Annotated in this window: 60 protein-coding genes and 1 pseudogene (2 of these 61 running past the window's edge); 37 read left to right on the top strand and 24 right to left on the bottom strand. The window is 71.7% G+C overall.

The window, feature by feature from the left end; all coding sequences use genetic code 11:
- Nucleotides 1–371: the 5' end (the start) of a non-homologous end-joining DNA ligase gene (ligD, locus tag BGP73_RS19040; RefSeq protein ID WP_069816533.1), read on the bottom strand. 637 nt of this gene lie to the left of the window's left edge; the window shows 371 of its 1008 coding nt (coding positions 1–371); it begins with the start codon at nt 369–371; its stop codon lies beyond the left edge, outside the window.
- A gap of 99 nt (nt 372–470) precedes the next feature.
- Between ligD and BGP73_RS19035 the strand changes: the two genes are divergently transcribed.
- Nucleotides 471–1535: an ATP-dependent DNA ligase gene (locus tag BGP73_RS19035; protein WP_069816531.1), complete on the top strand. Its 1065-nt coding sequence runs from the start codon at nt 471–473 to the stop codon at nt 1533–1535.
- 88 nt (nt 1536–1623) lie between these two features.
- Here the strand turns inward: BGP73_RS19035 and BGP73_RS19030 are convergent, their stop codons facing one another.
- The 5 genes from BGP73_RS19030 to BGP73_RS19010 form a co-directional block, all read right to left on the bottom strand.
- Nucleotides 1624–2196, bottom strand: coding sequence for an isoprenylcysteine carboxyl methyltransferase family protein (locus BGP73_RS19030; RefSeq protein ID WP_069816529.1), 573 nt, complete (start codon nt 2194–2196; stop codon nt 1624–1626).
- Nucleotides 2197–2208: 12 nt separating this feature from the next.
- A complete protein-coding gene (locus BGP73_RS19025) occupies nt 2209–3267 on the bottom strand; it encodes a type III polyketide synthase (protein ID WP_069816527.1) in 1059 nt (352 codons plus the stop codon).
- Nucleotides 3268–3418: 151 nt separating this feature from the next.
- On the bottom strand, nt 3419–3871 hold the full coding sequence (locus tag BGP73_RS19020) for a DUF5709 domain-containing protein (RefSeq protein WP_069816525.1): 453 nt from the start codon (nt 3869–3871) through the stop codon (nt 3419–3421).
- A 167-nt stretch (nt 3872–4038) separates the two neighbouring features.
- Entirely contained in the window at nt 4039–4278 is a 240-nt protein-coding gene (locus BGP73_RS19015; RefSeq protein ID WP_069816523.1) for a chaplin, read from the bottom strand.
- A 358-nt stretch (nt 4279–4636) separates the two neighbouring features.
- Nucleotides 4637–5539 carry a DUF2382 domain-containing protein gene (locus tag BGP73_RS19010; RefSeq protein WP_069816521.1) on the bottom strand — a complete coding sequence of 301 codons (903 nt, stop codon included), beginning with the start codon at nt 5537–5539 and terminating at the stop codon, nt 4637–4639.
- A gap of 413 nt (nt 5540–5952) precedes the next feature.
- Between BGP73_RS19010 and BGP73_RS19005 the strand changes: the two genes are divergently transcribed.
- The 3 genes from BGP73_RS19005 (at nt 5953) to BGP73_RS19000 (ending at nt 6996) form a co-directional block, all read left to right on the top strand.
- The gene (locus BGP73_RS19005) at nt 5953–6345 is read left to right on the top strand and encodes a hypothetical protein (RefSeq protein WP_069816519.1); all 393 of its coding nucleotides are present in this window, start codon (nt 5953–5955) and stop codon (nt 6343–6345) included.
- Between the two features lie 99 nt (nt 6346–6444).
- Entirely contained in the window at nt 6445–6618 is a 174-nt protein-coding gene (locus tag BGP73_RS23190; RefSeq protein WP_170837884.1) for a hypothetical protein, read from the top strand.
- A 135-nt stretch (nt 6619–6753) separates the two neighbouring features.
- On the top strand, nt 6754–6996 hold the full coding sequence (locus BGP73_RS19000; RefSeq protein WP_069816518.1) for a DUF6296 family protein: 243 nt from the start codon (nt 6754–6756) through the stop codon (nt 6994–6996).
- A gap of 65 nt (nt 6997–7061) precedes the next feature.
- On the opposite strand, the gene BGP73_RS18995 is transcribed toward BGP73_RS19000, so the two are convergent.
- Together BGP73_RS18995 and BGP73_RS18990 are read right to left on the bottom strand one after the other, a co-directional pair.
- On the bottom strand, nt 7062–7937 hold the full coding sequence (locus tag BGP73_RS18995; RefSeq protein WP_069816651.1) for a YhjD/YihY/BrkB family envelope integrity protein: 876 nt from the start codon (nt 7935–7937) through the stop codon (nt 7062–7064).
- Between the two features lie 76 nt (nt 7938–8013).
- Complete coding sequence (locus BGP73_RS18990) at nt 8014–8679, bottom strand: dienelactone hydrolase family protein (RefSeq protein ID WP_069816516.1); 666 nt, start codon at nt 8677–8679, stop codon at nt 8014–8016.
- Nucleotides 8680–8856: 177 nt separating this feature from the next.
- Here BGP73_RS18990 and BGP73_RS18985 point away from each other — a divergent pair, with 177 nt between their 5' ends.
- Nucleotides 8857–9288, top strand: coding sequence for a DUF2267 domain-containing protein (locus BGP73_RS18985; protein WP_069816641.1), 432 nt, complete (start codon nt 8857–8859; stop codon nt 9286–9288).
- A gap of 69 nt (nt 9289–9357) precedes the next feature.
- Here BGP73_RS18985 and BGP73_RS18980 read toward each other — a convergent pair whose 3' ends face one another.
- Together BGP73_RS18980 and BGP73_RS18975 are read right to left on the bottom strand one after the other, a co-directional pair.
- Complete coding sequence (locus BGP73_RS18980) at nt 9358–9558, bottom strand: cold-shock protein (RefSeq protein WP_069816514.1); 201 nt, start codon at nt 9556–9558, stop codon at nt 9358–9360.
- A 37-nt stretch (nt 9559–9595) separates the two neighbouring features.
- Nucleotides 9596–10132 carry a Dps family protein gene (locus tag BGP73_RS18975; protein ID WP_069816639.1) on the bottom strand — a complete coding sequence of 179 codons (537 nt, stop codon included), beginning with the start codon at nt 10130–10132 and terminating at the stop codon, nt 9596–9598.
- Between the two features lie 321 nt (nt 10133–10453).
- On the opposite strand from BGP73_RS18975, the gene BGP73_RS18970 reads away from it, so the two are divergent.
- The 3 genes from BGP73_RS18970 (at nt 10454) to BGP73_RS18960 (ending at nt 14570) form a co-directional block, all read left to right on the top strand.
- On the top strand, nt 10454–12454 hold the full coding sequence (locus BGP73_RS18970; protein WP_069816512.1) for an aconitate hydratase: 2001 nt from the start codon (nt 10454–10456) through the stop codon (nt 12452–12454).
- 51 nt (nt 12455–12505) lie between these two features.
- Nucleotides 12506–13006 (top strand): universal stress protein, encoded by a 501-nt coding sequence (locus BGP73_RS18965; RefSeq protein WP_069816509.1) that lies wholly within the window; start codon nt 12506–12508, stop codon nt 13004–13006.
- A gap of 187 nt (nt 13007–13193) precedes the next feature.
- Nucleotides 13194–14570 carry a glutamate decarboxylase gene (locus BGP73_RS18960; RefSeq protein WP_069816507.1) on the top strand — a complete coding sequence of 459 codons (1377 nt, stop codon included), beginning with the start codon at nt 13194–13196 and terminating at the stop codon, nt 14568–14570.
- 45 nt (nt 14571–14615) lie between these two features.
- Here the strand turns inward: BGP73_RS18960 and BGP73_RS18955 are convergent, their stop codons facing one another.
- The 4 genes from BGP73_RS18955 to BGP73_RS18940 form a co-directional block, all read right to left on the bottom strand.
- On the bottom strand, nt 14616–15125 hold the full coding sequence (locus tag BGP73_RS18955; RefSeq protein ID WP_069816505.1) for a universal stress protein: 510 nt from the start codon (nt 15123–15125) through the stop codon (nt 14616–14618).
- 4 nt (nt 15126–15129) lie between these two features.
- The gene (locus BGP73_RS18950) at nt 15130–16386 is read right to left on the bottom strand and encodes an SLC13 family permease (protein ID WP_069816503.1); all 1257 of its coding nucleotides are present in this window, start codon (nt 16384–16386) and stop codon (nt 15130–15132) included.
- A gap of 107 nt (nt 16387–16493) precedes the next feature.
- On the bottom strand, nt 16494–17282 hold the full coding sequence (locus BGP73_RS18945) for an aldo/keto reductase (RefSeq protein ID WP_374701169.1): 789 nt from the start codon (nt 17280–17282) through the stop codon (nt 16494–16496).
- A 404-nt stretch (nt 17283–17686) separates the two neighbouring features.
- On the bottom strand, nt 17687–18172 hold the full coding sequence (locus tag BGP73_RS18940) for an ATP-binding protein (protein ID WP_244501264.1): 486 nt from the start codon (nt 18170–18172) through the stop codon (nt 17687–17689).
- A gap of 354 nt (nt 18173–18526) precedes the next feature.
- On the opposite strand from BGP73_RS18940, the gene BGP73_RS18935 reads away from it, so the two are divergent.
- Together BGP73_RS18935 and BGP73_RS18930 are read left to right on the top strand one after the other, a co-directional pair.
- A complete protein-coding gene (locus tag BGP73_RS18935; RefSeq protein ID WP_069816499.1) occupies nt 18527–19438 on the top strand; it encodes a helix-turn-helix domain-containing protein in 912 nt (303 codons plus the stop codon).
- A gap of 305 nt (nt 19439–19743) precedes the next feature.
- Nucleotides 19744–21165: a hypothetical protein gene (locus BGP73_RS18930; protein ID WP_079127674.1), complete on the top strand. Its 1422-nt coding sequence runs from the start codon at nt 19744–19746 to the stop codon at nt 21163–21165.
- A gap of 165 nt (nt 21166–21330) precedes the next feature.
- Here BGP73_RS18930 and BGP73_RS18925 read toward each other — a convergent pair whose 3' ends face one another.
- The 4 genes from BGP73_RS18925 to BGP73_RS23345 all read right to left on the bottom strand — a co-directional run bounded on the left by BGP73_RS18925 (nt 21331) and on the right by BGP73_RS23345 (nt 24795).
- Nucleotides 21331–21807, bottom strand: a complete 477-nt coding sequence (locus tag BGP73_RS18925; RefSeq protein ID WP_069816496.1) for a GtrA family protein — start codon at nt 21805–21807, stop codon at nt 21331–21333.
- 298 nt (nt 21808–22105) lie between these two features.
- Nucleotides 22106–23281 carry an amidase gene (locus BGP73_RS18920; protein WP_069816494.1) on the bottom strand — a complete coding sequence of 392 codons (1176 nt, stop codon included), beginning with the start codon at nt 23279–23281 and terminating at the stop codon, nt 22106–22108.
- Nucleotides 23282–23368: 87 nt separating this feature from the next.
- Nucleotides 23369–24115 (bottom strand): SAM-dependent methyltransferase, encoded by a 747-nt coding sequence (locus BGP73_RS18915; protein ID WP_069816492.1) that lies wholly within the window; start codon nt 24113–24115, stop codon nt 23369–23371.
- 92 nt (nt 24116–24207) lie between these two features.
- Nucleotides 24208–24795: a hypothetical protein gene (locus tag BGP73_RS23345; protein WP_212732824.1), complete on the bottom strand. Its 588-nt coding sequence runs from the start codon at nt 24793–24795 to the stop codon at nt 24208–24210.
- A 501-nt stretch (nt 24796–25296) separates the two neighbouring features.
- Between BGP73_RS23345 and BGP73_RS18905 the strand changes: the two genes are divergently transcribed.
- The 3 genes and pseudogenes from BGP73_RS18905 to BGP73_RS18895 all read left to right on the top strand — a co-directional run bounded on the left by BGP73_RS18905 (nt 25297) and on the right by BGP73_RS18895 (nt 28851).
- Nucleotides 25297–26127, top strand: coding sequence for a helix-turn-helix domain-containing protein (locus BGP73_RS18905; RefSeq protein ID WP_374701168.1), 831 nt, complete (start codon nt 25297–25299; stop codon nt 26125–26127).
- A 164-nt stretch (nt 26128–26291) separates the two neighbouring features.
- Nucleotides 26292–27110: an SAM-dependent methyltransferase gene (locus BGP73_RS18900; protein ID WP_244501263.1), complete on the top strand. Its 819-nt coding sequence runs from the start codon at nt 26292–26294 to the stop codon at nt 27108–27110.
- Between the two features lie 209 nt (nt 27111–27319).
- Nucleotides 27320–28851: pseudogene (locus BGP73_RS18895) on the top strand (MFS transporter).
- A 32-nt stretch (nt 28852–28883) separates the two neighbouring features.
- Here the strand turns inward: BGP73_RS18895 and BGP73_RS18890 are convergent.
- Nucleotides 28884–29489: an LAETG motif-containing sortase-dependent surface protein gene (locus tag BGP73_RS18890; protein ID WP_079127673.1), complete on the bottom strand. Its 606-nt coding sequence runs from the start codon at nt 29487–29489 to the stop codon at nt 28884–28886.
- Between the two features lie 275 nt (nt 29490–29764).
- Between BGP73_RS18890 and BGP73_RS18885 the strand changes: the two genes are divergently transcribed.
- Complete coding sequence (locus tag BGP73_RS18885) at nt 29765–30559, top strand: uracil-DNA glycosylase (protein ID WP_069816483.1); 795 nt, start codon at nt 29765–29767, stop codon at nt 30557–30559.
- A 195-nt stretch (nt 30560–30754) separates the two neighbouring features.
- Here the strand turns inward: BGP73_RS18885 and BGP73_RS23785 are convergent, their stop codons facing one another.
- Nucleotides 30755–30883, bottom strand: a complete 129-nt coding sequence (locus tag BGP73_RS23785) for a hypothetical protein (protein WP_280138192.1) — start codon at nt 30881–30883, stop codon at nt 30755–30757.
- A gap of 202 nt (nt 30884–31085) precedes the next feature.
- Here BGP73_RS23785 and BGP73_RS18880 point away from each other — a divergent pair, with 202 nt between their 5' ends.
- Nucleotides 31086–31826 carry a Mut7-C RNAse domain-containing protein gene (locus BGP73_RS18880; RefSeq protein ID WP_069816480.1) on the top strand — a complete coding sequence of 247 codons (741 nt, stop codon included), beginning with the start codon at nt 31086–31088 and terminating at the stop codon, nt 31824–31826.
- 108 nt (nt 31827–31934) lie between these two features.
- Here the strand turns inward: BGP73_RS18880 and BGP73_RS18875 are convergent, their stop codons facing one another.
- Nucleotides 31935–33101 (bottom strand): 5-methyltetrahydropteroyltriglutamate--homocysteine S-methyltransferase, encoded by a 1167-nt coding sequence (locus BGP73_RS18875; RefSeq protein WP_069816477.1) that lies wholly within the window; start codon nt 33099–33101, stop codon nt 31935–31937.
- 346 nt (nt 33102–33447) lie between these two features.
- Here BGP73_RS18875 and BGP73_RS18870 point away from each other — a divergent pair, with 346 nt between their 5' ends.
- The 13 genes from BGP73_RS18870 to BGP73_RS18810 all read left to right on the top strand — a co-directional run bounded on the left by BGP73_RS18870 (nt 33448) and on the right by BGP73_RS18810 (nt 43734).
- Nucleotides 33448–34431, top strand: coding sequence for an SDR family NAD(P)-dependent oxidoreductase (locus tag BGP73_RS18870; RefSeq protein ID WP_069816474.1), 984 nt, complete (start codon nt 33448–33450; stop codon nt 34429–34431).
- A 30-nt stretch (nt 34432–34461) separates the two neighbouring features.
- Complete coding sequence (eno, locus tag BGP73_RS18865) at nt 34462–35736, top strand: phosphopyruvate hydratase (RefSeq protein ID WP_069816469.1); 1275 nt, start codon at nt 34462–34464, stop codon at nt 35734–35736.
- 232 nt (nt 35737–35968) lie between these two features.
- Nucleotides 35969–36454: a fluoride efflux transporter FluC gene (locus tag BGP73_RS18860; RefSeq protein WP_374701167.1), complete on the top strand. Its 486-nt coding sequence runs from the start codon at nt 35969–35971 to the stop codon at nt 36452–36454.
- Complete coding sequence (locus BGP73_RS18855; RefSeq protein WP_069816459.1) at nt 36451–36798, top strand: DUF190 domain-containing protein; 348 nt, start codon at nt 36451–36453, stop codon at nt 36796–36798. Before BGP73_RS18860 ends, BGP73_RS18855 begins: the two co-directional genes overlap by 4 nt.
- Nucleotides 36795–37169 carry a fluoride efflux transporter CrcB gene (crcB, locus tag BGP73_RS18850; RefSeq protein WP_069816457.1) on the top strand — a complete coding sequence of 125 codons (375 nt, stop codon included), beginning with the start codon at nt 36795–36797 and terminating at the stop codon, nt 37167–37169. Before BGP73_RS18855 ends, crcB begins: the two co-directional genes overlap by 4 nt.
- A gap of 248 nt (nt 37170–37417) precedes the next feature.
- Nucleotides 37418–37624 carry a DUF2180 family protein gene (locus tag BGP73_RS22315; RefSeq protein ID WP_079127672.1) on the top strand — a complete coding sequence of 69 codons (207 nt, stop codon included), beginning with the start codon at nt 37418–37420 and terminating at the stop codon, nt 37622–37624.
- Between the two features lie 149 nt (nt 37625–37773).
- Nucleotides 37774–38058 (top strand): DUF211 domain-containing protein, encoded by a 285-nt coding sequence (locus BGP73_RS18840; RefSeq protein ID WP_069816454.1) that lies wholly within the window; start codon nt 37774–37776, stop codon nt 38056–38058.
- Nucleotides 38055–38600: a hypothetical protein gene (locus BGP73_RS18835; RefSeq protein WP_170837883.1), complete on the top strand. Its 546-nt coding sequence runs from the start codon at nt 38055–38057 to the stop codon at nt 38598–38600. Before BGP73_RS18840 ends, BGP73_RS18835 begins: the two co-directional genes overlap by 4 nt.
- Nucleotides 38601–38755: 155 nt before the next feature.
- Nucleotides 38756–40042 (top strand): PP2C family protein-serine/threonine phosphatase, encoded by a 1287-nt coding sequence (locus tag BGP73_RS18830; RefSeq protein WP_069816452.1) that lies wholly within the window; start codon nt 38756–38758, stop codon nt 40040–40042.
- Nucleotides 40043–40158: 116 nt separating this feature from the next.
- The gene (locus BGP73_RS18825; RefSeq protein ID WP_069816450.1) at nt 40159–40608 is read left to right on the top strand and encodes a cyclic nucleotide-binding domain-containing protein; all 450 of its coding nucleotides are present in this window, start codon (nt 40159–40161) and stop codon (nt 40606–40608) included.
- Nucleotides 40609–40865: 257 nt separating this feature from the next.
- Entirely contained in the window at nt 40866–41375 is a 510-nt protein-coding gene (locus tag BGP73_RS23340) for a hypothetical protein (RefSeq protein ID WP_069816448.1), read from the top strand.
- A gap of 270 nt (nt 41376–41645) precedes the next feature.
- Nucleotides 41646–43313, top strand: coding sequence for an energy-dependent translational throttle protein EttA (gene ettA / locus BGP73_RS18815; protein WP_069816446.1), 1668 nt, complete (start codon nt 41646–41648; stop codon nt 43311–43313).
- 34 nt (nt 43314–43347) lie between these two features.
- Nucleotides 43348–43734 carry a hypothetical protein gene (locus tag BGP73_RS18810; protein WP_069816444.1) on the top strand — a complete coding sequence of 129 codons (387 nt, stop codon included), beginning with the start codon at nt 43348–43350 and terminating at the stop codon, nt 43732–43734.
- Between the two features lie 52 nt (nt 43735–43786).
- On the opposite strand, the gene BGP73_RS18805 is transcribed toward BGP73_RS18810, so the two are convergent.
- Nucleotides 43787–44437 carry a DedA family protein gene (locus tag BGP73_RS18805; RefSeq protein ID WP_069816442.1) on the bottom strand — a complete coding sequence of 217 codons (651 nt, stop codon included), beginning with the start codon at nt 44435–44437 and terminating at the stop codon, nt 43787–43789.
- A gap of 231 nt (nt 44438–44668) precedes the next feature.
- Between BGP73_RS18805 and polX the strand changes: the two genes are divergently transcribed.
- The 9 genes from polX to BGP73_RS18760 all read left to right on the top strand — a co-directional run bounded on the left by polX (nt 44669) and on the right by BGP73_RS18760 (nt 54458).
- Nucleotides 44669–46405: a DNA polymerase/3'-5' exonuclease PolX gene (gene polX, locus BGP73_RS18800; RefSeq protein WP_069816440.1), complete on the top strand. Its 1737-nt coding sequence runs from the start codon at nt 44669–44671 to the stop codon at nt 46403–46405.
- Nucleotides 46406–46450: 45 nt separating this feature from the next.
- Nucleotides 46451–47476: a glutathione S-transferase family protein gene (locus tag BGP73_RS18795; protein WP_069816438.1), complete on the top strand. Its 1026-nt coding sequence runs from the start codon at nt 46451–46453 to the stop codon at nt 47474–47476.
- A gap of 235 nt (nt 47477–47711) precedes the next feature.
- Nucleotides 47712–48629 carry a ribokinase gene (locus BGP73_RS18790; protein ID WP_069816436.1) on the top strand — a complete coding sequence of 306 codons (918 nt, stop codon included), beginning with the start codon at nt 47712–47714 and terminating at the stop codon, nt 48627–48629.
- The gene (locus tag BGP73_RS18785; RefSeq protein WP_069816434.1) at nt 48626–49627 is read left to right on the top strand and encodes an ABC transporter permease; all 1002 of its coding nucleotides are present in this window, start codon (nt 48626–48628) and stop codon (nt 49625–49627) included. Before BGP73_RS18790 ends, BGP73_RS18785 begins: the two co-directional genes overlap by 4 nt.
- Nucleotides 49628–49735: 108 nt before the next feature.
- A complete protein-coding gene (locus tag BGP73_RS18780; protein ID WP_069816432.1) occupies nt 49736–50752 on the top strand; it encodes a sugar ABC transporter substrate-binding protein in 1017 nt (338 codons plus the stop codon).
- Nucleotides 50752–52347: a sugar ABC transporter ATP-binding protein gene (locus BGP73_RS18775; protein WP_079127669.1), complete on the top strand. Its 1596-nt coding sequence runs from the start codon at nt 50752–50754 to the stop codon at nt 52345–52347. The genes BGP73_RS18780 and BGP73_RS18775 overlap by 1 nt, the downstream gene beginning before the upstream one ends.
- Nucleotides 52348–52399: 52 nt before the next feature.
- Nucleotides 52400–52855, top strand: a complete 456-nt coding sequence (gene rbsD, locus BGP73_RS18770) for a D-ribose pyranase (RefSeq protein ID WP_069816430.1) — start codon at nt 52400–52402, stop codon at nt 52853–52855.
- A gap of 51 nt (nt 52856–52906) precedes the next feature.
- Nucleotides 52907–53620, top strand: a complete 714-nt coding sequence (deoC, locus tag BGP73_RS18765; RefSeq protein ID WP_069816428.1) for a deoxyribose-phosphate aldolase — start codon at nt 52907–52909, stop codon at nt 53618–53620.
- 82 nt (nt 53621–53702) lie between these two features.
- Nucleotides 53703–54458, top strand: a complete 756-nt coding sequence (locus BGP73_RS18760; protein ID WP_069816426.1) for a GntR family transcriptional regulator — start codon at nt 53703–53705, stop codon at nt 54456–54458.
- A gap of 89 nt (nt 54459–54547) precedes the next feature.
- Here the strand turns inward: BGP73_RS18760 and BGP73_RS23185 are convergent, their stop codons facing one another.
- Together BGP73_RS23185 and BGP73_RS18755 are read right to left on the bottom strand one after the other, a co-directional pair.
- A complete protein-coding gene (locus BGP73_RS23185) occupies nt 54548–54724 on the bottom strand; it encodes a hypothetical protein (protein ID WP_170837882.1) in 177 nt (58 codons plus the stop codon).
- A gap of 97 nt (nt 54725–54821) precedes the next feature.
- A protein-coding gene (locus BGP73_RS18755; protein WP_069816424.1) for a hypothetical protein crosses the window boundary here: on the bottom strand, nt 54822–54853 show its final stretch. It continues 622 nt past the right edge of the window; the window shows 32 of its 654 coding nt (coding positions 623–654); its start codon lies off the right edge, out of view; the stop codon is at nt 54822–54824.

The following is a 54853-nucleotide window of genomic DNA, read 5'->3' as shown; positions in this document are numbered from 1 at the left end:
GTGCGCCGAACCGGCCAGGGATGGAAGGTCAGACAGCCGAGGTTGGCCGCCCAGACCACGGCGGCCACCTCGGTGGGGCAGATCTCGTCAGCGGACCGGCCGCTGGGGAAGGAGATATGACCTGTCGGGATCCACGGTGGGAGGTTGCGCGGCGCCCGCTTCTGGAAGAACGACTCGCCCTCCACCCCGTCCGGGTACCGCTCCAGCGTCGTCGGCCGGTCACGCAGTGCGCGCAGCACTCCCTCGCCGACCCCGAGGTAGTAGCGGGCCAGGTCGAGCTTGGTGAACCCGCGCGCCGGGAAGTACACCTTGTCCGGGTTGGACAGCCGGACGACGCGCTCCCCGACGCTCAGCTCCACGGACCTGGCCATGTCGCCACGCTAGACGAGGTCGTCCGGGACCGCGACGCGCAGCCGACCATGCGGGAGCGCCGGCGGGCGGGACGGCGGTACGGGCCGCACAATCGCCACATGGACCTGCCGGTGATGCCGCCCGTCAAGCCGATGCTGGCCAAACCCGTCGCCGAGATCCCCGCCGGCATGCAGTACGAGGCCAAGTGGGACGGTTTCCGGGCCATCGTCTTCCGCGACGGAGGCGAGGTGGAGATCAGCAGCCGATCGGGCAAGCCGCTCACCCGGTACTTCCCGGAGCTGGCCGACGCTCTGCGGTCGCAACTGCCCGCACGCTGCGTGCTCGACGGGGAGATCGTGATCGCCCGGCGCGGGCAACTCGACTTCGAGGCGCTCCTCGAACGCATTCACCCGGCCGAGTCGCGGGTCCGGCAACTGGCGGCGTCGACCCCGGCGAGCTTCGCCGCCTTCGACATCCTCGCCCTCGACGACCGGTCACTCCTCTCCGAACCCCAGCGGCGGCGCCGGGCGGCGCTGACCGAAGCGCTCGCCGACGCCGCCGACCCGGTCTTCACCGTCCCCGCCACCCACGACCTGGCGGTGGCCCGGCGCTGGTTCGAGGAGTACGAGGGCGCGGGGCTGGACGGCGTCGTCGCCAAACCCCTCGACCTCCCCTACCGGCCCGGTGAGCGAGCGATGGCCAAGGTCAAACACGAGCGGACCGCGGACTGCGTGGTGGCCGGTGTCCGGCGGCACAAGAGTGGCCCGGTGGTCGGCTCCCTGCTGCTCGGTCTCTATGACGACTCCCGCACCCTGCTCCACGTCGGGGTCTGCTCGTCCTTCCCCATGAGGCGGCGGGCCGAACTCATGGCGGAGCTGGAGCCGCTCCGCATGGAGACGATCGAAGGCCACCCGTGGGCCGACTGGGCCGAGGAGGAGGCGCGGGCGGCGGGCCGGATGCCCGGCGCGCCGAGCAGGTGGAGCGGTGGAAAGGACCTGTCTTGGACACCTCTGCGGCCCGAGCGGGTCTGCGAGGTCGCCTACGACCACATGCAGGGCGACCGCTTCCGGCACATCGCACAGTTCCGGCGCTGGCGGCCGGACCGCCGGCCCGACGAGTGCACCTACGCCCAACTGGAAGAGCCGGTCCGCTACGATCTCGACGCGTTGCTCCACCGGCGCTGAGCTCACCGAGGCGGTCGCGGAACCGCTGGCCCCCCAACCTCCCCTCGACCGCAGCCCACCGGACCGGTACCCGCCCCCGAGCGGCCGGTCACAGCGGAGCGTCACCGGTGAGGCCGTCGGACGGCGCGGCACCGGCCGGGCGCACCGTGGCGCGGCCCGCCGAGGACAGTGCCCGGTCCTCGCAGCGGATCCGCACCACCATCAGCAGGCCGTTGGCCGCCGTGAAGCCGGCGGCCGTCCACCACGCCCCGTACACCAGGGGGAGCGCCGCGCCCTCGACGGCCACGGCCAGGTAGTTCGGGTGGTCCAGGAACCGGTAGGGACTCCGCGAGACCAGCGGCAGACCCGGGACTACGAGCACCCTGGTGTTCCAGCACCGCCCCAGGGAGGTGATGCACCACCAGCGCAGCGCCTGCGCCGCACAGACGGCCGCGAACATGGGCCAGCCCAGCAGGGGCACGAACGGCCGCCCGGCCAGCCACGCCTCACCGAGGCAGCCCGCGAGGAGAGCGCTGTGCAGGGCGACCATCACCGGGTAGTGGCCCCGGCCGGCCTCGACGCCGCCGCGGGCCAGGGCCCGGCGGGCGTTCCGGCGGGAGACGGCCAGTTCCGCGATGCGTTCAGCGGCGACCGAGAGGACCAGTGTCGTGTACCAGAACAAGAGGGCCCCCGACTACCAGCGCAGCAGGACGAGTTCCGAGCAGAAGCCCGGCCCGAGGGCGAGCAGCAGCCCGGGTGTGCCCGGCGGCGGCGGAGCGCCGTCGAGGGTGTCGCGTAGGACGTGCAGCACGGAGGACGAGGAGAGGTTGCCCTTCTCGGCCAGCGATTTCCTGGTCACGTCAAGTGCTCGGAGGGGCAGTCCTAGCGTCTCGGCCACGGCCTCCAGCACCCTCGGCCCGCCTGGATGGCAGACCCAGCCGGTGACGTCGTCGCGGGCCAGTCCGTGCTCCGCGAGGAAACCGTCCACATCGTCCGCGAGGTACCGGCGCACCACCTCCGGTACGCCGGAGCCCAGCACCACGCGGAAACCCGTGCTCGTCACATCCCAGCCCATCACCCGCTCGGTGTCCGGGTAGAGCCGGCTCCGAGCGGCCACCACCTCCGGTCCCGCGGCGTCGACCGCCCGCTGGGCGCCACAGGCCACCACGGCTGCGGCGCCGTCCCCGAAGAGGGCGCTGGCCACCAGGTTCGCCATCGAGTCGTCGTTCCGCTGGAAGGTCAGCGAACACAACTCCACCGAGAGCAGCACCGCCACGTGGTCGGGCCAGCCGCGCAGGTAGTCGTGGAGCCGGCCGATGCCGGCCGCCCCGGCCACGCAGCCGAGACCGAAGACCGGCAGGCGTTTGACATCCGGGCGCAGCCCCAGGCGGCCGACCAGTCGTGCGTCCACCGAGGGGGCGGCGATACCCGTCACCGAGGTGAACAGCAGCAGGTTCACGTCGGTGGGGGAGAGCCCGGCCCGGTCCAGGGCGCCCCGGATCGCTTCGGCGCCCAGATCCAGCGCCGATTCGATGAAGGCGTCGTTGACCGCTCCGAAGTCGCTCAACTCGGCGTACCGGTCCAACGGCAGCGCGGTGTGACGGGCGCGGACGCCGGCGTTGGCATGGAGGCGGTCCAGCACCCCCCGGTCCCGGCCTGGGGGCAGGCAGGTGCGGGCCACCACATCGGTGACCTCCTGCTGGGTGTGTCGATGAGGTGGCAGCACGGCGTGGACCGAGGTGATGCGGCTCATCCGGCTTCCCACTTCCCTGGTCGGCGCGAGGACCTGACGGACACTGCCCCGGTCTACGGCGCATCACACCTGGCGCTGCACCGTCCGGAGCAACGACGCGATCACCCCTCCGACGGGTGGTGGGCCCACCTCGGCCGGGGCCCCTACGAGGTCACAACTGCTCGTCGTCATCGTCGACGACGCGCACCGCCTCCTCCTCCGAGGACAACCCTCCGACGGAGCCCTCCTGGGAGAAGACGTCCTGTTCCCGGGGGAGGTCCGGGTCCGGCTCGTCGTAGAGCAGCCCGGCCTGTTCCCGTTCCGGGCCGGGGGGCGGTGGTCCGTCCCGCTCCGGGTCCTCCCAGGGAGCGGCGCCCTCGCCGTCGGCTTCGGCGAGTTCCACCGGGTCTACCTCGGGTTCCTCTTCGGCCAACCGATCGTCGAGCGACTCACCGCGCAGCGCCTCGCTGAGGGTCGTGCCGTGGTCCTCGACCGCCGTCGGTTCGTCTCCCGGCACCGACTGCCGCTGGGGATCCGAGGCCTCCTGCTGCTCCGGAGTGCCGTCCTGCAGATCGGGGATCCCCTCGTCCTCCGGATTCCGGCCAGGGTCGTGTGGGCTGTTCACGGCGCGGACTCCTTCCGTCGAGTCTCCGCGGCCTCCGGGTGCCCTCGGGACCCGCCCCTCATGCGGAACGGGCGGTGCGATCTGGAACGAAGACGCCGGTGGCGCCCACCGCGGATCGCGGCGGGCGCCACCGGCCCGGTCTCTGGCCCTAGTGGGTCAGCAGTGGGTCAGCCGTTGTGGCAGAAGGTGCCCGCGGCGTTGTTGAACAGCCCGATCACGGTGATCGTGTTGCCGCACAGGTTGACCGGAACGTGCACCGGCACCTGGATGGTGTTGCCGGAGACGGCGCCGGGGGAGTGCTCGGCGATCCCCTTGGCACCGGAGTCGGCAAAGGCGGCACCGGTGCCGCCGGCGATGGCAGCGCCTGCGGCGATGGTGACGACAGCGGCCTTGGCGATTCGCGACATGAAGCCGGATCCTTTCGATATTCACGCAGAAGGAAGACCTCCACACTGAAAAGCGCGGAGGATCTGCCCAACGCGACAGAACGAGGATGGATGCGGCGTTCACACGAAAGAGTGCGCGTGATCTCCGCTGACGGGGGAGAACTCCGTACGGAGCGTGGCCGGGTGGACCCTCGGACGCCGACCGGTGCCGCCCTCCCGGCACGGCGGCCGGCGGCGGACGCCCGACGCTCCCCCTCCCACGGTGGCGCGGAGCCTGACACGGGGGAGGGGGAGCGTCACCGGTGGAGCGGGAAGCGTCCGCGCCGACTGCCGCTCTCCGAGGGGCCGACGTGGTGCGGCCGGCCCTCGGGGAGAACGCTCACCGGAAGTCCTCCGGGCCGCCGCGGCCCTCCCGGTCACCCCTGTCGCTCTCGTACTCGATCTGCTCCTTGTTGACCTTCGTGGAGATCTCTTCCTGCTCGGTCACCTTCTCGGTCTCCAGGCGGACGCGTTCGACGGGCACCGTCTCCTTGTGCACGACCGGGCGTTCCTCATGGAGGGTCACCTCGACCTCGCCCTCCTCGATCCGGCCCGTCCTGCCCTCGCCGACGGGCTCGTCGGGGTTGACGGGCTCCCGGGTGACGTGCACCTCCTCGTGGCTGACCGGGACGCTGGTCGTGACGTCCTCGGACACGACGCGCTTGCGCAGCCGAGCGTGCCCGGCCTCACGCTCCTCGGTGTCGACGAAGGCCTTCTCCTCCGAGCGCGTCATCTCGTGCATGCCGCGGACGCCCGAGCCCGCCATCTCCGGCTCGCCGGCGGTCTCCCGGTCGGTGAAGGTCTCCGTCGGACCGGTCATACCCGTGCTCTCCGGTCGGCCGGTGGTCCCGGCCATGCCGGCCGTCTCGGCGGTGCCCCTCGTCTCAGGGGGCGCGCCGGTCTCCTCGGCCCGGGGCGCGGCCCTGCCGGACATCCCGTAGTGGCGGTAGAGGTCCTCCTCCTCAGAGGGGGCCAGGTGGCCGTCCGCCTCGATGCGGGGAGCCTCCTTGATCTCCTCCTTGGCGTACGGCACCTGCAGCCGTCCCTCCGATCGCTGGGAGCCGCTCAACGGCACGAAGCTCTCCCGGGAACCGAAGAGACCGGTCCGCACGGTGATCCACTCCGGGGCGCCGCTGGCGTCGTCGAGGTAGATCTGCTGCACCGTGCCGACCTTCTGGCCCTCCTTGTCGGCGACCGTGAGACCGGCCAGATCCTGGGGCGTGGGGCCCTGTGGAGCAGTCATCACGCTCATCTCCTTTCGGACGCCAGTGCGGGAATCGGCGTCCTGGTTCCATTGCGCAACAGAAGAGCCGAGCTTGCGACCGCGCCGGACCCGACCATTCCGCGCTGCGCCGTCCGATGCCTGGACGAACGGCCGCGACCGGATCCGACAGGATCGAAGGGTTAGGCCGAACGGGTGAGAGGGGTGGGGCCCGGCACCGGAAGGGCGGAGCCTCATCGTCGCGCCGAGCGCTCCTCGGGCCCCGAGGGCCCGAGGAGCCCCGGAGCCCGAAGAGGCGCCGGACCGGGCGAGTCCCACGCGCAGCCGGCCCCGCCCTTGCATACCGTCGGAGGCACGGGCCTTCAGCCGACCGTCCCGCCCACCGGGCGGCAGCCGTTCCGCACACCGCCCTACGGGGCAGAGGAGTACCGCCGATGACCACTCAGCAGAACGCCTACGAGGTGAGCGTCCAGCTCAGCCACTGCGGCCAGCAGGACGCCGAGGCGGTGTTCGGGGTCCTGGGATCGCTGTTCTCCTCGTCCCCCGACCGTGCCGCTCGGACGGTGACGCCCCGGCGGGAACACGCAACGGTGTGGGCCCTGACCGTGGACGCCGCCAGTGAGAGTGGGGCTCCGGCACGGTCGGCGAGACTCTCCGGCCCGGTCGACGCCTCCCTCTCCGGCGGTCACCAGGGCGTCGACCGGGTCAGAGAGGCGCTGGCCGGAGCTTTCCGGGTGGTCGACCGCGGATCCGTCGCGGGGGACCAGGAGGTCGAGGTCCGTCTCGAACTCGGTTCCGGGGACGCACCGGAAGCCGGCGCCGGCTGAGGACACCGGTCCGCGCGTCGGCCACCGGTGACCTCATAGACCGGACCGGTGGCCTCCCGCCCGGCACGGACCGCTGTGCCCGGGGGGAGAATCGGCACCATGGACGGTGAGTTTCGGGAAGCGGGCGGTGACCCGGCCTGCTGGCTGGACCAGGTGTGCGAGGAGTGCGGCCGGATCCGCGAGGGCGGCGCCGACGGGTGGTGTCCGGAATGCGACGGCCCGCCGGCCGGGGAGGCGGCCGGCGGTGCGGGCGGTGGTCGCACGGGAACGTGACCGCGGGGCGGACCGCGCCCGGCCGACCGGAGGGCGACGCTTCCGAGAAGTCCCGCCACACGGGCGAGAGGCGGGGGAGCGGGCCATGGTGGAAGCTGGTGCGACTGATCGGCTGTGCCGAGCAAGGAGCCTGCCATGAACGCCGTCCACCGTTATCGGCTGATCTTCTCGCGCCCCGGGGACTCCGGTGGTGCGGGCGCGGCGACGGACGAGGTCGTCGTCGAGCGGACGGATGACGTCGGGCCGGGAGGAAACCCGGTGTACCGCGATGTGACCGGGATATTCCTGGCGGAGATCAGCCCGGCCGGCGAGGTGCGGATGCTGGCGAGTGGTGGTTATCAGTCACCGCGCCTGCCGTCGGTGGAGCCTCTCGGGTGAGGGCCGTCCCAGCGCCGCTCGGTCGCCCGGACGGCGGAGTGGAGCCCGGGGAGACGCTGCCCTGTTCACCGCCCGCGGCTCCTGCGCGGGCGGTGCGGCCCCGGCGGCGGACGGAGTTGGCCGGAGGAGTGCTCCTCGTGGAGCCAGCGGCCGAACAGCGCCCCACCGAAAACCACGAACCCCACTCCGACCAGCCAGGACTGCACGGCCAGCACGGTCCCGAACGATCCGTAGGTGACCGCGTTGGAAGCGATGAGCGGTGAGAACACCAGATTGGAGAAGACCCTCAGCCCGAGCAGTCCCACCACGGTCGCCAGGGCGCCGGGCAGCAGCGTCATCCAGCCGATCCGCCCGGCGAGCAGCAGCCACTGCGAGAACCAGAAGAAGAGCACGGCGCTGAGCGCGGCGACCAGGCCCCGGAGCGTGGTCTCCGTCCGGGAGGCCCCCCACAGCGTGGTGTCGGCCGACAGCACCAGGAAGGCGATGAGCACCGCCAGCCACAGGACGTGCCGCCAGCGGGCGTGCCAGCGGCCGGGGGGAAGACCCCAGACCTTCTCGTAACCGGTCTGCACCGCCGACCCGAAGGTCAGACCGAAGAGGCACAGTGCGGCCAGGCCGAAGGACGTCGTGGTCCGCAGCGCCTGTCGGGACGGCGCGAACAGCCGGTTGATCTCCTGCTTCGAGTCGTGCGAGACACCGAGCCCCTCACCCAGCCACTGGGCGAAGCCCCGGCCGTTGGTCGGATCTGCGGCGAAGACGACGACCAGCAGCGGGACCAGGGTGAGGAAGCCGAGCGCCGCGAACCCCATGGCGCGGTGGAGCAACTCGATGTCGGTGCCCCACGCCCACACCCGCCCGGCGGCCGAGTGGCGCAGGCGCGCCGACAGCCGCTTCCACCGCGGCGGACGCCCTGCTCGCGCGTCCGAGGGCTTCGACGGCATCAGTGCGCGCACCCCGTCAATCGTGCCAGCCGACACGGAACTCTCTCGGTTGCTCCGGAGGCCCATCTCCCCGTGACTACCCCCGATCGCCCGCCGCGTCCGCGGCCAGTCGGGCGAACCAGTGGGCCGCCTCGGTGGCGACCTCGTCGAGTGTGCCCGGCTCCTCGAACAGATGGGTGGCGCCCGGCACGACGTGGATCGAGTGCGGTCCTCCGAGGCGCTCCCCGGCCTCCCTGTTCAGCCGTAGCACCTCGCGGTCCTCGGAACCGACGATCAGCAGCACCGGGACCCGTACCCGTCCCAGCGCATCCCCCGCCATGTCCGGCCGCCCGCCGCGTGAGACGACCGTGCGGACCAGCTCCGGGCGTTCCGCCGCGGCGGTCAGCGCCGCGGCGGCGCCGGTGCTGGCCCCGAACAGGCTGAGCGGGAGCTCGGCGGTGGCCGGGGTGTCGGCCAGTTGCTCCACGGCGGCCAACAGGCGCCGGGCCAGCAGCGGGATGTCGAACCGGTGCTCCGAGCTGACCAGGTCCACCCGCTCCTCGTCCTCCGTGAGCAGGTCCAGCAGCAGTGTCCCCTGGCCGGCCCGGTGGAGCACCTCGGCGACCGCCCGGTTGCGCGGACTGTGCCGGGAACTGCCGCTGCCGTGGGCGAAGAGCACCACACCGTGAGCCGGCTCCGGCAGGACGAGATCGCCCACGAGGGTCGCCTGACCGTCCACGATGCGGGCTGTCTCGGAGACCATGGCCACCTCCGCCTGTTCGAACTCTGCGTCTGGGCCGGAGTACCCCCGCCCGGCCGGTGCATGCTGCCGCGCCTCGCGGACCCGACGCGCCGGCCGCTCGGAGGCGACAGGTGTCACTCCGCCCGGCGGGGGTGACCCGGACGGGGACCGGACAATCCATCTGAGGCGGTGCTGGAGATGCACTACGGCGAACTGACAGGCCAGGTCCAGGCACGGGCGCAGTTGCCCGACCGGCAGTCCGCGGAACGATCGGTCCGCGCCACGCTGGAGACACTGGCGGAGCGGGTGCCCGACGGGTTCGCGGACCACATGGCCGCCCAGCTTCCGCACGAAGCGGCGGAGTGCCTGTACCGGGTGACCGCCTCCCACGCGGGGTCCCCCGGCGAGCGGGCCCGGTGGCGGGAGTCGGGCGAGTCCTTCAACCTCACCGGCTTCGCGGGCCGGGTCGCCTGGCGGGCCGGGACCACCGAGGAGGAGGCCATCCGGGAGTCGGCGGCCCTCTTCGAGGTGCTGGACTCGGCCGTCAGCCCCGAGCTGATGGACAAGTTGTACGGAGTCCTGCCGAAGGACATCCGGATGCTCCTGCCCGAGGGCCGGGCCGAGCAGTAGCGGGCGGCTCCTGACGGGGCGGACGGCGGCCCGGCGCGGGCCGCCGTCCGCCGTTTCCCGACCCCCTCCTCACAGGGGCACCACGTTGATGGCGCGCAGTTCGCCACCGCTGCCCCTGGTCAGCTCGTACGAGACGTGCTGCCCCGCGTCCAGGGAGTCGGTGACGTTCAGCGCGGTGTCGTCCAACACGACGTCGGGACTGCCGTCGTCCGGGGTCAGGTAGCCGAAGCCGCGGTCGGCGTCGTAGTACTTCACCCTTGCTGTGGGCATGACCCGCCTCGCCGATCCACTCGTTGGCCCGGCACCGTCAGGGCTGGCTGAGGGCGTGCTTGGTCGCCTTGCGGGCGGCCGTGTCCTCCGAGGAGCTCCCCGCCACGCTCAGCTGACCGCGTGGGTTCTCCAGGTGCGCGCGGACGAACCACTGGAACAGCTCCAGCGTGCGCAGCTGCTCGATGAGCATGTCCTGGGTGATGGGGTCGGACTTGTCGGTGGCCTGTACGGCCTCCCGGTGGGCCTCGATGATGCCGCTGTAGACCAGCTCCAGGGCTCCCAGGTGCGCGATGGACTCGGCCCGTCCGATCGAGTAGTCGTCCCAGGTGCGCTCGGCGACCAGCCGGCCCGGGGTCCCGGCGGGCGACCCACCGAGGGTCGAGATCCGCTCCGCGGTGGTGTCGACCATCTCCCGGACCGCGTCGACCTGCGGGTCGAGCATCTCGTGCACCGCGATGAAGTGCGGTCCCACCACGTTCCAGTGCACGTGCTTGAGCGTGAGGGCCAGGTCGTTGAGCGCGTGCAGACGCATCCGCAGCAGGTCGATGACCTCAACCCCCTGCGTCTTGGACATACCGGGGACGGTGTATTCGAGCGAGGAGGCGTTCTTTGCGGCCACGGTGAACTTCCCTTCTGCCGTACTCGTGACGCACGACCGGTTGCTGCTCGCCGTACGTGAGTCACATGGGTACCGCCGTGGTACCGGGCCAAACCCCGCCGTCAGGCGGGGTGGCCCCGGTCCGTTGCCGCCGGAGGACGACCGAACGCGTCCGCAGGTGTGCAACGGCCGGATCCGGGCACCCGGCGCCCCGGCGGACCGGAGCCCCGGCACGGAGCCATCCGTGACACACCGCCGCGACGTTCCCACGCTGCGCGACGAACGGAGGATCACCCCATGGGCGGTACGGCGAGCGGCGGAACGGTCGCACACCAGCTGATCGCGGACCACCTGGTCGACGGACGGATGGAGACCGGACAGGAGATCGGGCTGCGGGTCGACCAGACGCTCACCCAGGACGCCACCGGGACCATGGTCATGCAGGAGCTGGAGGCGCTCGACCTCGACCGGGTCCGCACCGAGATCAGCGTCCAGTACGTCGACCACAACATCCTCCAGGCCGACGAGCGCAACGCCGAGGACCACGCCTTCCTCCGGTCGGCGGCCCAGCGCTTCGGCGTGTGGTTCTCCAAACCCGGCAACGGCGTCTCGCACCCCACCCACATGCAGCGGTTCGGCGTCCCCGGAAAGACCCTGGTCGGTTCGGACTCACACACCTGCGCCGCCGGTTCCCTCGGCATGCTCGCGGTCGGCGTGGGCGGCTTGGAGGTGGCGCTCGCCATGGCGGGCCGGCCGCTGTACGTGCGGATGCCGGAGATCTGGGGCGTGCGGCTCACCGGAACCCTCCCGGACTGGGTCAGCGCCAAGGACGTCATCCTGGAGATGCTGCGGCGGCACGGCGTCCACGGCGCGACCAACCGCATCCTGGAGTACCACGGCCCCGGACTGGCGGGACTCACCGCGATGGACCGGCACGTCATCGCCAACATGGGGGCGGAGCTGGGCGCGACCACGACCGTCTTCCCGGCCGACGACGCGGTACGCGACTTCCTGCGGGCCGAGGGGCGGGAACTGGACTTCACCGAGCTCCTTGCCGAGCCGGGCGCCCGCTACGACCTGCACGAGGAGATCGACCTCTCCGCCCTCCAGCCGCTGATCGCCAAACCGAGCTCTCCGGGCAACGTGGTGCCGGTGCGGGAGGTCGCGGGGGAACCACTCGACCAGGCCGTGGTCGGCTCCTCGGCCAACCCGGGCCTGCGCGACTTCGCGGTGGTCGCCGCGATGGTGCAGGGACGGCAGACCTCCGGCCGGGTGAGCCTCGACATCAACCCGACCTCCCGGGAGATCCTCCAGGACCTCACCCGGTCCGGGGACACCTTCGAGCTGATCGCCGCCGGCGCGCGTATCCACCAGGCGGGCTGCCTCGGCTGCATCGGTATGGGACAGGCGCCCGCCGTCGGCCGGAACTCGCTGCGGACCGTGCCCCGGAACTTCCCCGGCCGCTCGGGGACCGAGGAGGACTCCATCTGGCTCTGCTCGCCGGAGACCGCCGCCGCCTCGGCCCTCAGCGGGGCGATCACCGATCCCCGCGACTGGGCCGCCGAGGTCGGCATGGCCGCACCGCGGCTGGAACCGCCGGAACGCGCCACCGTCAACACCGAGATGTTCGAGCCGCCGCTGCCGCCGGAGCAGGCCTCGACGGTTCAACTGGAGCGCGGCCCCAACATCTCGGCGATGCCGCAGTTCGACGTCCTGCCCGACACCATCGAGGTGCCGGTCCTGCTCAAGGCCGGTGACAACGTCTCCACCGACGAGATCTCGCCGGCCGGCGCCAAGGCGCTCCCCTTCCGGTCCAACATCCCGGAACTCTCCCAGTTCACCCTCGTCCGGATCGACCCCGACTACCCCAGGAGGGCCAGGGAACTCAAGGACGGCGGCGGCCATCTGATCGTCGGGGGCGACAACTACGGCCAGGGCTCCTCTCGCGAGCACGCCGCCATCACCCCGCGCTATCTCGGCCTGCGGGCCGTCATCGCGAAGTCCTTCGCCCGGATCCACTGGCAGAACCTGGTGAACTTCGGCATCCTCGCCCTCGAGTTCGACGACCCGGCCGACTACGACCGGATCTCCGCGGGCGATGTCCTGCGGATGGAGGACCTCCACGCGCACCTCGCACCGGGCGCGGGCCCGACGATCCCGGTCCGCTCAGTCACCGACGGCGAGGAGTACACGGTGCGCCACCGGCTCTCGGACCGGCAGCGGGAGGCCATGCTGGTCGGCGGGATCATCCCGGCCTTCGCCCGCGAGGCGATCGCCGCCTCGGCGGGCGACCACTGACCGGGCACCCCGAATGCCCGCCACCCCGGCAGCACTGTCCTCGGAGGGCGCATGACCGGCACACCGACGAACCCGAGCGACCGTCCGATCGTCGTCGGCACGGACGGCTCCCCGACCGCCCGTCAGGCGGTGCTCTTCGCGCTGCGCGAGGCCCAGCTGCGGGGAGCACCACTCAGAGCCGTCTGCGCCTACCAGTACGGCACGGTCCGCTACACCGGTTACGAGTGGATGACCCAGCCGGAGGTGAGTGGGGGGCTCATCACGGAGTTGCGCGACACCACGTTCGAAGCGGTGCGGGAGAGCGTGGCGGAGCTGCAGGGCGAAGTCGGGGGCCGGGCGGTCGAGGTGGAGACCCGGGTCGAGGACGGCCGACCGGCACAGGTCCTCCTCGAAGCGAGCGAGGACGCCTGCCTGCTGGTGGTCGGCAGTCGGGGGTCGGGCGCCTGGGGACGACTGCGGCTGGGATCGACCAGCACCGAAGTGGTCCACCACGCCCACCTGCCCGTGGTCGTGGTGCCGCACGACGCGGGGGTCACGGGCTTCCCGGACTGATCCGCCGCACCCGCTCCCACTCCTCGAGGCAGCCCCCGGGGCGGGAGCCGGGGGCGGGGCGGGTCCCCCGATCGCGCCTCGCCGTTGGTGGACCAGCTGGCCAGCGGGTTCAGTGGAGGCGTTCCGCCGATCCACCGGACAGGCCGATCCACCGGACACGCCGATCCACCGGACACCAGGAGACGTCATGGCTTTGCACTCGGTCGACCGCGGCCGCAGCGACAGCGGCCCGGATGTCTACGCGACCACGCTGAGCGGAGCCTCACTTCCCAAGTGGCGGATCCCGGACGGCAGCACCGATCCGTTCACCGTCTACCAACTGCTCCACGACGAACTGGAGATCGACGGCAACGCCGCGCAGAACCTGGCGACGTTCTGCACGACCTGGAGCGAACCGCAGGTCCACTGGCTGATGGACGAGAACCTCGCCAAGAACATGATCGACAAGGACGAGTACCCGCAGACCGCCGAGGTCGAGTCCCGCTGTGTGCACCTCCTCGCCGACCTGTGGAACGCGCCGGACAGCGCCGCGACCATCGGGTGCTCCACCACCGGGTCGAGCGAGGCGGCGATGCTCAGCGGCCTCGCCCTCAAGAGGCGGTGGCGGAAGGCCAGGCAGGAGGCCGGCAAGCCCGCCGACCGGCCCAACCTGGTGTGCGGGCCGGTGCAGGTGTGCTGGGAGAAGTTCGCCCGGTACTTCGACGTCGAGCTGCGGCAGGTACCGCTGGAGCCCTCGGCCACCGGCCTGCGCCCCGGCCAGCTGCGGAGTTACGTGGACGAGAACACCATCGGTGTGGTGGCCATCCTCGGAGTGACCTTCACCTGCGACTACGAACCGGTCAAGGAACTCGCTGCCGAACTCGACGCCATCGAGCGGGACACCGGCCTGGACGTACCGCTCCACGTGGACGCGGCCAGCGGAGGGTTCTTCGCTCCCTTCGCCCATCCCGAACTGGAGTGGGACTTCCGGGTGCCGCGGGTGGCCTCCATCAACGCCTCGGGGCACAAGTACGGCCTGGCGCCGCTCGGCGTGGGCTGGGTGATCTGGCGGGAGACCGGGGACCTGCCCGAGGAACTGATCTTCAAGGTGAGCTATCTGGGGGGTGACATGCCGACGTTCGGCCTGAACTTCTCCCGGCCCGGAGGCGCGGTCGTCGCCCAGTACTTCCTGCTGCTGAGACTCGGCAGGGAGGGCTACCGCCAAGTGCAGCGGCGGTGCTCCGAGACCGCCGTACGGCTCGCCGACGACATCGCCGGCCTGGGCCCGTTCAGCCTCCTCTACGACGGCCGGGGCGCCCTGCCGGCGGTCTCCTACACGCTCACCGACCCCGGCTCCGCGTCCTTCAGCCTCTACGACCTGTCCGACCGGCTCCGCAGCCGCGGCTGGCAGGTGCCCGCCTATCCGCTGCCGGCGAACCGCCAGGAGACCGTCATCCACCGGGTCCTGATCCGGCACGGCATCAGCGAGGACAAGATGGCGCTGTTCACCCAGGACCTCCGCCGCTGCCTCGACGAACTCACCGGTGCCGCGCCGCCGCGCCGCCACCCGGCCTTCCACCACTGAGCCAGGTCCCGCCGCCGGCCGGACGACCGGCCGGGCCGTGAGACGTCATCGAGCCGGTGGCGGCGGTGGTGGTCGGGGCGGAGGCGGCGGCAGCGAGTCGATTCCGGGCGTGGCCTCGGGCCACACCAGCAGCAGCGGGCAGGGGGCGTGGTCGACGACGAACCGGGTCGCGGGCCCGAGGCTGTGCGGCCCCAGCGTGCGGAGGTCCCCGTCCCGGGCACAGACGAGCAGGTCGGCACCGTCGGCCGCCTCGACCACCACGCGCTCCACCCGGCCGTGGCGCCGCAGTCGGGCGGCGGGGCGTTCCAGCCGGCGGGCGGCGGCCTCGAGTAACTCGTCGGAGGCGGACCGGGAGAGGTCCGCCACCCGCTCGCCCGGGTCCGGCGCCCGCCGGCCGCGGCCGAGCAGACCGGCGAACGCCCCGTGCGCGGCGGCGGCGACATCGTCACCCGTGACATGGAGCAGGGCGAGGTCCACCTCCGCCGGCACCTGTGCGCGGGCGGCGTCCACCGTGGCCCGCCAGGTGTCCTCCACGATCCACACGATCGCCGTCACCGAGTCATCCTCCGACCGTCAGCAGCATCGCCCACAGCGCCATCGTGGCACCGAGGAGTCCGAGCGGCACGGTCCACAGCCCGAGACGGGTGAAGAGTCGGAGACCGGCATCGGCATCGTGCTCGTGGAGGACGCGCCGCCACAGCAGGGTGGCCAGTGAACCCACGTAGGTGAGGTTGGGGCCGAGGTTGACCCCGATCAGGGCGGCCAGCACAGGACCGCTTCCACCCGGTGACACGATCGGCAGCAGGGCCAGCACCGCGGGGAGGTTGTTGATCAGGTTGGCCAGGAGGGCGGCGGTCGCCGCCACGGTCAGGAGTTCGGGCAGGCTCCGGCCGAGCGGCAGCACGGCTCCGACCGCGGTGTCCAGACCGTGCACCACCACCGCCTTGACCACGACGCCCAGGGCGAGGACGAACAGGCAGAACAGCGGCCCGGCCGAGCCGAGCAGCGCACCCACCGTGGTCCGCTTCCGGGCCAGGGCGCGGCCGCCCAGCACCAGCGCGCCGGCCAGCGCGGCCCACGCCGGCGGCAGCCCGGCGAAAGAGGTGACGACGAAGCCGGCGAGGGTGAGGGCGAGCACGCCCAGGGCGAAGACGGGCACCCGGACGGGCTCCGCCCGCTCGGGCGGGGCGGTGGTCACGGCCAGGTCGGCGCGGAAGACCCAGCGGAACACCGCGTACTCCAGCGCGATGACGAACAGCCAGGAGGGTGCCATCAGCAAGGTGAAGCGGGTGAAGGTGAGGCCGGAGGCGGCGAAGGCCAGCAGGTTGGTGAGGTTGGAGACCGGGAGCAGCAGCGAGGCCGCGTTCGCCAGGTGGGCGCTGGCGTAGACGTGCGGCCGGGGGCGGGCGCCCGCCCGGGCGGCGGTGGCGAAGACCACCGGGGTGAGGAGGACCACGGTGGCGTCCAGGCTGAGCACCGCGGTGACCAGCGAAGCCACCAGGAAGACCCCGCCCAGCAACCGGGTGGGCCGGCCGGCGCAGGCGCTGCCCAACCACTGTCCGGCAGCGGTGAACAAGCCCTCGTCGGCGCAGAGCTGGGCCAGTACCAGTACGGCGGCGAGGAACCCGACCACCGGCAGCAGCTGCCGCACCTCGGCCCACGCCTCAGGCGGGGAGACCGCGCCGACGGTCACCAGCAGCCCGGCCGCCGGCACCGCCGCCACCGCCTCGGGCAGGCGGCGCGGGCGCAGCACGGCGAACCCCAGGACGCCCAGGAGCAGGAGGACCGCGAGGACCTCGAAGCCGACCGAGCTCATCCCCGTTCCGCCGCCATCGCCTGGTGTCCTCCCGCCGGATGTCCCGGTCGACGGCCCGCCGGCCGCCTACCGGCCCGGTGCCGCCGGCTGACGAAGTGACGCGTCCTTCAGAACTCCTCGTGGTGCTCGGGGTCGCCGCCGAGGCGGCGCTGCGGGCGGGCCGAGACGAGCGCCAGTTCGTCGGGGGTGAGCGTGAAACCGAAGACGTCCAGGTTGCTGCGGCGGCGCTGCGGGTCGCCGGACTTGGGAATCGGCACCGCGCCCAGCTGCACGTGCCACCGGAGGATCACCTGAGCCGGGGTGACGCCGTGCGACTCGGCCAGGGCGGTGACGCCCGGATCGTCCAGGAGGGAGCTGCCCCGGCCGAGCGGGCTCCAGCTCTGGGTGATGATGTCCTTCGCGGTGTGGAACTCCCGGAGCTCCGGCTGGGCGAGGAGCGGGTGCAGCTCGATCTGGTTGACCGCGGGAAGGACACCGGTCTCCAGCTCGAGGCGCTCGATCTGCTCCTGGGTGAAGTTGGAGACGCCGACGGATCGGATCAGACCGTCGTCGCGGAGCTTCAGCATCGCCCGCCAGGAGTCGACGTACCTGTCCTGGCGGGGCAGCGGCCAGTGGATGAGGTAGAGGTCGACGTACTCCAGGCCGAGCCGGGCGCGGGACTCCTCGAAGGAGGCCAGGGTCTCCTCGTAACCGTGGTGGCGACCGGGGAGCTTCGTGGTCACCCGGATGTCCTCCCGGGCCACCCCGGAACGGGCGACGCCGCGACCGACACCGGTCTCGTTGCCGTAGTTGGCGGCGGTGTCGATCAGTCGGTAGCCGGTGCCCAGGGCATCGGCCACCGCTTCCTCGGCGACGCCGTCCGGCAGCGGGTAGGTGCCCAGGCCCAGGGCCGGCATTGTACGGCCGTCGTTGAGCGTGCGCTGCGGAACTGTGGTCACCGCTACTTCTCCCTCATAGGTCTTTCGGGCGTCGGCAGGCGCCCGCTACGGCCCTGCCGGGCGGCGGCCCCGTCACGGGGCGGTTCCGTACCGCTACCGCGGCCCGGCGGTATCACGCCCTCGGGCGGCGCCTCGTGCGAGCGCGAACGTTAATCACCATGGCATGCCACCGCGTCCGGCGCCTGTGCGGCACCGTTCGCGGAGCAGCCGTTCCGTCGGGGCGGAGCAGCGGGGGAGAGCCGTGCTCTCGGCTGCGTCGCCGATGTCACCGCACCCGGCAGCGCCGGGACCGGACGGGGTTCGTCCATCGCGCGGAGCGAATCGGCCGGCGGCTGTCGAGGCGGTCCGCCGCTGCGGCCGGGTCACTTGGACGAGGAAACCGCCGCCCACACCGCCTTGCCCGCGGGGTTCGGGGTGGTCCACCCCCACGACTCGCTGAGCGAGTCGATGATGTGCAGTCCCCGGCCCGACTGTGCCAGGTAGTCGGGGCTGCGCAGCACCGGAACGTTACTGCTGAGGTCGCAGACCGCGCAGAGCACGGTCTGCCCCCGGTGCAGGAGGCCCAGCCGGACCGGCCTCGGTGGCACGGCCGCCTGATCGCCGTTCCGTGCGGTGTCCGCCAGCCCGTAGCGCAGGGCGTTGCTCAACAGTTCGGAGACGATCAGGGCCACGTTGTCCACCAGCGGGCCCATCTGCCAGCCGCTGAGGGTGGACCGGGTGAACCTGCGGGCCTCGCCGGCGGCCTGCTTGTCAGCGCTGAGCGAACACGCCGCGAACCCCGTGGTCCTGACTCCGCCGGCGTCCGGCGGAAGGATCTCACGCGCGGCTCGAGCCAGCCAGTGGCTCACGGACCTGCCGGATACGACGTCATCTACTGAACCGGCGGGATGTGCAGTCATCGCGATCTCCGTGGAGCCTCTCGGCAGTCGTCACGAACGGGCCATCCGGCACCACTATTCCCTGCTCGGCGCTCGTGCTGCAAGCGCATCTGCAATTACATTCGTGAGCACATCAGTAAGTACAGATGCACGTGCACAGGTGTTTGACTGGCTGTCGGACGTATGTCCGAAACGGCGCCGGGGCGGGCGTGTCGACGATACGGATGCCCGTCGCCGACGCGACAGCCGATCGAGGCGCCCGGCGCCACGGCCGGACGCGAGTGCGAGACTGACCCCGACCCAAGCCCACCCACGGGAGCCCGATTGAGCGCCACGACGCGACCCGACAGCCAACTGCCCGTCAGCCGCTACCTGGAGCGGGAGTGGACGGGGCCGACGGCCCTGCGGATCGTACTCGGCGCTCAGCTCCGCCGGCTGCGCCAGCGGTCCGGGATCAGCCGGCAGGCCGCCGGCGAACGGATCCGTGGATCCCACACGAAGATCAGCCGTCTCGAACTGGGCCAGGTGAGCTTCAAGGAGCGCGACCTGGAGGACCTGCTGAGCCTCTACGGCGTGGTCGACGGCGCGGAGCGCGCCGGCTACCTGGCGCTGGCCCGCCGGGCCAACGTTCCCGGCTGGTGGCACCCCTACAGCGATGTGCTCGAGGACTGGTTCGAGCTGCACATCGGACTGGAGGGGGCCGCCTCGAGCATCGGCACCTACGAAGTCCAGTTCCTGCCCGGCCTGCTGCAGACGGAGGCCTACGCCCAGGCCGTGACCCGACTGGGGCATCCGACTGCTTCACTCGAAGAGGTGAACCGTCGGGTCGAGTTGCGCATGGCCCGTCAGGAGGCGCTGAGACGCGGCGGCGGACCCCGGCTCTGGGCCGTGGTGGACGAGGCCGTGCTGCGCCGTCCGTTCGGCGGCGCCGCCGTGATGAAGGCCCAACTTGAGCACCTTCTGGAGATGTCACGCTCCTCCAACGTGACCTTGCAGGTCGCCCCGTTCAGCGCCGGGGACCCCGCTGCGGCCGGATGTCCCATCACCATCCTCCGGTTCGACGAGCACGACCTTCCGGACCTCGTCTACCTGGAGCAGCTGACCGGTGCGGTCTACCTGGACAAGGAGGGCGACCTGCTGCGGTACTCCTCGATCATGGAGCGACTCCGGGCGGAGTCCGAACCCCCCGCGGCCACCGAGGAGTTCCTGCAGGGCCTGCTGAGCCGCCTCGGCTGATCGCCGTCCTCGTCGTCCCGGCCGTGCAGCGGTGGTCCGGCCCCCACCGACCACCTCCGCCGGATCTTCAGGGCCACGGCCGGCCGCCGACCCCTCCGACGGTGAATTCGCTGCTCCGGATGGCCCAGTCCGAGAGCTGCCGCCGGTCGGCACGGATGAGGGTGGAGGCCAGACGCCGTCACCTCCGCCGGCGTGGACGCCCGAGAGGTCCCCCTATGCAGGAACGGCTGTCCCCCGATCCCCGGACAGCGCCGCAGCATGACGTGCGGCTGGAGACGTCCCGTACGCCTCGTACCGTCCCCTGGTTGGTCATTCTGTGCGTGGTCTTCGTCGCGCTGCAGTGCCTGCTGGTGGTGCCGGGGACGGGGCTCGGCTGGGACGAGAGCATCTACACCAGCCAGGTCAGCAGGGACCTGCCCACCGCCTTCCTCAGCGCTCCACGCGCCCGCGGGATCTCCTACCTGGTGGCGCCGATCGCCGCGTTCACCTCCTCGGCGACCGCGCTCCGGATCTACCTGGCGGTCCTCTCCGGACCCGGGCTCTTCCTGGCGCTGTCGGCCTGGCGGAGGCTGCTGCCGGTCGGGGTGCTCGCCGCCGCGGGGGCGCTGTTCAGCACATTGTGGATCACGCTGTACTACGCGCCGCAGGTGATGCCCAACGTCTGGACGGCCTTCGGTGCGCTGGCGGCCACCGGCTGTTTCCTGCGCGCCGCGGGCGACCGCACAGACCGCAAGGCACTTGCGGGTATGGCGGCGGGGATCGCGGTGGTGGCGCTGATGCGCCCGCCCGACGCGGTGTGGCTCGCGGTGGGGCTCGGGATTCTGAGTCTGGCGGTCCGGCGTTGGCGCCGTCCGGCGATCCTGCTGGTCATCCTGGCCGGTGTGGTTGCCGGATCCCTCGAATGGGTGGTGGAAGCGTACACGCACTACGGGGGGCTGTCCGCCCGCCTGCACCGCGCCAGCGAGATCCAGGGCGGTATGGGATGGCATATGGCCGTGGACGACCAGGTGCGCAGCCTGGACGGTCGGGTGCTGTGCCGGCCGTGCGACGTGCCCTGGCGGGACCCCGTCACCGCGGTGTGGTGGTTCCTCCTCCCGCTGGTGGTGGCGGCCGGCAGCGTGGTGGCGGTCCGCAGCCGGAGGGCCGCCACCGTGGTGGTGCCGATCGTGGTCGCCGGCGCGATGGCGGTGCCCTACCTGTTCCTGATCGACTACGCCGCCCCGCGTTTCCTGCTGCCCACCTATGCGTTGCTCGCGCTGCCCGCCGCCGACTGCCTGCGGCGGCTGGTCAGCGGTTCGGCCGGCCGTCTGCGACCGCTGGGGGCCCTGGCGGTGGTCGCCGTGCTCACCGGGCACCTCGCCGTCCAGTACGGGGTGCTGAACCGGGTCACCGAGGGCAACCGGCACATGCGCCGGGAGTACCAGAAGGTCGCGGCCCAACTGCACACGCTCGGCCTGCGGCCGCCCTGCCTGATCTCGGGTCACATGGACGTCCGCATCTCGGTGTACACCGGCTGCGTCACCCGGGAGACCGCCGGGGCGGACACCAGCATCACCCCCGCCGGGGTGGTGGCCGCCGCCCGCCGTCTGCCGGTGGGCGTCATGGTCGCGCCGCATGACCGGCCGCCGGCCTACGCCCGCTCCTGGCGTGAGGTGACCCTCACGAAGTCCAGCCGTTTCCGGGGCCACCGCGTCTACCTGCCGCCGGCTCAGCACCGGAGTCGCTGAGTCCCGCCCGCCTCGTTCCGAGGCGTCCCGAGTTCTCCGCCGGACGCACGTCGACCGCCAGCCTCGCCGCGTTGCCGCATGACCGGGATGTGCTCGTGCGACGCGATGGCGGAAGGAGGTGCCGCGGCCGGTCTCGGGCCCCCGCGAAGAGTCGAAGGAGACGCCTCAGCCGCGCCGGTCCGCCTGCCGTGCGCCCGGCACGGTGAAGACCCAGGTGCGGTAGGACCAGAAGCGGAAGAGCGTGGCGACTCCGACCCCGGTGAACTTGAAGACGTTGGTCTCCAACGACGAGTAGCGGTGGAGCCAGTCGGTCGCGGCGTACACCACGCCGTTCTCGATACCCAGGCCCGCCACGCTGAACAGGAAGAAAAGGGTGAACTCCCGGGCGTGGCCGTGGCCGGCGCGGTGGCGGTAGGCGTAGTAGCGCAGCCCCAGGTAGTTGAAGACGATGGCGGCGACGGTGGCGATGATGCTGCACCGCAGCACCGAGAGGGCGGAGATCGAGCGCAGTAGGTTGAACACCGCGAAGTTGACGCCGATCCCCAGCCCGCCGACCGCGCCGAACTTCGCGATCTCACGGGCCAGCGCCGCGGCCTTTCCGCTCTTCGCATCGGTCTTCGTGCCGCTCTCCGTGGGGTACACCGCCTTCGGCCGAGCTCGGAAGGGGACTGGGAAGAATGGCAGACTTCCCTGCCATCAGTCATACGATATGCCCGTAAGGGGGATTTGTCTGATCCAGAGGTGGTCGAAGCGTTCCCGCGGAACCGGCGGTGGCCTCCCGCTGTGGAAGGCGTGTGCCCCGGCGGAGCGCGCGGTGGTGATGTGACGGCGGTGGTGCGGACTCCGTTCCGCCGCGGGCGAGGGGTCCCCGCCCGTCCCGATGGTCCGGGTCCCGCGTCCTCTGGACTCGGCCGCTCCCCGACGGGGGAGCGGTGGAACCTCAGTGCGGCGCGGTGATCTGTTCGGCCGCGGCGGCCACGGCCAGCAGATCGGCCTCCCGGCCATGTCGGGCGACCAGTTGGAGGCCCACCGGCTCCCCGGCGGCCGTGCAGCCGGCGGGGATACTGACGGCCGGGTGGCCGGTGATGTTGAACGCCCAGGTCAACGCGGTGTTGATGGTGCTGCCCGGCCCCTGGTGGCCGTGCGGTGGGTGGGGGGTGGTGGGGGTGGCCAGAAGGTCGACTCCGGTGAACGCGCCGTCGAGCGCCCGGTGCAGAGAAGGACTGCCGCTCCCCGGCTCCGGGGCGGGGCGATCGGAGGTCCGCCCCCGCCGGGCGTACCAGCATTCCGCCGGGTCGGGCAGCCGGACGGGAGCGTCGCTCCGGACGACGGCCCGGGCGCGGGCGAGCCTGTCCAGGAAGGCGCTGGCCGGTTCGGCCACCCGGTCGAGGGTGTCGGCGAAGCCGAGCGTCGCGGACCACGCGGTGCGCAGCGGCCGGGCGGGCCGTGCGAGGTACGGGCCGAGCGCCGTGCCGGCGAGGGCGTCGAGGTAGACGGCGGCATCGCGGGCGTAGCGGGCGAGCGGTCCCGCGACGTTCAGCCCGGCGCGGTCCCGGGCGGGCACCCGCCCGTTGGTGGGTTTCAGGCCGGTGATCGCGCACCAGGCGGCGGGGATGCGTACGGACCCGGCGCCGTCGCTACCGGTGGCCAGCGGCACCATGCCGGCGGCCACCGCCGCGGCCGAGCCGGCCGAGGAACCGCCCGGGCTCCACTGCTTCCCACGGGGGTTGAGCGTGGGGCCGCGGTCGGTGGCGCCCCAGGTCTGCCACGGGGTGCCCCGGCCCGGGGTGGCGGTGGCTCCGACCGGGACGCAGCCGGCCCGCAGCAGCCTCACCGACTGGTGCGAATCGCGGCCCTCGGTCCTCTTGACCCCCAGGGGCACCCCCGCCAACGGCAGGTGCTCACCTGCCCGCACCTGACGATCCACCTCGGCGGCCCGGGCCATCGCCTGTTCGGGCCACACCTCGGTGAACGCCCGAACGGCCGGGTCGTCCCGGGCGATGCGGGCGAGCGCCGCCAGGACGGTTTCATGCGCCGAGAGATCGCCCGAACCCACCGCGGCGGCGATCCGCCGGGCGGACAGCCGCCCGTACTCCTCGATCCCCAGAACGGTCACCGCCGCCTCTCCCGATGGCCGGAGCCGCCGGCCTCCCGCCCGCCCCGGTGCGGCCCGACTCCAAGCGGAGCGGGCGGCTCCGACGGCTCAGCTCCCCGGTGTCGCACGGAGTAGCACCGTGAGGAAGCCGAGGGTGCCGCGGTAGCCGCGCAACCAGGCGGTGCGATGCTCGGCGGCGGCCTCCAGGGCCGTCGCGCCCTCGGGTGAGCAGTCGTGCTCCAGGGCCCAGCGGGAGAGCGATCCGGTCCAGGACCACTCGTAGTCGTCCCACTCCTCGATGGTGCTGATGTGCCCGTAGGTCGGCGTCCAGCCGTCAGCCGTGATCGTCTCCACGGTCGTTGCGAGGTCGGTGTAGTCGTCGGAGCGGAACCCCGCGTCGAGGCAGCGCTGATCCGGATCCCGTTCCCAGAAGCCGTCGCCGACGAGCGCCGCGCCGCCCGGGGCGAGGTGGCGGCGGACCGCCCGGAGGGTGGGCAGCAGCCCACCGAAGGCATGGGCGGCCCCGACGCACAGCACCAGGTCGTACCCGCCGTCCGCAGGGAACTCCCCAGCGTCCTGGGCGTGGAGGGTGATCCGGTCGTCCAGGCCCTCGTCGGCCAACCGCAGGCGGGCCTGGGCGACGGTGGCGGCGTCGATGTCCACACCGTCGGCCCGGAGTGCGGGGCGCTGCCGCAGGGCCCGGGACAGCCAGGTCGCCTCAGCGCAACCGAGATCGAGGACGCGGCCCTCGGCCGGTAGCGCCCGCTCCAGGAGTCGCGCGACCGAGCCGTCGCTGAGCGGGGCGGCGACCGGATGGTCGGCGTGGGCAAGGGCACTGATCTGTCGGCGTTCCATGGCGCGACACCCTGTCACCCCGATTCGGCCCGTGCCAGCGAAATTCGGCACTCCGGCCGGGGCTGAGCCGGGCCGCGCTGTCGGTACCGGGCTCAGCCCCGGCCGGAGTGTGAGCTGGTGGCGCCCGACCCCACCGGCGGGGTACGTCCGGTCGCGTGGCGGCGCGGCGGTCCGTCCACCGCCGGAGCCTCCTGCCGCCCCCTGCCGACCGCGGACCAGACCGGCGGCACCCCGGCGATGGCGCAGACCGCGATGTACAGCAGGATCGGATGCGTGTACGGGACCGCGTCCTCGGGCCAGTGCACCAGCCGACGGCCCGGGGTGTCCGGGACCGGCTTCCCCCGGTACGGGACGGTCACCATGGCGCGCGGGGAGTACCGCACGATGGAGGGCCAGTGGACTCCGATGTCCGAGCCCTCCGGCACCACCAGACCCCATCGGCCATCGCCTGAGAAGACACAACCGGTGCGCGGCAGGCTCGCCAGCACCGCCTGCCCGGTGGCCTCCGACATCTCGACGGCGTCACACGGCAGCCCCGCCGGGAGAGTGGACGGAAGCCGCAGCGCCCCTCGACCCCCGAGACGGGGCGCGCACGCCGTGCCCGCCGCCCGGTTCAAGGTCGGCGGAGCCCCCTGCTGCGGGGAGGCGGTGAGGGGGCCGTGGTCTGCGAACGGGCTCATGCCGGCCGTCCTTCGTGGCTGGAGCGGGTCGCCCTGCCCGGCCGTCCCGGGCGCCGCGGTGGTCTCAGGGAGCCACGGGCCGCCGGGGCCGATCTCTGGCCGGGATGCTCGTGGACGGGAGCGGTGGTGAGTTCCGTCGAGGCGGAGGGGGCCATGTCTGTCGCCTTTCCTTCGCGGTCCCCGCGCCTCCGGCACGGCGTGGCTGACCGCGGCGGATGCTCAGGGGCCTGTGAACGCGGCGGAAGCCGACCGCCGCCGGCTGGCGGCCGCACTCGGCCGTTCCCGCTGATGGTGATGCTGCGTCACCGCAGCAACATCCTGCGTTACTGTCCACAACTATGATGACTGCCAGAGACAGGTCGCAAGCGCTAAATTGAAAATTGCAGGCTGTCATTTTTCTTGATCGCGACATGGCACACTACGGGGGTACGAAAGCCTGAGCGGGGAGGCAGGGCAGTGGCGGCCGACAGTGGCTGGGGCGGGGCTCCCACCGTTCTGCGGATGGTCCTCGGCCGCCAGCTCGAGGAGTTGCGGACCCGTGCCGGCCTCTCCTACGACCAGGCGGCCCAGGCCATCGACGTCAGCCACTCGACCATCCGCCGGATGGAGGCGGCCAAAGTGGCCCGGCTCCGGGTGCCGGTCATCGAGAAGCTGCTGCGCACCTACGGGGTGGCCGACCGGAACGAGATCGCCACCTTCCTGCAACTCGTCCGTGAGGCGAACAAACACGGTTGGTGGCACACCTACCGCGATGTGATGCCGGACTGGTTCGGCGCCTATCTGAGCCTGGAGCAGGCCGCACTCCACGTCCGCGCCTACGAGGGGCAGTTCGTCCACGGGCTGCTGCAGACCGAGGAGTACGCGCGCGCCCTCGTCCTGGCGGCCAACCCGCACGCGCCGACCGAGGCCACCGAGCGCCGGGTCGCGTTGGGCATGAAACGCCAGGAGGTGCTGCACCGTCCGGACCCCCCGCTGCTGTGGGTGGTGATGGACGAGACGGTCCTGCGGTGGCCGGTCGGCGGCGCCAGAGTGATGCGCGCCCAGATCGATCACCTGCTCGAGGTCGCCGAGCTGCCGCACGTCAAACTCCAGATCATGCCGTTCGCCAACGGCCCCCACCCGGCGACGCCGGCCGGTACCTTCCAACTCCTCAGGTTCCGGCTCCCCGAACTGCCCGACGTCGTCTACGTCAGCGGCCTGATCGGGGCCGTCTACCTCGACAAGCCGGACGACGTCTTCGACTACCGCGAGGCGCTGGACCGGCTCTGCGCCCAGGCCGCGCAGGAGAAGCGGACCAAGAGCCTGCTCGCCGCCGTGCGCGAGGACCTGTGACGGTGCGGTCCCGACCGCACCGCGGGGAGCGGCACCGGGCCCGTCCGCCCGCAGCACCGCGCGAGACCGCCGGCCCGGCGCCGGCCACTGCCGTCCGCATCCGGCCGGGTTCGCCCGGACGGGTGCGGAGCGTCCTGACACAACGACCGATGGGAGGGGCGGCGTTGCCAGAGAACGGATGGCCTGCCGACCGAATCGACACCGAGAACGCACACTCGGCCCGTATCTACGACTACATCCTCGGAGGTAGGGACTACTACCGCGCGGACCGGGAGGCCGGGGAGGCGATGGCCCGGGAGTGGCCGGCGCTGCCGATCCACATGCGGGCCAACCGGGACTTCATGCACCGCGCCGTCCGCTACCTCGCGGAGGAGGCCGGGGTCCGGCAGTTCCTCGACATCGGCACCGGGATTCCCACCTCACCCAACCTCCACGAGATCGCCCAGGAGGTGGCCCCCGAGTCCCGCGTGGTCTACGTCGACAACGACCCGATCGTGCTCACCCTCTCCCAGGGGCTGCTCTCCAGCACCTCGCAGGGCAGGACGGCCTACATCGAGGCCGACATGCGGGATCCGGCCACCATCCTGAGGGCTCCCGAGTTCCGTGAGACCCTCGACCTCGACCGCCCCGTGGCGCTGACCGTCATCGCCATCGTGCACTTCGTCCTCGACGAGGACGACGCGGTGGGCATCGTCCGGCGCCTGATGGAACCGCTGCCCGTCGGCAGCTACCTCGCCATGTCCATCGGCACCGCCGACTTCGCCCCCGACGAGGTGGGCAGGGTGGCCCGGGAGTACGCCGCCCGGAACATGCCGATGCGGCTGCGTACCCGCGCCGAGGCCGAGGAGTTCTTCACGGGCATGGAGCTGTCCGAGCCCGGCATAACGCAGGTCCACCACTGGCGTCCGGACGGTTCGCAGGACGGGACGATCCGGGACGAGGACATCGCGATGTACGGGGCGGTGGCCCGCAAGACCGGCTGACCCGGGGGCCGCGGTCGAACAACCGGGGTGGCCGGGCCGCCGCAGGGCCGGCCACCCCGGAGGCCGACGAGTCCGGCCCGGCGGTGGACCGCGGCCGCCGGAGGAGGGGCGATCGGGCGAGTCCGGCCCGCCACCCATAGTCTTCAAAGAACTGATCAAGGCTGTCGGACGGGCCGGCCGTAGTGGGTGCGCCGGCGAGAGGAAGCTCTGTGGGCCAGACGACACCCCCCGCCGAACCCTCCTTCACCCCGGACCCCAACCGGTGGAAGGCGCTCGGGGTCTGCCTGGTGGCCGGGTTCATGACGCTGCTCGACGTCTCCATCGTCAACGTGGCGCTGCCCTCCATCCGGGACGGGCTCCACGCCTCCGAGAGCGACCTCCAGTGGGTGCTGTCCGGCTACGCCCTCACCTTCGGCCTCATGCTGGTGCCGGCGGGACGGATCGGCGACGCCCGTGGCCGACGCATGATGTTCATGACCGGTCTGGTGCTGTTCACGACGGCGAGCGTGCTGTGCGGGGCGGCGCAGACGGCGCTCTGGCTGGTACTCGCCCGCTTCTTCCAGGGGCTGGCCGGCGGAGTGATGACTCCGCAGGTCACCGCGCTCATCCAGCAGATGTTCCGGGGAGCCGAGCGGGGACGCGCCTTCGGTGCCTACGGCACGGTCATCGGCATCTCCACCGCGGTCGGTCCGGTGCTCGGCGGGCTGATCATCCAACTCTTCGGAGCCACGCACGGCTGGCGGTGGATCTTCTTCGTCAACGCGCCGATCGGGATCGGCGCCCTGCTGGCGGCCCGCGTCCTGCTACCGGGACCGGACAGCCGGCCGAAGGCCTGCCGGCAGGACCTCGACCCGGTCGGGATCGTACTGCTGGGCACCGCGGTCACCCTGTTCCTGCTGCCGCTGGTCGAAGTACGCCAGTGGAGCGGAGCCGTCAAGTGGCTGCTGGTGCCGGTGGGGGCCGTTCTGCTCGTGCTGTTCGTCCGCTGGGAGAAGCGCCATGCCAGGCGTGCCGCGCCACTGGTCGACCTGGGGCTGTTCCGGGAACGGACCTACAGCCTCGGCGCGTTGATCATGCTCTTCTACTTCGCGGGGTTCACCTCGATCTTCTTCGTCTTCACCCTCTACCTCCAGTCCGGGTTGGGGTACAGCGCCCTGCTCGCCGGGCTGGCGACCACCCCCTTCGCCCTCGGATCTGCCGCCGCGGCATCGGTCGGTGGCCGTACCGTGAGCCGGTTCGGGCGTCCGCTGGTGGTGGTGGGGCTGGTCATGGTGGCGACCGGCCTGGCGGGGGTCGTCTTCGCCGTCTTCCAGGTGCCGGGGCGCGGCGCGGGCTGGGCGGCGGTGGCTCCGCTGCTGCTGGCCGGCCTCGGCAGCGGACTGGTCATCGCGCCCAACCAGACGCTTACCCTGGCCCGGGTGCCACCGGCGCAGGGCGGGAGCGCCGGCGGGGTACTGCAGACCGGTCAGCGGATGGGGTCGGCGATGGGTATCGCCGCCGTGGGGAGCGTCTTCTTCTCCACCCTGGCCTCCACCGGCGGGAGCGACTGGGCCGCTGCCCTCCGCCGTGGCCTGGGGGTCTCCGTGGTCTTCGTACTGCTGGCCCTCGCGGTCGCCGTCGTCGATCTGCGGGTGCGTCACGCGGCGGGCGGGGACGTCGGCCCGTCCGGTTGACGCGGGCACCCTTCGGCTCGTCAGCGGTGTGTGGCGCGGAGGGAAGCGGAGACCCGGCGGCCGGTTAGGGCCGCCGGGCTTTGCACCGGGTGCCGGTCCGTCAGCGCTGGGCGGCCCGGCGCTTCCGGGTGGCGACGAGGATGCCGCCGCCGGCGAGCAGGGCCGCGGCGGCCACACCGGCGATGATCGGGGTGGCGCTGGAGCTGCCGGTCTCCGCGAGATCGGACGAGCCGCCCTGGGGCGCGGGGGCGGCGCTGGGGGTGGAGGTGGCGGGCGGTGCCTCGGTGGTGGGCTCCGCGGGCGGCGGGGTGGACTCCGACACCGTGGGGCTGGGAGCCGGGGTGTCGTCCTCACACACCGGTGCGGTCTTGGTCTCGTCGAGCGAGAAACGCTCGCCGTCCCCGGCTTTGACCACGAGGCGGACGTCCAGCTCGGCGTGGTGCTCCGGCAGGGTGAGCTGCTGGTGGAACTCCCGGCCGAACGTCTCGGCCGACAGCAACTCCTCGTCGCCCGCCGTGACGCTCACGGTGTTGGTGACACCCCCGTTGTAGGCGGTCAGGTCGATGCTCACCTCGGAGCAGGTCACCGACCACCTGGGGGTGTGCGCCGACGCCGGAACGGCGCTCAGCCCGACAGCGAGCAGGCCCGCGGCCGAGGCCGTTATCAGGGCACCGGGCCGCAGCCGGGAACTTCTTCGTACGGACATAGGTCCTCCGTACACGCACTGACGTCCTGTCAGTGCGCGGTCGATTGGAGTGTTAGCGCGATGGAGAGTACTCCTGTCCCGTCCGGGCTGAGCAGCCGTCCCGCCGTTCAACGCCTCGCCCGGGGCGCGAACGCGCCGGTCGGCGGCTCCCATCACGTAACGTCTGGACGGCGGTGGTGACGGACGCGCCGCCCTCGAACCCCACCCGGCCACTGCGGCCGGGCAGTCGGCCAGCCCGGATGACGCCGGCCCGGACCCCGCAGCGAGGAGGCCGTATGCACCACCGTCAGGCCGGGAGCAGCGGACCGGGCCGGCGCGGCGGCACCGAGCAGCCGGACTTCCCGGCGCGGTCCGCGCCCGGGGCGACCGACCTCGCCGGAGTGGACTCCCGGGTCGTCCGCTGCCGGGCCTGCCCCCGGCTGGTGGCCTGGCGCGAGGAGGTGGCCCGGGTCAAGCGGAAGGCGTTCCAGGACTGGACGTACTGGGCCCGGCCGGTCCCAGGCCTCGGGCCGCCGGACGCCAGACTCGCCGTGGTGGGGCTGGCACCCGCCGCACACGGGGGCAACCGCACCGGCCGCATCTTCACCGGGGACCCTTCCGGCGACGCACTCTACGCCGCGCTGTACGACATCGGGCTCGCCTCCCAACCGGTCGTCGAACACCGGGACGACGGCCTGCGGTTGCACGGGGTGCGGATCACCGTCCCCGTCCACTGCGCACCCCCGGAGAACCGGCCCAGCCGGGAGGAGCGGGACACCTGCCGGCCCTGGCTGGCGCGCGAGCTGGAACTGCTGCGGCCCACACTGGTGGCGATCGTCGCGCTCGGCGGCTTCGCCTGGCAGGCGCTCCTCCCCGTGCTGAGCCGGGCCGGCTGGCAGGTCCCCAGCCCACGGCCGGCCTTCGGGCACGCGACGGAGGTGCTGCTCGGCGACGCCTGCGGCGAGCGGCAGCTCCGGCTGATCGGCTGCTACCACCCCAGTCAGCGCAACATGTTCACCGGCACCCTGACCGCCGAGATGCTCCGCGGTACCTTGCGGCACGCCGCTGAACTGGCCGGGCTGCTGGCCTGACCGCCCCCACACCGTCGCCACCGCCCCCATCATCGAGGGGCCGCGCGGCGCCGCCTGCCTCCCGCTGTTCGGCGTCTGCTGCCTGCTGACGTTCCTCGACGGCCCGACGGTGCCGAGAGTGAGCCACCTGCAGCCATCTGCGTCCTGTGCTTCGGCGCCCTGACGCTGGGCTTCGCCCACGCCTACGGCCACCTGCTACCCGATCGCGATCCGCACCAACGGGGGAGCGGGGGCCTCGTCCGTCGCGAAAATCGGGGCGATGTCTGCGCCCTGGCTGGGCGGTGTGCCGATGAGCACCGGCCTCGGCGAGTAGGGGGCTTTCACCGTCTTCGCCCTCCCCCCGCTCGCCGTGGTCCTGCCGCCGGCGTTGGGCGGCGCCCAGCTGCGGATGCCGGCGGTCGCCGAGGGGCGTTGGCCGACCAGGCGAGAGGCGCCGCCGGAAACCCGGACCGGTCACTGGCGGAGCCTGAAGCCCGTCCCGGCTCTCCGCCTGATCCCTCCGGACGGCCGGTGGCATGCTGGCGATGTGAACCGACCGGAGATCCGCCTCAGTCTCGCCCCGGAACTGCGCTTCTTCGTGCAGTCCGACCGCCGCCGGGCATCGGCGGCGGTGCCCGTCGACGGAACCTCCAGCCTCGGACACGTCGTCGAGTCGCTCGGCGTTCCGCTCACCGAGGTCGGAGAGCTGCTCGTCGACGGGCGGGAGGCGCCGGTCTCGTTCGTTCCCACCGGGGACGAGGCGGTGGAGGTGCGGCCGGTCGCACGACCCCAGCGGGTGCCCGGCGCACCGCTGCGGTTCCTGCTCGACGTGCACCTGGGAACGCTGGCCCGGCGGCTGCGGCTGCTCGGAGTCGACGCCGCTTACGACAGCGAGGACGCCGGCGACCCCGCGCTCGCCCGGCTGTCGGCGGCCGAGCGGCGGGTGCTGCTCTCCCGGGACCGGGGGCTGCTCCACCGGCGGGAGATCTGGTCCGGGGCCTACGTCCACAGCCACCGTCCGGACGAACAGCTGCGGGACGTGCTGGACAGGTTCCGTCCGGCACTGGCTCCCTGGACCCGGTGCACCGCCTGCAACGGTCTGCTGGAGGACAGCGACAAGGAGACGGTGCGGCAGCGGCTGGAGAGCGGCACCGAGCGCACCTACGACGTCTTCGCCCAGTGCCGCTCCTGCGGGCGGGTGTACTGGCGGGGAGCACACCACGCGCGGCTGGAGGAGATCGTCCGGACCGCGGTACGGGACTTCGGAGCGGGGAGCGGTCGCGGGTGACCGGCTGAGGGGCGCTCGGCCCGCCAGCCTCGCGGGCGGCCGATCCGGGGCGTCGGACGTGGCCTCCGGAAGGAGCCGGGGATCCGGCTCCTTCCGGAGGAGGCGGCGTCAGGCGCTGCCCCAGACCTCCTCGGCGGTCTCCACGATGAGCCGGAGCTTGGCCAGCTGGTCGTCCGCGGTCAGGTTGTTGCCCTCCAGCGTGGACGAGAAGCCGCACTGAGGGGAGAGGCTCAGCTGGTCGAGGTCGACGTACCGGGCCGCCTCGTCGATGCGCCGCTTGAGCGCGTCCTTGCTCTCCAGCTCGGGGCCCTTGGTGGTCACCAGACCGAGGACCACCTGCTTCCCCTTCGGGACGAACCGCAGCGGTTCGAAGCCACCGGACCGCTCGTCGTCGTACTCCAGGAAGAAGCCGTCCACGTCCAACCCGTTGAACAGCGACTCCGCGACGAAGTCGTATCCGCCGGACGCCACCCAGGAGGAGGCGAAGTTGCCCCGGCACAGGTGGGTGGTCACCCGCAGGTCGGCCGGCCGGTCGGCGAGCGCGCGGTTGATGTGGGCGATGTACGTCTCGTGCTGGCGCTCCGGGTCGCCTCCGATCGCCGCCACGTGCCGGCGCTGCTCGGGGTCGTTGAGGTAGGCCAGACTCGTGTCGTCGAGCTGGAGGTAGCGGCATCCCAGCTCGTACACACCGCGTACCTGGGCGGCGTAGGCATCCGTGAGGTCGCTCCAGAAGGCGTCCATCTCGGGGTAGACCGACTCGTCCACGGCGGATCGCCCGCCCCGGTAGTGGACCATGCTCGGCGAGGGGATGGTCAGTTTCGGGGTTATCCCATCGGCGACGGAGTCCCTCAGGAAGGTGAAGGCCTCCCCGAAGATCGTCTGCTCCAGCCGGACCCGGTCGGAGACGTGGGCCGAGGGCGGGGTGAACTCCAGATCACCGTCCGCGTTGTGGAACCGGACGCTGAGATTCTTGTCCTCGACCTTGGTGACACCGCCGAGGGCGTAGATGAAGTCCATGTGCCAGGAGGCGCGCCGCAGCTCCCCGTCGGTCGCCCCGCGCAGCCCGGCCTCCCGCTGCATCGCCACGGCCGCGCGCACCGCCTCGTCCTCGACGGCGGTCAGCTCGGCCGCGTCGATGCGTCCGGCGGCGTGGTCCTCACGGGCACGCTTCAGCTCCGGCGGCCGCAACAGACTTCCCACATGGTCCGCCCGGAAGGGGGGAAGCGGGTGAGAGGCGGCCTTCGAGGAGGGTGTGGTCGCCGACTCTGCCGTCATGGAAGATGTCCCTTCTTCGGATGGTGTGAGAACAGCCTGCTCCGGAATGGTCCATTCCTCAACCATGCAGGTCGGCCGCGGTAGGGGCGGAGTCCGATACCAGCCACCGCAACTCCGCGGTCCCGACGGTCCCCGACGCCACGGGCCGGCGCATACGAGGATCCCGACGGCAGCCACGGGCCGCCGGGACGGCCGTCCCGGCGCCAGGCTTCCTGCCGGGACGAGGTCCATCGTGCCACCCCCCTCAGCAGCCGGTTACGCCGGTTGACGGTGCCCGGGATGAGGAGCGGACAGGACGGGGGGAGCCTGGAGACCACCCCGCCGTCGAACCACCACAGGAGCAGCGATGCAGGAGCACGTCGGCTCGGAGCCGCCTCCCGGCCCGCCGGTAGCACTCGTCAGCGGCGGATCCCGCGGCCTGGGACTCGCCGTGGCCAGGGAGCTGGCCGGTCGCGGCTACCGGCTGGCGATCTGCGCCCGGGACGGGCAGGAACTCGGACGGGCCTGCCACGACCTGCTCGGACGAGGTGCGGAGGTACTCGCACACACCGCCGACCTCACCGAACCCGGAGCCCCGGAGGAGTTCGTCACCGCTGCCCGCCAGCGCTTCGGACGCATCGACTGGCTGGTCAACAACGCGGGCATCATCCAGGTGGGGCCCATGAGCGCCATGCGCGAGGACGATTTCCGCGCGGCCATGGAAGTGATGTTCTTCGCTCCGCTGGCCCTGGTACGCGCCGTGCTGCCGGTGATGCGCGCCCAGGGCGACGGCAGGATCGTGACCGTCACCTCGATCGGCGGCAAGGTCGCCGCACCCCACCTGCTGCCGTACGTCTGCGCCAAGTTCGCCGCGGTGGGCCTGGGGGAGGGCCTGCACGCCGAACTCGCCGGCACCGGCATCAGCGCCACCACCGTGGTACCCGGGCTGATGCGCACCGGATCGGACCGCCGCGCCCTCTTCCGCGGCCGGGAGGAGCGCGAGTACGCCTGGTTCTCCACCGCGGCCGCGCTCCCCGTGCTGTCCGCCGACGCCGACCGGGCGGCCCGCGCCATCGTCCGCGCCGGCCTGCTCCGCCGCTCCGAGGTGACCGTCGGACTGCCGGCCGCGCTCCTCTCCCGCGCCGCGGGGCTGGCCCCGGGCCTGTCGGCCCGCGCCTGCGGTTTGGTCGCGCGCGCCCTGCCCAGGACGGATTCCGCGGCCACCGAGCGGGAGCCGCTGGAAGGCCACCGCGCTGCCGGCCGGCTCGGCGGGCGGGTCCGCTGGATCGAGCGCGCTGTCACCGCGCTCAACAACCGGGCGGCCCGCCGCCTCAACGAAGAGCCCGGCTGAGGGCTCGCAAACAGCCGGAGCGACCCTGCGATGACCCTGCGCATCAGCCATCTGCACGCCGTGGAGATCCTGGACTCCCGGGCCAGACCGACCCTCGCCGTGACCCTCGCCACCCCCGAGGGCGTACAGGTCCGTGCCGCCGTACCCGCCGGGGCCTCGACGGGCTCACGAGAGGCGGTGGAGTCGCGCGACCGTGAGCGCGACCGGTACCAGGGGCAGGGCGTGCTGCGGGCCGTCGGCCACGTCAACGGTGAGATCGCCCGGGAGCTGGTCGGTCGGAGCTTCCCCACCGCCGCCGCGGTGGACGCCGAGCTGATCGCGCTGGACGGCACCGAGAACAAGACCCGGCTGGGCGCCAACGCGATCGTCGGAGTCTCCCTCGCCGCCACCCGTGCCGAGGCCGCCCAGCGCGGGCAGCAGCTCTGGCAGTTCCTCGCCGAGCTCTCCGGCACGGCCCCGCGACTGCCGGTGCCGCACTTCAACGTGGTCAACGGGGGAGCGCACGCCGCCAACGCCCTCGACTTCCAGGAGTTCATGCTCGCCCCCCTCGGCGCTCCGAGCATGGCCGAGGCGGTACGGGCCGCCTCGGAGGTCTACACCCGGCTCAAGGCCCGGCTCGCCGCCGCCGGCCACACCGTCTCGCTCGGGGACGAGGGCGGGTTCGCGCCCGCGCTGGAGCGCCCGGAAGAGGTCCTGGGCGAACTGGTGGCAGCCATCGAGGACGCCGGGTACACACCGGGCCGCGACGGTGTGGCCATCGCCCTGGACCCGGCCGCCAACGAGTTCCGCGCCGACGGCCACTACCGGGTCGCCGGTGCGGAGCTCAGCTCAGACCAGCTCATCGACCGCTACGAGGAGATCATCGACCGGTTCCCGGTGTGGAGCGTCGAGGACGGGCTCGCCGAAGACGACTGGGAGGGGTGGAGCCGGCTCACCGCACGGCTCGGCCCGCGCGCTCAGGTCATGGGCGACGACATCTTCGTCACCAACCCGGCGATCCTCCGGCGGGCCGTCGAGAGCGGCATCGGGAACGCAGCCCTGATCAAGGTCAACCAGATCGGCACCGTCTCCCAGACCCTGGAAGCCGTTCGAGTCTGCCGGGAGGCCGGCTACCGGCAGATGGTCTCCCACCGCTCCGGGGAGACCGACGACACCTTCATCGCCGACCTGGCCGTCGGCATCGGATGCGGCCAGATCAAGTCGGGCGCACCGGCGCGGGGGGAGCGGGTCGCGAAGTACAACCGGCTCCTGGAGATCGACGACGCGACCGCGGACTCCCTGCCGTACGGGGTCGCCGTGAGATGACCCGGTCGGCCTGCCGGCGACGGGCGGTCGCCACCGCTTCGGCAGCGCCGCTGCCCGCTCCGGCCGGGCGGACCGGGCACGACCGCGTTAAGCTGGCCGCGCGGCCGTGCCCAGGCCGCACGGCGGTGGGGCCCGCCGTACCCGAACCGCGGCGCGGCCGCCGCCAACGGTCCCTACTTGTGATGACGCGTCATGCCCCCAGGCATGCCCGCCCCAGCGAGTAGGAGAGCACATGGGAGAGTCACCGCCCCCCATGGTCAACGAACCCACCGACCCCGACGTCGATCTCCGTCTGCCGCCGCGGCGCCCCGGGCGCCGACACGGTCAGCTCCCCATCGTCGTCGCGGTCGCGGTCGGCGGTGCCGTGGGAGCAGCCGCCCGGTACGGGGCGGCGCTGCTGTGGCCCACCGCGACCGGTGCCTTCCCATGGACGACCCTGCTGGTGAACGTGGTCGGCTGTGCCGTCATCGGCGTCTTCATGGTGGTCATTACCGAGCTGTGGACCCCGCACCCGCTGCTGCGCCCCTTCTTCGGCACCGGGGTCCTGGGCGGGTTCACCACCTTCTCCACCTACGCCGTCGACATCCAGCGTCTGCTCAGCGGCGGACACCTCCGCACCGGGCTCGGCTACCTCGCCCTCACACTGGCGGCGGCGCTCGGCGCGGTGTGGGTGAGCGCGGCCCTCACCCGTCGCGTCATCTCCGGGAGGCAGCCGTGAAACTCACCGGTAGGGCACAGCGCCTGACCATCCTCATCGGGGAGAACGACTCCTGGCGCCACAAGCCGCTGTCCGCCGAGATCGTGCACCGCGCCCACGCCGCCGGACTTCCGGGCGCCTCCGTCTTCCGGGGCATCGAGGGGTTCGGCGCGTCGTCGATGATCCACACCCAACGGCTGCTGTCGCTGAGCGAGGACCTCCCGGTAGCCGTGGTGATCATCGACTCGCACGAGCGGATCCAGGCGTTCCTCGGGCAGTTGGACGAATTGCTGGTGGAGGCCCTGGTCGTCCTCGACGACTGCGAGGTCATCCGCTACACCGCCGAGGGAGGAGACGGGCAGTGAACTGGCTCCTGGTGATCGTCGGTGCCATGGTCGGAGCGCCACTGCGCTACCTCACCGACCGAGCCGTGCAGAGGAGGCACGACACGCTGTTCCCCTGGGGGACCCTCACCGTCAACCTCCTCGGCTGCCTGGTGTTCGGCCTGCTCCTCGGGGCGGCCGAAGGGGGGAGCGTCTCCCCGGAGCTCCGACTCCTGATCGGCACCGGATTCTGCGGTGCGCTGACCACGTACTCGACGTTCTCCTACGAGACGCTGCGCCTGGCCGAGGAAGGAGCCGGCCTCTTCGCGGCGGCCAACGTGGCGGCCGGTGTGCTGCTCGGGTTGGGGGCCGCCTTCGCCGGTGTGGCCGGTGCCCAGGCGCTGTGGAGCTGAGTGTGTGCGGAGAACGTCTGGGGAGAGGAGGGAACGCCGGGACACCGCCCGTTGCGTTGCCCGACCGCCCGCACCACGCGGATTCACCGCCGCTCCGGCCGGCGAAACCGCCCGACCCGCCCGCCAACCGGACCGCCCGCGGAGCAGCCCGCCGCAGCGGCGCCCGGTGTCGCCCCGCACACCGCACCCCGCCACAGGGCCGCGGGGCAGCCCCACGCCTGTCACCTCCGGAAAGGACGGACCTTCCCTTGGACTGCTACGAGTGCCACATCGGCGACCGGCGGACCACCGCCGTCGCCGTCTGCCGCAACTGCGGCGCCGCGCTCTGCCCGTCCCATCTCCACAGCCGGCCGCAGGTCCCGCACCGAGTCCGCGGCACCGGCCCGACCACCGGACCCCCGGCCGCCCGCCGCATCCTCTGCCCGACCTGTTCGGCAGCCGAAAGCACCCCCTGAAGGCCGACCGCCGTGACCGGCGGTCGGAGGCGGCCCGAGCCGCCGGTCACGGCGGTCGTCCGGTCAGCCACCCGGTCGGTGTACTTCCGCCGCACCACCGGACCGACCACCGCCGCCCGAGCCGTCACCACGACCACGAGGAGCGCGAAATGCCCATCCGCAGGTTGGTGCTCGACATCGACAAGACCGTCGCCGAACCCCGTCTGGTGGACCTCGCTCGGGCCATCGAGGAGTCCCCGGGGGTCCGGGCGGTGAACATCAGTGTCACCGAGATCGACATCGAGACGGTCGGTACGGACGTCACCGTCGAGGGCGAGGACATCGACGTCGAAGTGCTGACGAGGAACATCGAACGCACCGGGGCCGTGGTGCACAGTGTGGACGAGGTGGTCGCCGGGGACTACACGCTCGAGCACACGCCGCGATCACGGTGATCGACGCGGCTCGACGGCTGGCGGGCCAGACGCGGCTGCCGACCGTCCTCGGCCTGACCGACGGGCTCCTCAACGCCCTCACACTCGCCAGCTCCTCCCTGCTGGGCACCGGATCCCCCGCCACCCTCTCGCTCGCCGCCCGGGTCGGCTGCGTAGCCCTGGTGACCTCGGCGTTCACCATGTTTGTAGCCGACTACGCCGAGCAGCGAGCGCACCTGGTCCGCGCCGCCAAAGAGCTCAACCTGATCAGCCGGGGACATCTCGCCACCACCCGGCTGGGCCAGTTGGCGGCCATGCGCTCCACCCGGGCCATGGCCGTGGCGGCGGTCTCCAGCTTCGTGGGCGCGGGTCTTCCCCTGCTCCTGGGGGTGCTGATCCCCGGCCCCTCCTGGATCGTGATCCTGCTGGCCATCGCGGCCCTCTCGGCGCTGGGAGCCTCCCTCGCCCACGCCTTCCAGGGGCGTAAGGGACGGTGGGCCCTGGCGATGGGCTGCGGGGCGGTGGCCGTCACCTGGATCGGGGACATCCTGCACATCACCTGAGAAACACCCGGCAGGCCGAGGCTCCCGGCAACCGTGACCGTCGTACGGCAACCTACGCCCAGGAGCGGAGGCCGCGAGGGCCACCGTCCCCGGGACCGCAGAGCGGCCGCAGCGGACCGTCCGGGCCGCGCAATCGGTGAAGGAGCAGTCGTCAGATGACCGGCGATCCCCAGCCAGACAGCGCACTGGACCAGGCCCGCGCCTATCTGCAACTGGTGGCCGAGGCCACCACCGCGCTCGCCAGCAGTCCGGACGGCGAGGAGGGGGTGCGCCGACTCGCCCGCCTGACCGTTCCGCGCCTCGGCCGGGCGTGTGTGGTCGACCTCCTCGAAGGCCGCCGCATCCAACGCGTGGAGGTGGCGCACGCGGAGGCCTCGGACGCGCTGCTCGGAACGCTCGCCTCGGAGAGCTTCGCCCTCCCGGACGCCTCCGCGCTGACGCTCACCCGGGTGCTCCGCGGCGCCGGACCGCTGACCGTCGCCGACATGGTCGAGGAAGCAGGTTCCGGCACCGCTCTCGGCGACGCGCAGCGGAGACTCTGCTACGCGCTCGACGCGCGGTCGGGGCTCATCGTGCCGCTGGTGGCCCGTCACCGGATCCTCGGCGCGCTCACCTTCCTGCGCTCCCCGACCGACCCGGCCTTCGGCGAGGAGGAGCGGGCGCTCGCCGCCGAACTCGGGCACTGGGGCGCCCTGGTGCTGGACAACTCGCGCCTCTACCGCCTGCACCAGCGGGCGGCCGAGGAAGTACAGCGCTCCCTCCTGCCCAACCTCGACAGCCTCGGAGAGTGGCCACTGACGGCCAGGTACCTGCCGGCCCAGGAGCGCGCCGAGGTCGGCGGAGACTGGTACGACGCCTTCCACGTTCCCGACGGCTCGACGATGCTGGCCATCGGGGACGTCATCGGCCACGACCTGACCGCCGCGCTGCACATGTCCGAGCTGCGGAACATGGCCCGGGCGCTCACCTACGACAGCAGGGACACCCCGGGCGGGGTGATGCGTCGCCTGGACCGCGTCATGCAGGGCCTGACCGACATCCAGCTGGTCACCGCGATCATCGGGCGGATCCGCATGCTCCCGAACGGCGAGGGCCAACTGCAGTGGAGCAACGCCGGCCACCCGCCTCCCCTGGTGACCAGGTTCGACGGCCGGACCAGCCTGCTGGAGGCCGATCCGGACCCGGTCCTGGGGGCGGACACCGGACTCAGCCGCACCGATCACCTGGAGACGCTGCCCCCGCACTCGACCCTGCTGCTCTACACCGACGGACTGGTCGAGCGGCCGGGTGAGAGCCTCACCCAGGGCCTGATCCGGCTGCGGCAGCACGCCGCCGCGCTGGCCGGTCAACCACTCGACGTCTTCTGCGACGAACTGCTGGCCCGCATGGTGATCGACTACCAGGACGACGTCGCCCTGCTCGCCCTCCGGGTGCCCGGATGAGGCCGCCGACGCCCGTGGAGCACGCCGCCCCGCGCCAGCACCAGGACGAGGCCCGAGGGGACACCCCGGCGGGCCGTCAGCACCACCAACGTGTCCGACGACCAGGAGGCTGCCCCATGACCCCCCGCCTGTTCAGAGCCCTACCGGACTACCACCGCGACGCCCTCACCAGCGCCGCCAGGGACGTCGTGTTCCCGCAGGACACCCGGATCTTCGAGGAGGGCGGGCCGGCCGAGAACTTCTGGATCATCCACTCCGGCACCGTCAGCCTCGACCTGGAAGTCCCGGGACGCGGCCGGATCACGGTCGAGAACCTCGGCATGGGCGACCTGCTCGGCTGGTCCTGGCTGTTCCCGCCGTACACCTGGCACTTCGGTGCCGAGGCCTTCAGCACGGTGCGCGCTTACGAGTTCGACAGCGGCCGGGTGCGGAGCCTGTGCGAGGAGGACCCCGCGCTGGGCTACGGGCTGGCGCGCTCCGTGGCCGAGATCCTCGCCCGCCGCCTTGAGACGTCCCGCACCAAGCTGGTCGACCTCTACGCCAGGCACGGTGGCCCCGGGCTGTGAGCCGAGCGCGCCCCTGCACCAGCCCAGGTGACCACCGCGGCGCACCCCTCACCCGCCCGCAGGGGTACCGGGGAGATCCACCGCGCGCCTGGCCCCGGTGCCACCGCGGAGCGGCGTTTGCCCGGTGACCGCGGCGGGAACCCGCGCACAACGGTGGTGCACATCGGGCGTCGCGGCACCGTGCACGCCGGATGCGCAGGAACCTGCCGACCCGTCGGCTGGGGAAGCCGGCCAGCCGACCGTTAGGAGCATGCGTCATGGTGGGCAAGAAGATGGAGGGGAACGAGGAACAGCGCCGCGCGGCGGGCCGTGCGGCCAAGCGTCAGGAGAAGGATCCCAGCGATCTCCACGAGACGACGGGCGCCTCGAAGCAGCCCTCGCACCTCACCGGGCGCCGCTCGGTGACGCACGAGGAGCGGGTGGCGACGTTGCACCAGGGGAAGCAGCAGGACCCCGACCGGCTCGATGAACGCCGGATGCGACCGGAGCCCGCGCCGGAGCCCGAGAGGAATTTCCGCGAACGGGGCGCCCCGCGGTACTCCGACGCGCACGAGCAGGTCTTCAGCGCGGTGTCGACGCTGGAAGCCAGGGAGGGACGGGGCCCGTTCCTCGACGAGATCGCCAGGGAGGCGGACATGGAGCGCGGGAAGACCCGAGCCCTCCTCCGCGACCTGGCCACCGTGCACCGGTTGGTCACCGAACTCCAGGGCGGGGGCGGCGACACCCCGGACCAGGGGACCCGGTTCGAGGTCAAGCCGCGCGTCTGAGGCGGCGCGGCCCCTCATGCCGGGGGAGACCCCGCCGCCTCAGGTGACGGGGTCATCGCACCGTACGGCGGACGGCGGTGGCCTGGCCGCGCACGCCCGCGCAGCGGCCGACCGCCGCCCGCCCGACGGTTCGACGCGTGCCCCTCCGAATCCACGTCCCGACCCTGGAGCTGACCCTTCCGCATCGGTCCTGCCCGACCGTGCGGTGACCCGGTCCCGTCCGGCAGGGCGGGACCGGCCCGACGGACCCCCTCGCAGCGGAGGTGCGGGATGTACATCTACACCATGCGCAAGGCGCGGCTGGCACACGGCGACAAGGTCGTCCTCGACGACGTCACCCTGGCCTTCCTCGCCGGGGCCAAGATCGGCGTGGTGGGCCCGAACGGCGCGGGGAAGTCGAGCGTGCTGCGGATCATGGCCGGACTCTCCACCCCGACCGGGGGCGACGCCTTCGCCGCCCCCGGTACGAGCATCGGCATCCTCGAACAGGAGCCGGCCCTGGACGAGGAGACCACCGTCCGCGGCAACGTCGAACACGCCGTCGCCGACATCCGCTACAAACTGCACCGCTACGAGGAGGTCACCGCCCGGCTCGCCGAGGCCGACGGGGAGGAGATGCAGCAACTGCTCGACGAACTCGGCGCCCTCCAGGAGACCCTCGACCACCTCGGCGCCTGGGACCTCGACTCCCGGTTGGAGCAGGCCATGGACGCCCTCCGCTGCCCACCCCCCGAAACCGCCGTGCCCACGCTGTCCGGCGGAGAACGACGCAGGGTCGCGCTGTGCAGGCTGCTGCTCTCCCAGCCGGACCTGCTCCTGCTGGACGAGCCGACGAACCACCTGGACGCCGAGTCCGTGGGCTGGCTGGAACAGCACCTGGCGGACTATCCGGGGACCGTCGTCGCCGTGACCCACGACCGCTACTTCCTGGACAACGTGGCCCAGTGGATCCTGGAGCTCGACCGCGGCCACGCCCACCCCTACGAGGGCAACTACTCCACCTACCTGGAGACGAAGGCGGCCCGGCTCACCGTCGAAGGACAGCGGGACGCCAAGCGGCAGAAACGGCTGAACGAAGAGCTCCAGTGGGTGCGTTCCGGCCCCCGAGGACGGCACGCGAAGTCCAGGGCGCGCCTGCGCCGTTACGAGGAGCTGGCCGCCGAGGCCGACCGCACCCGCAAGCTGGACTTTGAGGAGATCCAGATCCCGCCCGGCCCCCGCCTCGGCAGCCTCGTCCTGGAAGCCGACCACCTCACCAAGGGCTTCGGCCGTCGCCTCCTGTGGGAGGACGTCTCCTTCTCCCTCCCCCGGGGCGGCATCGTGGGCGTGCTCGGCCCCAACGGCGTCGGCAAGACCACCCTCTTCCAGATGATCGCCGGCCGGGAGCAGCCCGACGCCGGAACGCTGCGAGTCGGTGAGACGGTCCGCATCTCCTACGTGGACCAGAGCCGGGCCGGGCTCGACGCGTCGCTCAGCGTCTGGGAGGCCGTCTCCGGCGGGCAGGAGCACATCCCGATCGGCCGCACCGAGATGCCCTCCCGGGCCTATGTGGCCACCTTCGGTTTCAAGGGCCCCGACCAGCAGAAACCCGTCGCGGTGCTCTCCGGAGGAGAGCGCAACCGCCTCAACCTGGCGCTCACCCTCAAGCAGGGCGGCAACCTCCTGCTGCTCGACGAGCCCACCAACGACCTCGACGTGGAGACCCTCGCCTCGCTGGAGAGCGCGCTGCTGGACTTTCCCGGCTGCGCCGTGGTCACCGCGCACGACCGCTGGTTCCTGGACCGGACCGCCACCCACATCCTCGCCTGGGAGGGCGGCGCCAACTGGTTCTGGTTCGAGGGGAACTTCGCCGACTACGAGGCCAACAAGGCCGAGCGGCTCGGCGAGGAGGCCGCCCGCCCCCATGCGGTCACCCACCGCCGGCTCGCCCGCAGCTGACGCGGTGCCCACCCCGTGACGTGCAGGAGCAGCCATGACGGGAGCAGAACCGGACGCGGCCGGAGCGGCCCTGCGTGAGGCGGAGCTGATCGCGGTCAACGCCAAGTGGCGCATCTGCGAGGCGCGGGCGCTGGCCCGTCTCGCCGGCCGCCCCGGACTGGCCTGCGCCCCGCTCTTCCCCGAGCACCCGATCATCCAGGTCGTCACCCTCGACGGCCGCCAACTGGGCCGGATCCGCCTGAGCCGGACGGGCGGCCCCCCGCGGTGGATCGCCACCCCGGTCGGCAGCGCCCAGGAGATCGGGGGCTACCGGAGCGCACGCGCCGCGGCACGCGCGCTCGCCCGCGTCCACCGCCGCGGCCTCTGGCGCCTGCGGCGGGTCAGCTGCCTGCCGTCCGAGGAGGCGGCCCCTCCCGAGTGAGGCCGCGCGACGGCCCGGCTCCGGGGGAGCAGCGGGGCCTGTGCGCGGCTGCTCACGGCGGAGGCCTGCGGTCCTCTTCCCGATCCTGCGGCTCGGCCCGTCGGCCCCTGCGATGTCGCCGCACCTGCCACACGGTCAGCAGCGCGACTACCAGTACGGCGATCACCACGGCGCTGACCTGGCCGGTGAGGTGCTCCACCTGTTCGTAGGCGTGGCCGGCCAGATAGCCCAGAAGGGTGAACCCAATGCCCCAGGTCACCCCACCCAGGGCGTTGAAGAGGAGGAACGTGCGGTACCGCATGTGCGAGGCGCCGGCCAGGGCGGGCATCACCGCGCGGAAGAACGCCAGGTAGCGGGCGATGAACACCGCGGCCGGCCCCCGCCGGCGGACCAGGTTCTGCGCACTGTCGACCCGGCTCCGGTGACGGCGCAGCGCACGGGTGGCCAGCACCCTGGGCCCGGCACGGCGACCGACCTCGTAACCGACGGAGTCCCCGACGACGGAGGCGAACACGATGAGCCCCGCCATCCAGTAGAGCGAGACATCGTGCCGTGAGGCCAGGAACCCGCCGACGATGGCAGCCGTCTCCCCCGGCAGCAGAAAACCGAAGAACAGAGCGTCCTCGAAGAAGACCAGAGCGGTGATGACCGCGTAGACGGCGGTGCTCGGAAGGCCGGCCAGCCAGTCGGTGATCGTGTTCAAGGGCCGAGAACCCTTCCGGGCGAGGAGCGCGTGGGCGGGGCGGCCGCCAGGAGCCGCTCCGACGGAGGGTGCCCGCAACCGCCGCGACCGGCTGCCGACGGTCTTGCGCCGGTGGCGGTCGGTTCCCTCCCCCACGGCTTGCGGAAGTAAACGAGCGCTGATCGCGGCGGGTGACGTCCTTTCGGCCCAACGGCGCAGGAAGCAGCCCGCTCCTCGCAATACCCTGGACCCATGGCCCGACCGAACAAGGACGTCGAGGCTCTGCTCCAGGAGTACGCGGAGCTGCTCCTGATCACCGGCGGAGACGCTTTCAAGGCGCGAGCCTACGAGAAGGCCGCACGTGCGATCGGAGGCCACCACGCGGACGTCTCCCAGCTCGACACCAAAGGGCTGCGGGAGATCCCGAACGTGGGCAAGTCCATCGCGGAGAAGGTCACCGAGTACCTGCGCACCGGGGCGATGCCCGTGGTGGAGGAGGCCCGGGCCGAAGTGCCGGCCGGGGTCCGCCAGCTCATGGCCATCCCCACCCTCGGCCCGAAGAAGGCGGCGACGCTCTACGAGGACCTCGGGGTCTCCTCCGTGTCGGAGCTGGTCGCGGCCATCGAGCGGGAACAGCTCCGCGGCGTCAAGGGCTTCGGCCCGAAGACCGAGGAGAACATCCTCCACGGCATCCGGCTGATGCGGGAGGTCGGCGACCGGGTGCCGATCAGCGTGGCCATGGACGTCGCCGAGGGCATCGTCGCACAGCTCTCCTCGGTTCCCGGCTGCGAAGACTGTGTGTACGCGGGGTCGCTGCGCAGAATGCGCGAGACGGTCGGCGATGTCGACATCCTCGTGGCCGCGGACCGCTCCGGGCCCTTCATGGAGGCCTTCACGGCGCTGCCGCAGGTGTCCGAGGTCATCGCCCGTGGAGAGAAGAAGACCTCCATCCGTACGGCCGAGGGCCTACAGGTCGATCTCCGGGTGGTCCCCCCCGACTCCTGGGGCGCCGGACTGCTGTACTTCACCGGCTCCAAGGCCCACAACATCCGGGTTCGCGAGATGGCCGTACGCCACAAGTACAAGCTCTCCGAGTACGGACTCTTCCACGCGAAGAGTGGAAGGAAGATCGTCTCGGCGAGCGAGGAGGAGGTGTACGCGCGGCTGGGGCTGCCGTGGATCCCGCCGACCCTGCGCGAGGACCGCGGGGAGGTCGCGGCCGGTCTGCGGGGCGAACTCCCGGAGCTGCTGGCTGAGTCGGACATCAAGGGGGACCTGCACAGTCACACCGACCTCACCGACGGCCTCGCCCCGTTGGAGGAGATGGTGGCCGCCGCGGCACGCCGGGGCTGGCGGTACTTCGCCGTCACCGACCACGCCCCCAACCTGTACATGCAGCGGATGACGGACGAGAAGATGCTGGCCCAGCGGGCACGCGTGCGCGAACTGGATGGCAGCCAGCGGCACCTGCGCCTGCTGCACGGGGTCGAACTCAACATCGACCCGGACGGCGGTGTCGACTGGCCCGAGGAGTTCCTGGCGGAGTTCGATGTCTGCGTCGCCTCGGTGCACTCGCACTTCGGACAGGGCCGAGCCGACGCGACCCGGCGCCTGGTCCGGGCGTGTGAGAACCCGCGGGTGAACATCGTCGGGCATCCGACCACCCGGATCCTCGGCAAGCGGAAGGAGATCGAGGCGGACCTGGACGAGGTCTTCGCGGCCTGCGCCCGTACCGGCACTGCGCTGGAGGTCAACGCCCACCCGGCCCGACTCGACCTCTCCGACGAGAACATCCTGCGGGCGAAGCGGTACGGGGTGAAGTTCGCGGTGAACACCGACGCCCACTCACCCGTCGAGTTCGACCACCTGCGCTACGGGGTGGGCACGGCGCAGCGGGGCTGGCTGACGACCGAGGACGTGATCAACGCCTGGCCGCTGCCGCGCCTGCGGCGTTTCCTGCGGAAGACGGGAATGTCATCATCGCCCTGATGGCGCGACAGTCTCAGTACCACCGACCAGGCAGGAGGCTGGGAATTGAATGCCGAGGAGCGGCAAGGCCAGGCGGAGAAGGGCGAGTTCCACCGGTCCGTCAGCCATTTCGCGGACCGTATCACCGCGGACGGCAGAGACGGCTGGCCCGTGGAACCGGGACGTTACCGGCTGGTCGTGAGCCGGGCGTGTCCCTGGGCGAACCGGGCCATGATCTCGCGGCGGCTCCTCGGACTGGAGTCCGCCATCTCGCTGGCGATCACCGATCCCCTGCAGGACGAGCGGAGCTGGCGTTTCACCCTTGATCCGGACGACAGGGACCCGGTGCTCGGCATCCGCTTCCTGAGCGAGGCGTACGACGCGAGGGAGAGGGACTATCCCGGTGGAGTGAGCGTTCCCGCGATCGTGGACGTCCCCAGTGGCAGGCTCGTCACCAACGACTTCCAGCGCATCACCCTCGACTTCGCCACCGAGTGGGGGGCGCTCCACCGCGAGGGGGCGCCGGACCTCTATCCCCAGCAGTCGCGCCAGGAGATCGACGAGGTGATGGAGAGGGTCTACCGGGAGGTCAACAACGGGGTGTACCGCGCCGGTTTCGCCCGGCGGCAGAACGCCTACGAGCGGGCGTTCCAGGGGGTCTTCCGGTGTTTCGACTGGCTCTCCGACCGGCTGTCGCGGCAGCGCTTCCTGGTCGGCGAGACGATCACCGAAGCCGATATCCGGCTGTTCACCACGCTCGCCCGCTTCGACGCCGTCTACCACGGGCACTTCAAGTGCAACCGGAACAAGCTCAGCGAGGATCCCGTGCTCTGGGCCTACGCCCGCGACCTGTTCCAGACGCCGGGGTTCGGTGACACCACCGACTTCGCCCACATCAAGCGCCACTATTACCAGGTGCACACCAACATCAACCCGACCGGGATCGTCCCCCTGGGGCCGGACCTGAGCGGTTGGCTGACGCCGCACGGCCGTGAGCAGCTCGGCGGGCGGCCCTTCGGCGACGGCACCCCGCCGCCACCCGTGCCGGCGGCGGAGCAGGTGCCCCCCGAGGGGCAGGCCCGGCAGGTCTGACCCCCCGGCTGCGGCCGGTCGGGCGAGTGCGGGAAGGAACAACTTCGAACACGCCCGACCGGCCGGTGGTCGGATCGACGTGAGAGCGCCGGAACATACTCCTCATCGCTCGTTCAGAAATGTTGTTTTTTGTGCGATCTCGCTGAGACCTCCATCATTGACCGTAGACATCTCTGTACATAGGCTCAGAGTTGTTTATGGTTGTCTCCACACAAAAAGTGGGGGTGTTGTTCAGATGAAGATCGCGGTAGTAGGCAGTTACGGCGCGGGTCTCACCATGCGGGTGCCGAAGGCCCCGGCACCGGGCGAGACCGTCTCCGGCGGGGTGTTCGACCCGGGCCCCGGAGGCAAGGGCAGTAACCAGGCCATCGGCGCCGCTCGGCTGGGCGCCGAAGTGTCGCTGCTGACAGCCGTCGGCGACGACGACTACGGTCGGGCGGCGCGGGAGCTGTGGCGCCGCGAAGGTGTCGGGGCCGAGCACGTGCTGACGGGCCAGGCACCGACCATGGTCGGCTTCATCATGGTCGAGCCCTCCGGGGAGAACCGGATCACCATCGCTCCCGGAGCGTTGGACGAGCTGGACGCCGCCGCGGTCGAGTCGTTCGGAGCGGAGATCGCCTCCGCCGACGTTCTGGTCGTCTCCATGGAGATCCCCGAGGACGCGGTGCTGGCCGCACTCCGGACGGGCCGTGAGGTCGGCACCCGGACGGTGCTCAACCCGGCCCCCGCCCGACCGCTGCCGGAGGGCAGCTGGTCGCTGATCGACGTGATCACCCCCAACCAGACCGAGGCCTCGGTCGTCCTCGGCCTCGCAGAGGAGCACGGACGGGAGGACCGGCAGCTGGTCCGCGCCCTGCAGGAGCGCACCGGAGGAGCCGCCGTCCTCACCCGGGGAGCCGAGGGCGCACTGATCGCCGACCCCTCCGGCGTCACGCTGGTGCCGCCCCACCGGGTCGGAAACGTCGTGGACACCACGGGTGCCGGTGACTCCTTCAACGCCGCCCTGGCCGTCGCCCTCGCCGAAGGGCGCGATCTCGAACAGGCAGCGGAGTTCGCCGCCGCGGCCGGGGCGCACACCGTGACCATCGCCGGTGTCGTTCCCGCGCTGCCCACCAGAGACCAGCTGAACGCCTGGATTGGAACCGCCCCATGACCTCGACCACCGCCTCCCCCAGGGAACTGTCCCTGTCGTTCCGGAGACTGCTGCACGCCCGGGAATCGGGCGTCTTCGCGGCGCTCGTCCTGCTCTTCCTGCTGGGCGTCGTGCTCTCGCCGAGCTTCGCCCAGTCCGACAACCTCCTCTCGGTCGGCCAGCAGATCGCGCAGATCGGCATCATGGCGGTCGGCGCGACCTTCGTGATCCTCAACGGTGAGATCGACCTCTCCGTTGGTTCCACCTACGCCCTCTCGGCGATCTGCACCGGCATGCTGATCTCGAACGGCTGGAGCTGGCCGCTGGCGATGTGCCTGGGCCTCGCCGTGGGGGCCGTCGCCGGACTCCTCAACGGCCTGGCCGTCGTCGTGCTCGGCGTGCCGTCCTTCATCGTGACCCTCGGTACCCTCAGCGTGTTCCGCGGGATCGCGCTGCTGATCTCCGACGGCGCCCCCATCTCCCTGAGCTCCTCGCAGGCAGGTGTAGCCGACTTCAACCTCCTGGGGCAGGGGCGGCTCTTCGGCCTGATCCCGATGCAGTTCGTCTTCTTCGCCCTCGTCGCCGCCGCCGGCGTCCTGCTCCTGTCCCGCTCGCGCTTCGGCTTCAACACCTACGCCGTCGGCGGCAACCAGGAGGCCGCCCGACTGGTGGCCGTCGACGTCAAGCGGGTCAAGCTGACGGCCTTCGTCCTCTCCGGTTTCACCGCCGCGCTCGCCGGAGTGCTCGGCCTGTCCTTCCTCTCCTATGTGCAGGGAGTCACCGGCCAGGGGCTCGAACTGACCGTGATCTCGGCGGTCATCATCGGCGGCGCCGCACTCTTCGGCGGTTCCGGCACCATGTGGGGAACCATCATCGGTGTCGCCTTCATCGGCCTGCTGCAGAACATCCTCAACATCAAGGGGATCTCCTCCTTCTGGCAGACCGTCGTCACCGGCCTCGTGATCATCGCGGCCGTCGCGGCCGACACCTGGCAGCGCAAGCGGAAGAGCCGGGCCTGAGCCACGGCTCCGATCTCCGACCACCAACGGCGACCAGCCGGCAGGCCCCTCGCCGTACCCGTCACCCCTCCCTCCCGTCGGACCCCGGACAGACCCAGGAGCGCCCCGATGTCCCCTCGCACCACAGCCAAGAGTTTCGTCGTCGCGACCACCCTCGCCCTCACCCTCAGCGCCTGCGGAGTCGTCACCTCCGGCAACTCCGGGGGCTCCACCGACGGGTCCTTCGAACTCGCCTCCTACATCCAGCAGCGCGTCGATGACGGCAAGCCGTTGCGGATCAAGCTCAGCTACCACGACCCCTCGCTGGCCTTCGCCACGCCGATCGGCGCCGGCATGAAGAGCGCCGGCAAGGAACTGGGCGCCGATGTCGACCTCATCGGCCCCACCGGCGGCGACGCCGGCCAGCAGGTGTCGGAGATACAGACGCTCATCCAGCAGAAGGCGGTGGACGGCCTGGCCGTCTCCTCGGCCTCCAGCGACGCGCTCAAGCCGGTGATCGCCCAGGCATACGACGCCGGCATCCCGATCATCTCCTTCAACACCGACAACCCCGACTCCAAGCAGATGGGCTTCGTCGGCCAGGACCTCAAGAAGTCCGGCAAGGCCCAGGCCGAGCAGTTGCGCAAGGAACTGGACGGCACCAACGACGGCAAGGTCGTCGTCTTCTCGGTGGACACCGGCGCAGGCTGGTCGCACGACCGGTTCAACGGATTCAAGAAGGGCCTGGCCGACAGCGGTCTGAAGGTCGTGGGCCCGGTGAACGTCGGCAACGAACCCAGCTCCGCCTACAACACCGTCGAATCGACCATGGCGGGCCAGAAGGACGTCGTGGCCATCGCGGGTCTCGACTGCTGCTCCACCACCGCCGCCGCCAAGTGGGTCGCGCAGTCCGGCAAGAGCGACGCCATCTCCATGGGCGGCTTCGACCTGCTGACCCAGACCGCCGAGTACCTCGACGACGGAGTCCTGAACTTCACCATCAGCCAGAACCCCGCTGAGCAGGGCTACCAGGCGGTGAAGGTGCTGCACGACTTCCTCACCGACGGCAAGGAGATCACCGGCGTCGACACCGGCTCGGAGTTCATCACCAAGAAGAACCTCGACGAAGCGACAGTGGAGGACTGATGGCCGCACGCCACGCCGTCTCCGGGAGGGCGACCTCCCGGGACATCCACCCGTCCGGCAGCCCGGCTCCGCAGCAGCAGGCTGAGGGCGTGCCCACCCCGGCCATCCGTATCCGCGGCCTGTCCCGCAACTTCGGCCCGGTGCGCGCCCTCACCGATGTCTCCTTCGACGTCCCGACCGGCGAGATCACCGCGCTACTCGGGGAGAACGGCGCCGGTAAGTCCACGCTGCTGAAGATCCTGGCCGGTCTCCAGCCGCCCAGCGACGGCAGCGTCACCGTCTTCGGTGAGGAGGTCACCTCCTTCTCCCCGAGCACCATGCTCGGCCGACACGGTGTCGCGATCGTTCCCCAGGAACTCGCGCTGCTGCCCGACCGCAGCGTGGCCGAGAACGTGCTCAGCGGCATCGAGCCGGGACACCGGTGGTTCCCCTCCAGGCGCCAGATGCTCAAGCGCACCACCGAACTGCTGGCCGAACTCGATCTGCGACTGGACCCCACGGCGGTCGTCCGGTCCCTGGACCTGGCCACGCAGCAACTCATCGTGGTGGCCAGGTCGGTCGCCCGTGGCTGCCGCGTCCTGATCCTGGACGAGCCGACCGCCATGCTGACCCCCGCCGAGGCCGAGCGACTGTTCGCCCTGATGGAGAAGCTCAAGGCGGGCGGGACCACGATGCTCTACGTCTCGCACCGGATGCCGGAGGTCTTCCGGCTGGCCGACCAGATCGAGGTGCTGCGGGACGGTGCCCACGTCGCCTCCTGGCGCAGCGCCCAGACCACCCCGGACCAGGCCGTCGCCGCGATGGTCGGCCGGGAACTCGGCCAGTTCTCCCGACGGACCGCGCCCTCGGCCGAACCCTCGGGAGAGCCCGCGCTGCGGGTGACCAGGCTGAGCGGGCGCCGTCACCACGACGTCTCCTTCGAGCTGCGGCCGGGGCAGATCCTCGGCGTCGCCGGGCTGCCGGACTCCGGCCGGGTGGAACTGCTCCACAACATCTTCGGCGGCGAGCGGGGGAGCGGGGGCACGGTGGAGCTGGTGGGGAAGCCCTACCAGCAGCGCACCCCGATCGCCAGCGTCGAGCGCCGCCTGGCGTTCGTGCCGGGGGAGCGACGGGCGCAGGGCCTCCTCAGCAGCATGAGCGTGGGCGAGAACATCGGTGTGCTCACCGCCAAGTCGCTGAGCCGGTTCGGCCTCATCCGCCGCCGCGCCTTCGACCGACAGGCGGCCGAGCAGGCCGGGCGGCTCCGGGTCAAGACCGCCTCCATGGGACAGCCCATCACCAGTCTCTCCGGCGGCAACCAGCAGAAGGCCGTGCTCGGCCGCTGGCTGGCGATCAACCCCGACGTGCTGATCCTCGACGAACCGACGCGCGGTGTGGACGTCGGGGCGAAAGCGGAGATCTACGAGCAGTTGTTCGCGCTGGCGGACCGGGGCCTGGCGATCCTCTGCTCCTCCTCTGACCTACCGGAACTCCTCACCCTGACCGATCACATCCTGGTCATGAGCCAGGGGCGCCTGGTCACCACGGTCCCGACCGCCGAGGCGACCGAGGAATCGATCATGACGCTGGCCACCGGTGCGGCCCCGGCCGCCTGACCCCCGGACGACAGCCCTCCTCCGCCCTCCGCCTCCAGGAAAGGAACGAACCATGAAACGCAACGGCATCCTCAACGCCGAACTGAGCGGGGCGCTCGCCACACTCGGCCACACCGACCTGCTGATGGTGGTGGACGCGGGCTTCCCCATTCCGCGAGAAGCCCACCGAGTGGATCTCGCGCTCGCCGAGAACCTGCCGGACCTGCGGACCGTACTCGGACTGATCGCCGACGAACTGATCGTCGAGGGCGTGGTGCGCGCCGAGGACGTGCCGAGCAACAACCCCCGCCTCGACGCCTGGCTGCGGGACCGCTTCGCGGACGCCGAGTTCACCACCCGGCCACACGCCGACATGCTGGGCGAACTGGCCCGGCAGGCCAAGGTCATCGTGCGCACCGGTGCCTTCGAGCCGTGGGGGAACATCGGTCTCCTCTGCGGCGTGGACGTCCCCCGGTGGTTCGGCGGCGAAGGCGTCATCGTCCCCGACTACTACGCATCCAAGCTTTGAGACGTTGCGGTGAACCGACCGCATCCGTTTGATCACAAGGAGAGAGACCTCGTGTCCGACAGCACTGTGGCGACTGCCGAGCTGCCCCTCAGCGCGGCTGAACTGGCGCCCTACATCCAGCACACCAGGATCGAGTCCGACGCCACCCGGGAGCAGATGGTCGCCCACGCGCAGGAGGCCGCGACCTACGGCTTCAACGCCGCGATGGTGCCCGCCTCCTGGGTCCCCGTCGTCGCCGCCGAGTTGCGCGGCACGGGGATCGGCGTCGCGTCGGCCCTGGACTTCCCCACCGTCGGCGTCATGACCAGCGCAGGGAAGGCAGCCGAGGCGGCCGAGATCGCCCGCCTCGGAGCGACCCAGCTCGACATCGGGGTGCAGATCGGCTGGCTCAAGAGCGGTATGCACCGGGAGTTCCGCGAGGACATCGCCGGCGTGGTCCGAGCCTTCGGCGGGCCGGTCAAGGTCATGCTGGAACTCCCCCTGCTGACCGCCGAGGAGAAGGAGATCGCGGTCGAGCTGGCCATGGAGGCCGGTGCCGCGTACCTGAAGAACGCCAGCAGTGGCCAGATCGAGACGGCGAATCCGACGAGTGTTCGCTACCTTGTTGACCGAGCGCGAGACGGCGTCAAGGTGAAGGCCTCCGGATCGATCAAGAGCTACCAGCAGGGCCTGGAGTTGCTGCGGGCCGGTGCCGTACTGCTCGGCACCAGCGCCGGGATAGCGATCGTCACCGACACCGGCGACGACTCGACCGTCAGCTACTGACCGGCCGTCCACCGTGCCGCGGCCCCGTCTCGGCCGGGGCACGGTGGGCCCCACAGACTCTCATCGAAGGAGACACGCGACCGTGACGGCCGAAGGCGAGCTTCCGGACATCAGGCGGGACGCACCCACCGCGATCCACGCCCAGATCTCCGAACACATCCGGTTGCGCATCGCCAGTGGCGAATGGCCGGCGCACTACCGCCTCAAGAGCGAGCCGGAGTTGGCCCACGAGTTCGGCGTCAGCCGTGGAACGGTCCGACGAGCTCTGGCGACCCTCATCGCCGAGGGCCTGCTGCGGCAGGTGCGCGGCCGGGGCACGTTCGTCACCTCCACGACGATCGAACCGGCCATCGCCCAGAAGCTCAGCACCCTCTCGGAGGATTTCGCCAGCCAGGGAGTCCTCACCAGCACGGAGGTCCGGGAATGCTCCCTGATAAGCCCGCCCAAGCCGGTCGCGGCCCTGCTCGACGTGGCCGCCGGCACCCGGGTCCTGAGGCTGGTCCGGGTGCGGAGCACGGCTGAGGGACCGGTCGCCCTGCTCTTCAACTTCGTCCGCACCGACCTGGCGCCCGGAATCGAGCAGGTGGACTTCGCCTCCAGCAGCCTCTTCGGGGTGCTGGAGGGGGAGTACGGGCTGAAGATCACCACCGCCCGGCGCACCTTCAGCGCGGAGGCGGCCTCCCCGGAGGTGGCGGAGGCCCTGGCGGTGGCGCCCGATGCCCCGGTGCAGTACCTGCAACAGGTGACCTACCTCGCCGACGGACGGCCGGTGGAGTACTCGGACGTCTGGATCCACAGCGGTCGACTCCGCGTCACCTCGCTGCTGCTGCGGCGATGACGACGCGGTGATGGCGATCGCTTGAGCAGAGCCTGCCCGCCTCCGGGGCCCGCGCACCGCTCCTCGGCCTCCGCGGGCCGCGCCGGGTGCTACAGGGCTTGCTCCAGCCACCAGAAGGCGAGTCCGGCGGCGCCGGCGCCGAGGCCGTAGCAGGCGCCGCGGACCAGGCTCACGGCCATCGTGCGGCGGTAGCGGGCCAGCCACTTCCGGGCGCGGCCCGACCGGCGGTTCCGGTCGGTGGTGGGGGAGGGTGCCGTAAGGTTCATCAGGTGGCCTTTCTCAGTCTTGGAAGGGCGTTCGTGAGGAGCCCGCCAGCGGCCTGTGGCCTCGGAACCGTGGCCGCTGGATCGGGCTCCTCACGGTTCAGCGCCGGCCGGTGAGGTCCTGGAGGCGGT

Origin of the sequence: Streptomyces sp. TP-A0874 (assembly GCF_001748085.1) — a bacterium.
Lineage (GTDB): Bacteria > Actinomycetota > Actinomycetes > Streptomycetales > Streptomycetaceae > Streptomyces.
Note: the sequence above shows the minus strand (reverse complement) of the source record. Positions and strands in the feature narration are given on the sequence as shown.

Bases quoted from the DNA above. Each gene is read 5' to 3' on its own strand.
- BGP73_RS18860 (WP_374701167.1), top strand. From the start codon at position 35,969: ATGGGAGAGTCACCGCCCCCCATGGTCAACGAACCCACCGACCCCGAC.
- BGP73_RS19035 (WP_069816531.1), top strand. From the start codon at position 471: ATGGACCTGCCGGTGATGCCGCCCGTCAAGCCGATGCTGGCCAAACCC.
- BGP73_RS18840 (WP_069816454.1), top strand. From the start codon at position 37,774: ATGCCCATCCGCAGGTTGGTGCTCGACATCGACAAGACCGTCGCCGAA.
- BGP73_RS23340 (WP_069816448.1), top strand. From the start codon at position 40,866: ATGGTGGGCAAGAAGATGGAGGGGAACGAGGAACAGCGCCGCGCGGCG.
- BGP73_RS18950 (WP_069816503.1), bottom strand. From the start codon at position 16,386: ATGAGCTCGGTCGGCTTCGAGGTCCTCGCGGTCCTCCTGCTCCTGGGC.
- ettA (WP_069816446.1), top strand. From the start codon at position 41,646: ATGTACATCTACACCATGCGCAAGGCGCGGCTGGCACACGGCGACAAG.
- BGP73_RS18915 (WP_069816492.1), bottom strand. From the start codon at position 24,115: ATGGAACGCCGACAGATCAGTGCCCTTGCCCACGCCGACCATCCGGTC.
- BGP73_RS18775 (WP_079127669.1), top strand. From the start codon at position 50,752: ATGGCCGCACGCCACGCCGTCTCCGGGAGGGCGACCTCCCGGGACATC.
- BGP73_RS18990 (WP_069816516.1), bottom strand. From the start codon at position 8,679: ATGGTCTCCGAGACAGCCCGCATCGTGGACGGTCAGGCGACCCTCGTG.
- BGP73_RS19025 (WP_069816527.1), bottom strand. From the start codon at position 3,267: ATGAGCCGCATCACCTCGGTCCACGCCGTGCTGCCACCTCATCGACAC.
- BGP73_RS19000 (WP_069816518.1), top strand. From the start codon at position 6,754: ATGAACGCCGTCCACCGTTATCGGCTGATCTTCTCGCGCCCCGGGGAC.
- BGP73_RS18885 (WP_069816483.1), top strand. From the start codon at position 29,765: ATGCACCACCGTCAGGCCGGGAGCAGCGGACCGGGCCGGCGCGGCGGC.
- BGP73_RS18875 (WP_069816477.1), bottom strand. From the start codon at position 33,101: ATGACGGCAGAGTCGGCGACCACACCCTCCTCGAAGGCCGCCTCTCAC.
- BGP73_RS18890 (WP_079127673.1), bottom strand. From the start codon at position 29,489: ATGTCCGTACGAAGAAGTTCCCGGCTGCGGCCCGGTGCCCTGATAACG.
- BGP73_RS18960 (WP_069816507.1), top strand. From the start codon at position 13,194: ATGGCTTTGCACTCGGTCGACCGCGGCCGCAGCGACAGCGGCCCGGAT.
- BGP73_RS18975 (WP_069816639.1), bottom strand. From the start codon at position 10,132: ATGTCCAAGACGCAGGGGGTTGAGGTCATCGACCTGCTGCGGATGCGT.
- rbsD (WP_069816430.1), top strand. From the start codon at position 52,400: ATGAAACGCAACGGCATCCTCAACGCCGAACTGAGCGGGGCGCTCGCC.
- BGP73_RS19015 (WP_069816523.1), bottom strand. From the start codon at position 4,278: ATGTCGCGAATCGCCAAGGCCGCTGTCGTCACCATCGCCGCAGGCGCT.
- BGP73_RS18905 (WP_374701168.1), top strand. From the start codon at position 25,297: ATGGTCCTCGGCCGCCAGCTCGAGGAGTTGCGGACCCGTGCCGGCCTC.
- BGP73_RS19005 (WP_069816519.1), top strand. From the start codon at position 5,953: ATGACCACTCAGCAGAACGCCTACGAGGTGAGCGTCCAGCTCAGCCAC.
- BGP73_RS23190 (WP_170837884.1), top strand. From the start codon at position 6,445: ATGGACGGTGAGTTTCGGGAAGCGGGCGGTGACCCGGCCTGCTGGCTG.
- BGP73_RS18810 (WP_069816444.1), top strand. From the start codon at position 43,348: ATGACGGGAGCAGAACCGGACGCGGCCGGAGCGGCCCTGCGTGAGGCG.
- BGP73_RS18785 (WP_069816434.1), top strand. From the start codon at position 48,626: ATGACCTCGACCACCGCCTCCCCCAGGGAACTGTCCCTGTCGTTCCGG.
- BGP73_RS18780 (WP_069816432.1), top strand. From the start codon at position 49,736: ATGTCCCCTCGCACCACAGCCAAGAGTTTCGTCGTCGCGACCACCCTC.
- BGP73_RS18985 (WP_069816641.1), top strand. From the start codon at position 8,857: ATGCACTACGGCGAACTGACAGGCCAGGTCCAGGCACGGGCGCAGTTG.
- BGP73_RS18995 (WP_069816651.1), bottom strand. From the start codon at position 7,937: ATGCCGTCGAAGCCCTCGGACGCGCGAGCAGGGCGTCCGCCGCGGTGG.
- BGP73_RS18965 (WP_069816509.1), top strand. From the start codon at position 12,506: ATGACCGGCACACCGACGAACCCGAGCGACCGTCCGATCGTCGTCGGC.
- BGP73_RS19010 (WP_069816521.1), bottom strand. From the start codon at position 5,539: ATGACTGCTCCACAGGGCCCCACGCCCCAGGATCTGGCCGGTCTCACG.
- BGP73_RS18830 (WP_069816452.1), top strand. From the start codon at position 38,756: ATGACCGGCGATCCCCAGCCAGACAGCGCACTGGACCAGGCCCGCGCC.
- BGP73_RS18870 (WP_069816474.1), top strand. From the start codon at position 33,448: ATGCAGGAGCACGTCGGCTCGGAGCCGCCTCCCGGCCCGCCGGTAGCA.
- BGP73_RS18825 (WP_069816450.1), top strand. From the start codon at position 40,159: ATGACCCCCCGCCTGTTCAGAGCCCTACCGGACTACCACCGCGACGCC.
- BGP73_RS23345 (WP_212732824.1), bottom strand. From the start codon at position 24,795: ATGAGCCCGTTCGCAGACCACGGCCCCCTCACCGCCTCCCCGCAGCAG.
- eno (WP_069816469.1), top strand. From the start codon at position 34,462: ATGACCCTGCGCATCAGCCATCTGCACGCCGTGGAGATCCTGGACTCC.
- BGP73_RS18790 (WP_069816436.1), top strand. From the start codon at position 47,712: ATGAAGATCGCGGTAGTAGGCAGTTACGGCGCGGGTCTCACCATGCGG.
- BGP73_RS18970 (WP_069816512.1), top strand. From the start codon at position 10,454: ATGGGCGGTACGGCGAGCGGCGGAACGGTCGCACACCAGCTGATCGCG.
- polX (WP_069816440.1), top strand. From the start codon at position 44,669: ATGGCCCGACCGAACAAGGACGTCGAGGCTCTGCTCCAGGAGTACGCG.
- BGP73_RS23185 (WP_170837882.1), bottom strand. From the start codon at position 54,724: ATGAACCTTACGGCACCCTCCCCCACCACCGACCGGAACCGCCGGTCG.
- BGP73_RS18980 (WP_069816514.1), bottom strand. From the start codon at position 9,558: ATGCCCACAGCAAGGGTGAAGTACTACGACGCCGACCGCGGCTTCGGC.
- BGP73_RS18945 (WP_374701169.1), bottom strand. From the start codon at position 17,282: ATGCCGGCCCTGGGCCTGGGCACCTACCCGCTGCCGGACGGCGTCGCC.